The 56,269-nt window shown below is 73.8% G+C and carries 53 protein-coding genes, 1 other RNA gene and 1 pseudogene (2 of these 55 cut by a window edge); 28 read left to right on the top strand and 27 right to left on the bottom strand.

Translation table 11 applies throughout. The features are described 5' to 3' along the window. A protein-coding gene (locus AB0F03_RS01770) for a PhzF family phenazine biosynthesis protein (RefSeq protein WP_361985318.1) crosses the window boundary here: on the bottom strand, positions 1-313 show its beginning. Its footprint begins 335 nt before the window's first position; the window shows 313 of its 648 coding nt (coding positions 1-313); the start codon lies at positions 311-313; its stop codon lies beyond the left edge, outside the window. 134 nt (positions 314-447) lie between these two features. Here AB0F03_RS01770 and efeO point away from each other — a divergent pair, with 134 nt between their 5' ends. From efeO to AB0F03_RS01790, 4 genes are read left to right on the top strand one after another with little or no spacing between them, the layout of a single operon-like run. Next, the gene (efeO, locus tag AB0F03_RS01775; protein WP_361985321.1) at positions 448-1,593 is read left to right on the top strand and encodes an iron uptake system protein EfeO; all 1,146 of its coding nucleotides are present in this window, start codon (positions 448-450) and stop codon (positions 1,591-1,593) included. A 16-nt stretch (positions 1,594-1,609) separates the two neighbouring features. Beyond that, complete coding sequence (efeB, locus tag AB0F03_RS01780; protein WP_361985324.1) at positions 1,610-2,869, top strand: iron uptake transporter deferrochelatase/peroxidase subunit; 1,260 nt, start codon at positions 1,610-1,612, stop codon at positions 2,867-2,869. Between the two features lie 3 nt (positions 2,870-2,872). Further along, on the top strand, positions 2,873-3,745 hold the full coding sequence (gene efeU, locus AB0F03_RS01785) for an iron uptake transporter permease EfeU (RefSeq protein WP_361985327.1): 873 nt from the start codon (positions 2,873-2,875) through the stop codon (positions 3,743-3,745). Further along, entirely contained in the window at positions 3,705-4,697 is a 993-nt protein-coding gene (locus AB0F03_RS01790) for a hypothetical protein (RefSeq protein WP_361985329.1), read from the top strand. Before efeU ends, AB0F03_RS01790 begins: the two co-directional genes overlap by 41 nt. A gap of 45 nt (positions 4,698-4,742) precedes the next feature. Here AB0F03_RS01790 and AB0F03_RS01795 read toward each other — a convergent pair whose 3' ends face one another. The 5 genes from AB0F03_RS01795 to AB0F03_RS01815 form a co-directional block, all read right to left on the bottom strand. Then, positions 4,743-5,480: a bifunctional DNA primase/polymerase gene (locus AB0F03_RS01795; protein ID WP_361985810.1), complete on the bottom strand. Its 738-nt coding sequence runs from the start codon at positions 5,478-5,480 to the stop codon at positions 4,743-4,745. Between the two features lie 153 nt (positions 5,481-5,633). Beyond that, positions 5,634-6,248, bottom strand: coding sequence for a TetR/AcrR family transcriptional regulator (locus tag AB0F03_RS01800; protein WP_361985332.1), 615 nt, complete (start codon positions 6,246-6,248; stop codon positions 5,634-5,636). A 31-nt stretch (positions 6,249-6,279) separates the two neighbouring features. After that, positions 6,280-7,281, bottom strand: a complete 1,002-nt coding sequence (locus tag AB0F03_RS01805; protein WP_361985335.1) for a small ribosomal subunit Rsm22 family protein — start codon at positions 7,279-7,281, stop codon at positions 6,280-6,282. 92 nt (positions 7,282-7,373) lie between these two features. Continuing rightward, entirely contained in the window at positions 7,374-8,543 is a 1,170-nt protein-coding gene (locus tag AB0F03_RS01810; protein WP_361985338.1) for a serine hydrolase domain-containing protein, read from the bottom strand. Further along, a complete protein-coding gene (locus AB0F03_RS01815; RefSeq protein ID WP_361985341.1) occupies positions 8,495-9,784 on the bottom strand; it encodes a multidrug effflux MFS transporter in 1,290 nt (429 codons plus the stop codon). The genes AB0F03_RS01810 and AB0F03_RS01815 overlap by 49 nt, the downstream gene beginning before the upstream one ends. Before the next feature lie 104 nt (positions 9,785-9,888). Between AB0F03_RS01815 and AB0F03_RS01820 the strand changes: the two genes are divergently transcribed. Both AB0F03_RS01820 and AB0F03_RS01825 read left to right on the top strand, forming a co-directional pair. Beyond that, complete coding sequence (locus AB0F03_RS01820) at positions 9,889-10,962, top strand: Gfo/Idh/MocA family oxidoreductase (RefSeq protein ID WP_361985813.1); 1,074 nt, start codon at positions 9,889-9,891, stop codon at positions 10,960-10,962. Between the two features lie 56 nt (positions 10,963-11,018). Further along, on the top strand, positions 11,019-11,777 hold the full coding sequence (locus tag AB0F03_RS01825) for an SDR family oxidoreductase (protein WP_361985343.1): 759 nt from the start codon (positions 11,019-11,021) through the stop codon (positions 11,775-11,777). 275 nt (positions 11,778-12,052) lie between these two features. Here the strand turns inward: AB0F03_RS01825 and AB0F03_RS01830 are convergent, their stop codons facing one another. Together AB0F03_RS01830 and AB0F03_RS01835 are read right to left on the bottom strand one after the other, a co-directional pair. Then, positions 12,053-13,297: a serine hydrolase gene (locus AB0F03_RS01830; RefSeq protein WP_361985346.1), complete on the bottom strand. Its 1,245-nt coding sequence runs from the start codon at positions 13,295-13,297 to the stop codon at positions 12,053-12,055. A gap of 121 nt (positions 13,298-13,418) precedes the next feature. Next, complete coding sequence (locus AB0F03_RS01835; protein ID WP_361985349.1) at positions 13,419-13,745, bottom strand: nuclear transport factor 2 family protein; 327 nt, start codon at positions 13,743-13,745, stop codon at positions 13,419-13,421. Positions 13,746-13,881: 136 nt separating this feature from the next. Between AB0F03_RS01835 and AB0F03_RS01840 the strand changes: the two genes are divergently transcribed. The 4 genes from AB0F03_RS01840 (at position 13,882) to AB0F03_RS01855 (ending at position 17,078) form a co-directional block, all read left to right on the top strand. Next, positions 13,882-14,427, top strand: coding sequence for a DoxX family protein (locus AB0F03_RS01840; RefSeq protein WP_361985352.1), 546 nt, complete (start codon positions 13,882-13,884; stop codon positions 14,425-14,427). Between the two features lie 53 nt (positions 14,428-14,480). Then, positions 14,481-14,819, top strand: a complete 339-nt coding sequence (locus AB0F03_RS01845; protein WP_361985355.1) for a MazG-like family protein — start codon at positions 14,481-14,483, stop codon at positions 14,817-14,819. Between the two features lie 267 nt (positions 14,820-15,086). Further along, entirely contained in the window at positions 15,087-16,100 is a 1,014-nt protein-coding gene (locus tag AB0F03_RS01850; RefSeq protein WP_361985358.1) for a hypothetical protein, read from the top strand. Positions 16,101-16,253: 153 nt separating this feature from the next. Next, on the top strand, positions 16,254-17,078 hold the full coding sequence (locus AB0F03_RS01855; RefSeq protein WP_361985361.1) for an SDR family oxidoreductase: 825 nt from the start codon (positions 16,254-16,256) through the stop codon (positions 17,076-17,078). Between the two features lie 59 nt (positions 17,079-17,137). On the opposite strand, the gene AB0F03_RS01860 is transcribed toward AB0F03_RS01855, so the two are convergent. The 4 genes and pseudogenes from AB0F03_RS01860 to AB0F03_RS01875 all read right to left on the bottom strand — a co-directional run bounded on the left by AB0F03_RS01860 (position 17,138) and on the right by AB0F03_RS01875 (position 20,652). Beyond that, positions 17,138-18,355, bottom strand: a complete 1,218-nt coding sequence (locus AB0F03_RS01860) for a M23 family metallopeptidase (protein ID WP_361985363.1) — start codon at positions 18,353-18,355, stop codon at positions 17,138-17,140. Positions 18,356-18,478: 123 nt separating this feature from the next. Continuing rightward, positions 18,479-18,882, bottom strand: an RNA gene (gene rnpB, locus AB0F03_RS01865) — RNase P RNA component class A. A gap of 67 nt (positions 18,883-18,949) precedes the next feature. Next, positions 18,950-19,777: pseudogene (locus tag AB0F03_RS01870) on the bottom strand (DMT family transporter); the annotation flags it as partial. After that, positions 19,774-20,652, bottom strand: coding sequence for an AraC family transcriptional regulator (locus tag AB0F03_RS01875; protein WP_361985366.1), 879 nt, complete (start codon positions 20,650-20,652; stop codon positions 19,774-19,776). The gene AB0F03_RS01875 and the pseudogene AB0F03_RS01870, both read right to left, overlap by 4 nt. Before the next feature lie 188 nt (positions 20,653-20,840). On the opposite strand from AB0F03_RS01875, the gene yaaA reads away from it, so the two are divergent. Beyond that, positions 20,841-21,623, top strand: coding sequence for a peroxide stress protein YaaA (gene yaaA, locus AB0F03_RS01880; RefSeq protein ID WP_361985369.1), 783 nt, complete (start codon positions 20,841-20,843; stop codon positions 21,621-21,623). 63 nt (positions 21,624-21,686) lie between these two features. Beyond that, positions 21,687-22,385, top strand: a complete 699-nt coding sequence (eda, locus tag AB0F03_RS01885; protein ID WP_361985372.1) for a bifunctional 4-hydroxy-2-oxoglutarate aldolase/2-dehydro-3-deoxy-phosphogluconate aldolase — start codon at positions 21,687-21,689, stop codon at positions 22,383-22,385. On the opposite strand, the gene AB0F03_RS01890 is transcribed toward eda, so the two are convergent. From AB0F03_RS01890 to AB0F03_RS01900, 3 genes are read right to left on the bottom strand one after another with little or no spacing between them, the layout of a single operon-like run. Next, positions 22,357-23,829, bottom strand: coding sequence for a bifunctional RNase H/acid phosphatase (locus tag AB0F03_RS01890; RefSeq protein ID WP_361985375.1), 1,473 nt, complete (start codon positions 23,827-23,829; stop codon positions 22,357-22,359). The two genes, eda and AB0F03_RS01890, sit on opposite strands and share 29 nt — an antisense overlap. 16 nt (positions 23,830-23,845) lie before the next feature. After that, positions 23,846-24,589, bottom strand: a complete 744-nt coding sequence (locus AB0F03_RS01895; protein WP_361985816.1) for a C4-type zinc ribbon domain-containing protein — start codon at positions 24,587-24,589, stop codon at positions 23,846-23,848. Positions 24,590-24,602: 13 nt separating this feature from the next. Further along, positions 24,603-25,442: a Nif3-like dinuclear metal center hexameric protein gene (locus tag AB0F03_RS01900; protein ID WP_361985378.1), complete on the bottom strand. Its 840-nt coding sequence runs from the start codon at positions 25,440-25,442 to the stop codon at positions 24,603-24,605. A gap of 187 nt (positions 25,443-25,629) precedes the next feature. Here AB0F03_RS01900 and AB0F03_RS01905 point away from each other — a divergent pair, with 187 nt between their 5' ends. Further along, on the top strand, positions 25,630-26,958 hold the full coding sequence (locus AB0F03_RS01905) for a hypothetical protein (RefSeq protein WP_361985381.1): 1,329 nt from the start codon (positions 25,630-25,632) through the stop codon (positions 26,956-26,958). Positions 26,959-27,341: 383 nt separating this feature from the next. On the opposite strand, the gene AB0F03_RS01910 is transcribed toward AB0F03_RS01905, so the two are convergent. Continuing rightward, positions 27,342-28,214 (bottom strand): MaoC/PaaZ C-terminal domain-containing protein, encoded by an 873-nt coding sequence (locus AB0F03_RS01910; protein WP_361985384.1) that lies wholly within the window; start codon positions 28,212-28,214, stop codon positions 27,342-27,344. A gap of 184 nt (positions 28,215-28,398) precedes the next feature. Here AB0F03_RS01910 and AB0F03_RS01915 point away from each other — a divergent pair, with 184 nt between their 5' ends. Then, the gene (locus AB0F03_RS01915) at positions 28,399-29,736 is read left to right on the top strand and encodes a sensor histidine kinase (protein WP_361985386.1); all 1,338 of its coding nucleotides are present in this window, start codon (positions 28,399-28,401) and stop codon (positions 29,734-29,736) included. On the opposite strand, the gene AB0F03_RS01920 is transcribed toward AB0F03_RS01915, so the two are convergent. Continuing rightward, positions 29,702-31,303: an alpha-L-arabinofuranosidase B gene (locus tag AB0F03_RS01920; protein WP_361985388.1), complete on the bottom strand. Its 1,602-nt coding sequence runs from the start codon at positions 31,301-31,303 to the stop codon at positions 29,702-29,704. The genes AB0F03_RS01915 and AB0F03_RS01920 overlap by 35 nt on opposite strands. Before the next feature lie 559 nt (positions 31,304-31,862). Between AB0F03_RS01920 and AB0F03_RS01925 the strand changes: the two genes are divergently transcribed. The 4 genes from AB0F03_RS01925 (at position 31,863) to AB0F03_RS01940 (ending at position 36,494) form a co-directional block, all read left to right on the top strand. Then, positions 31,863-33,605 carry an MFS transporter gene (locus AB0F03_RS01925; RefSeq protein WP_361985391.1) on the top strand — a complete coding sequence of 581 codons (1,743 nt, stop codon included), beginning with the start codon at positions 31,863-31,865 and terminating at the stop codon, positions 33,603-33,605. A 396-nt stretch (positions 33,606-34,001) separates the two neighbouring features. Continuing rightward, positions 34,002-34,652, top strand: a complete 651-nt coding sequence (locus AB0F03_RS01930; protein WP_361985394.1) for a class I SAM-dependent methyltransferase — start codon at positions 34,002-34,004, stop codon at positions 34,650-34,652. 22 nt (positions 34,653-34,674) lie between these two features. Further along, positions 34,675-35,607, top strand: coding sequence for an N-acetylmuramoyl-L-alanine amidase (locus AB0F03_RS01935; RefSeq protein ID WP_361985397.1), 933 nt, complete (start codon positions 34,675-34,677; stop codon positions 35,605-35,607). A gap of 83 nt (positions 35,608-35,690) precedes the next feature. Continuing rightward, the gene (locus tag AB0F03_RS01940; RefSeq protein ID WP_361985400.1) at positions 35,691-36,494 is read left to right on the top strand and encodes a hypothetical protein; all 804 of its coding nucleotides are present in this window, start codon (positions 35,691-35,693) and stop codon (positions 36,492-36,494) included. A 98-nt stretch (positions 36,495-36,592) separates the two neighbouring features. On the opposite strand, the gene AB0F03_RS01945 is transcribed toward AB0F03_RS01940, so the two are convergent. After that, positions 36,593-37,168, bottom strand: a complete 576-nt coding sequence (locus AB0F03_RS01945; protein ID WP_361985403.1) for a hypothetical protein — start codon at positions 37,166-37,168, stop codon at positions 36,593-36,595. Positions 37,169-37,295: 127 nt separating this feature from the next. Here AB0F03_RS01945 and AB0F03_RS01950 point away from each other — a divergent pair, with 127 nt between their 5' ends. Continuing rightward, entirely contained in the window at positions 37,296-37,589 is a 294-nt protein-coding gene (locus AB0F03_RS01950; RefSeq protein WP_121789030.1) for a hypothetical protein, read from the top strand. 58 nt (positions 37,590-37,647) lie between these two features. Here the strand turns inward: AB0F03_RS01950 and AB0F03_RS01955 are convergent, their stop codons facing one another. Genes AB0F03_RS01955 through AB0F03_RS01965 form a run of 3 tightly spaced genes read right to left on the bottom strand, consistent with a single transcriptional unit; the run spans position 37,648 to position 40,891 of the window. Further along, the gene (locus tag AB0F03_RS01955) at positions 37,648-38,718 is read right to left on the bottom strand and encodes a prenyltransferase (RefSeq protein WP_361985406.1); all 1,071 of its coding nucleotides are present in this window, start codon (positions 38,716-38,718) and stop codon (positions 37,648-37,650) included. Further along, on the bottom strand, positions 38,715-39,479 hold the full coding sequence (locus AB0F03_RS01960; RefSeq protein WP_361985409.1) for a class I SAM-dependent methyltransferase: 765 nt from the start codon (positions 39,477-39,479) through the stop codon (positions 38,715-38,717). The genes AB0F03_RS01955 and AB0F03_RS01960 overlap by 4 nt, the downstream gene beginning before the upstream one ends. Continuing rightward, entirely contained in the window at positions 39,473-40,891 is a 1,419-nt protein-coding gene (locus AB0F03_RS01965) for a glycosyltransferase family 4 protein (protein WP_361985412.1), read from the bottom strand. The genes AB0F03_RS01960 and AB0F03_RS01965 overlap by 7 nt, the downstream gene beginning before the upstream one ends. A gap of 217 nt (positions 40,892-41,108) precedes the next feature. Between AB0F03_RS01965 and AB0F03_RS01970 the strand changes: the two genes are divergently transcribed. Beyond that, on the top strand, positions 41,109-41,759 hold the full coding sequence (locus AB0F03_RS01970; RefSeq protein ID WP_361985415.1) for a TetR family transcriptional regulator: 651 nt from the start codon (positions 41,109-41,111) through the stop codon (positions 41,757-41,759). A 295-nt stretch (positions 41,760-42,054) separates the two neighbouring features. On the opposite strand, the gene AB0F03_RS01975 is transcribed toward AB0F03_RS01970, so the two are convergent. The 4 genes from AB0F03_RS01975 to AB0F03_RS01990 form a co-directional block, all read right to left on the bottom strand. Then, positions 42,055-42,918, bottom strand: a complete 864-nt coding sequence (locus AB0F03_RS01975) for a tetratricopeptide repeat protein (RefSeq protein WP_361985418.1) — start codon at positions 42,916-42,918, stop codon at positions 42,055-42,057. A 177-nt stretch (positions 42,919-43,095) separates the two neighbouring features. Further along, positions 43,096-44,352: an MAB_1171c family putative transporter gene (locus tag AB0F03_RS01980; protein ID WP_361985421.1), complete on the bottom strand. Its 1,257-nt coding sequence runs from the start codon at positions 44,350-44,352 to the stop codon at positions 43,096-43,098. After that, on the bottom strand, positions 44,352-44,990 hold the full coding sequence (locus tag AB0F03_RS01985; RefSeq protein WP_361985423.1) for a hypothetical protein: 639 nt from the start codon (positions 44,988-44,990) through the stop codon (positions 44,352-44,354). Before AB0F03_RS01985 ends, AB0F03_RS01980 begins: the two co-directional genes overlap by 1 nt. After that, positions 44,983-45,576, bottom strand: a complete 594-nt coding sequence (locus AB0F03_RS01990; protein WP_361985426.1) for an XRE family transcriptional regulator — start codon at positions 45,574-45,576, stop codon at positions 44,983-44,985. Before AB0F03_RS01990 ends, AB0F03_RS01985 begins: the two co-directional genes overlap by 8 nt. 253 nt (positions 45,577-45,829) lie before the next feature. Between AB0F03_RS01990 and AB0F03_RS01995 the strand changes: the two genes are divergently transcribed. The 7 genes from AB0F03_RS01995 to AB0F03_RS02025 all read left to right on the top strand — a co-directional run bounded on the left by AB0F03_RS01995 (position 45,830) and on the right by AB0F03_RS02025 (position 53,992). Beyond that, on the top strand, positions 45,830-46,876 hold the full coding sequence (locus tag AB0F03_RS01995; protein WP_361985429.1) for a hypothetical protein: 1,047 nt from the start codon (positions 45,830-45,832) through the stop codon (positions 46,874-46,876). 680 nt (positions 46,877-47,556) lie between these two features. Next, on the top strand, positions 47,557-48,768 hold the full coding sequence (locus tag AB0F03_RS02000; protein ID WP_361985432.1) for a prenyltransferase/squalene oxidase repeat-containing protein: 1,212 nt from the start codon (positions 47,557-47,559) through the stop codon (positions 48,766-48,768). Continuing rightward, positions 48,765-49,427 (top strand): SCO2322 family protein, encoded by a 663-nt coding sequence (locus tag AB0F03_RS02005; protein WP_361985435.1) that lies wholly within the window; start codon positions 48,765-48,767, stop codon positions 49,425-49,427. The genes AB0F03_RS02000 and AB0F03_RS02005 overlap by 4 nt, the downstream gene beginning before the upstream one ends. Positions 49,428-49,563: 136 nt before the next feature. Further along, positions 49,564-50,646, top strand: coding sequence for an energy-coupling factor transporter transmembrane component T (locus tag AB0F03_RS02010; RefSeq protein WP_361985438.1), 1,083 nt, complete (start codon positions 49,564-49,566; stop codon positions 50,644-50,646). Further along, complete coding sequence (locus AB0F03_RS02015; RefSeq protein WP_361985441.1) at positions 50,643-52,391, top strand: ATP-binding cassette domain-containing protein; 1,749 nt, start codon at positions 50,643-50,645, stop codon at positions 52,389-52,391. Before AB0F03_RS02010 ends, AB0F03_RS02015 begins: the two co-directional genes overlap by 4 nt. Beyond that, positions 52,388-53,320, top strand: coding sequence for an ECF transporter S component (locus AB0F03_RS02020; protein WP_361985444.1), 933 nt, complete (start codon positions 52,388-52,390; stop codon positions 53,318-53,320). Before AB0F03_RS02015 ends, AB0F03_RS02020 begins: the two co-directional genes overlap by 4 nt. A gap of 258 nt (positions 53,321-53,578) precedes the next feature. Then, positions 53,579-53,992 carry a transglycosylase SLT domain-containing protein gene (locus AB0F03_RS02025; protein WP_361985447.1) on the top strand — a complete coding sequence of 138 codons (414 nt, stop codon included), beginning with the start codon at positions 53,579-53,581 and terminating at the stop codon, positions 53,990-53,992. 7 nt (positions 53,993-53,999) lie between these two features. Here AB0F03_RS02025 and AB0F03_RS02030 read toward each other — a convergent pair whose 3' ends face one another. Continuing rightward, entirely contained in the window at positions 54,000-55,250 is a 1,251-nt protein-coding gene (locus AB0F03_RS02030) for an alpha/beta hydrolase (protein WP_361985450.1), read from the bottom strand. A gap of 127 nt (positions 55,251-55,377) precedes the next feature. On the opposite strand from AB0F03_RS02030, the gene AB0F03_RS02035 reads away from it, so the two are divergent. Then, on the top strand, positions 55,378-56,070 hold the full coding sequence (locus AB0F03_RS02035; protein WP_361985453.1) for a YoaK family protein: 693 nt from the start codon (positions 55,378-55,380) through the stop codon (positions 56,068-56,070). Between the two features lie 154 nt (positions 56,071-56,224). On the opposite strand, the gene AB0F03_RS02040 is transcribed toward AB0F03_RS02035, so the two are convergent. Continuing rightward, positions 56,225-56,269, bottom strand: partial view of a bifunctional glycosyltransferase 87/phosphatase PAP2 family protein gene (locus AB0F03_RS02040; protein WP_361985456.1) — the 3' end only. The gene runs 2,001 nt beyond the window's last position; 45 of the gene's 2,046 nt are visible here — the last part of the coding sequence; its start codon lies beyond the right edge, outside the window; it ends in the stop codon at positions 56,225-56,227.

The raw sequence follows: 56,269 nt of genomic DNA on the forward strand, positions 1-56,269 counted from the left end.
TCCAGCTGAACTCGCCGTCCAGCCGGGCCCCGACGGCACCGGCGGGCGTGACCAGCTCCGGCACGTCGAGCAGCCAGGCCGTGCCGACACAGGCGTGCACGGCGAACGGCGGGCGCCGGGCGGGGGTGTAGAGGTCGATCACCCCGCGCTCGGGATCGTCCACGAACACGGTCGTGCCGAAGCCGAGTTTGGCGGCGAGGGCCTGCCGCTCGTCGCGCTCCGGCATCCGCGAGCCGTCGCGGACGACACCCAGCTCCTTGCCGTACCCGCCGTACGGCCCGCAGAAGACCCGGAGTACGTCGTATGCAGTCACCGGGAGATTCAATCACCGACTCCGTACCTACCGTGATCTTCCGATGAGAGCTGAATCACGACCCGCACGGTTCTGGGTGAGGTAAGCCTCATGTAAGTTAGGGCAGCCTCACCAATGAGATCCGGGAGCCCTGCATGCGAGCCGTCCGACTGACCGTCACCGCCGCCGCCACCGCGGCCGCTCTGACCGCCCTCTCGGCCTGCACCGCGAAGAGTGACGCCAAGGACGGCGCGGCCGTCCGGGTCACGGCCGCCGACTCCACCTGCCGGACCTCCACCAAGTCCGTGCCGGCCGGCCAGGTGACGCTGAAGATCGAGAACAAGGGCTCCCAGGCCACCGAGGTCGAGATCCTCTTCCCCGACGACCGCATCGTCTCCGAGAAGGAGAACATCGGACCGGGCACCCGGTACACGCTCACCGCCGAGGTGAAGGCCGGATCGTACGAGGTCGCCTGCCGGCCCGGCATGAAGGGCCACGGCGTCCGGCAGAAGCTCACCGTCACCGGTGGCGGCGGCAGCGCACGGCGCGACCCGAAGCTGGACACCGCGGTCGCCGAGTACCGCCGGTACGCCCAGGACCAGGCCGACGAGACGCTGCCGCGGACCGAGACGTTCGTGAAGGCGGTCAAGGCCGGCGACCTGGACGCCGCGAAGAAGGCCTACGCCGTCTCCCGCCTGGGCTGGGAGCGCACCGAGCCGGTCGCCGAGTCCTTCGGTGACATCGACCCGAAGGTCGACGTCCGCGAGGACGGCCTGGAGGACGGCCAGAAGTGGACCGGCTGGCACCGGCTGGAGAAGGCCCTCTGGCACGGCAAGAAGATCGGCGCCGAGGAGAAGGCCCTCGCCGACCGGCTGGTGACGGACCTGGAGGACTGGCAGAAGCGGGTCGGCAAGGCCGAGATCACCCCGACGTCGATGGCCAACGGCGCCAAGGAACTCCTCGACGAGGTCGCCACCGGCAAGGTCACCGGCGAGGAGGACCGCTACGCGCACACCGACCTCGTCGACTTCAAGGGCAACGTCGAGGGCGCCCAGAAGGCGTACGAGCTGCTGAAGCCGGTCGCCGCGCACAACGACCCGGCGCTGACCCGGGAACTGGACAAGCAGTTCACGACCCTGGACGCGCTGCTGGACACCTACCGCACGAACCCGGCCGACAAGACGGGGTACGACTTCATCTCCTACGACAAGGTCGGCAAGGACCGCCGCAAGGAGCTGTCGGACGCGGTCAACGCGCTCGCCGAGCCGCTGTCCAAGCTCGCCGCCGCGGTCGTGAAGTAAGCAGAGGGGCAGGGCGATGACCGAGACCCAGGGCAGCACTCCGTCGCGTCGCGCGCTGATCGGCTGGGGCGGGGCCGGGCTCGCGCTCGGGGCCGCCGCGGCCGGCGGCACGGTGGCGATGACCAGGGCGGGCGATGACGTGGACCCGGTGGCCGCCGAGACCGGCGGCGCGGTGGAGTTCCACGGCGCCCACCAGGCCGGCATCGCCACACCGGTCCAGGACCGGCTGCACTTCGCCGCGTTCGACGTGAAGACCGACGACCGCGACGCGTTCGTGCAGATGCTGAAGGACTGGACGGCGGCGGCCCGGCGGATGACCGCGGGCAAGGCGGTCGGCGAGGGCGCCTACGGCGGCCTCGCCGAGGCCCCGCCGGACGACACCGGCGAGGCACTCGGGCTCAAGCCGTCCCGGCTGACGCTGACCATCGGGTTCGGGCCCTCCCTCTTCGACCGGTTCGGGCTGAAGGACAGGCGGCCCGAGGCCCTGGTCGACCTGCCCGCGTTCCCCGGCGACAACCTGGACAGGTCCCGCACCGGCGGCGACCTGTGCGTCCAGGCCTGCGCGGACGACCCGCAGGTCGCCGTGCACGCGATCCGCAACCTCGCCCGCATCGGCTTCGGCAAGGTCGCCATCCGCTGGTCGCAGCTGGGCTTCGGCAAGACGTCCTCGACCACCCCGGGCGCGCAGACCCCCCGCAACCTGATGGGCTTCAAGGACGGCACCCGCAACATCGCGGGCACCGAGACCGACCGGCTGAAGAAGTTCGTGTGGGTCGGCGACGGCGACGGTGACACCCGGACGGACTGGATGACCGGCGGCTCCTACCTGGTCGCCCGGCGCATCCGCATGAACATCGAGACCTGGGACCGCAGCTCCCTCCAGGAGCAGGAGGACGTGTTCGGCCGGGACAAGCGCGAGGGCGCCCCCGTCGGCAAGGCCCACGAGCACGACGAGCCGTTCCTGAAGGCGATGAAACCGGACGCGCACGTGCGTCTCGCCCACCCCGACTCCAACAACGGGGTCACCATCCTGCGCCGGGGCTACTCGTTCACCGACGGCACCGACGGCCTCGGCCGCCTCGACGCGGGCCTGTTCTTCCTGGCCTACCAGCGGGACGTGCGCAAGGGCTTCATCCCGCTCCAGCGCAGGCTGTCGGTGCACGACGCGCTCAACGAGTACATCCAGCACGTGGGTTCGGCGGTCTTCGCGGTACCCCCCGGCGTCCGGGACTCCGGCGACTGGTGGGGCCGCACGCTGTTCTCGAAGGAGGCGTAGCCCGTGTTCTCCAACTACCTGATCGGCCTGCGCGAGGGACTGGAGGCGTCGCTCGTCGTCTGCATCCTGATCGCCTACCTGGTCAAGACCGGCCGCAGGGACGCCCTGAAGCCCATCTGGATCGGCATCGGCATCGCGATCGCCATCGCCATGGGCTTCGGCTTCGCCCTGGAGTTCGGCTCCCAGGAGCTGACGTTCCAGGCGCAGGAGGCGCTCGGCGGCTCCCTGTCGATCGTCGCCGTGGGCCTGGTGACCTGGATGGTGTTCTGGATGCGGCGCACCGCCCGGCACCTGCGGTCGGAGCTGCACGGCAGGCTGGACGCGGCCCTCGCCCTCGGCACGGGCGCGCTCGTCGCCACCGCGTTCCTCGCGGTCGGCCGGGAGGGCCTGGAGACCGCGCTGTTCGTGTGGGCTTCGGTGCACGCGGCCTCCGACGGCACCCCGCGCCCGCTGATCGGCGTCGCCCTCGGCCTCGCCACGGCCGTCCTCCTGGGCTGGCTGTTCTACCGCGGCGCCCTGAAGATCAACCTGGCGAAGTTCTTCACCTGGACCGGCGGCATGCTCGTCGTCGTCGCGGCGGGCGTGCTGGCGTACGGCTTCCATGACCTCCAGGAGGCCGACTGGGTCCCGGGCCTGACCCACCTGGCCTTCGACATCAGCGACACCGTCCCGCCGGACAGCTGGTACGGCACCCTGCTGAAGGGCGTGTTCAACTTCCAGCCGGACCCGACGGTCGTCCAGGTCTCGGTGTGGGCGCTGTATCTGGTCCCGGTGCTCGCGTTGTTCCTCTCCCCGGTAGGGTTCGCCTCCGGAAAGGGGAAGGTGAAGCAGCCGGATGACCAGGGAACGCAGCCGTCGACGGCTTCGCAGGCGTGACCGGAACGCACTCATAGCGGCCTCGCTGACCGCTATGTCGGTGACGGCGAGCGGCTGTGTGGTGGTGCACGGGGAACGCGTGGTGCTCCCGGCCGCCACACGTGCCGAGGCCGCCAGGGCGCTGACCGCGTTCACCGACGCGTACAACGAGGCCGACAAGGCCTACGACAGCTCCCTGGAGGCGCCCTACGTCACCGGCGCCGTCGCCGACATCGACTCCGCCCGGCTGAAGGCCGGGCACACCAACAGCCCCTCCGGGAACGCCCGGCACACCCCGCTGGCACTGACGGACGTCACGTACACCATCCCGAAGAAGGCCGGCTGGCCGCGCTGGTTCGTCGCCGACGCCCGGAGCAACAAGGGCGGTGCCGTCCGCTGGGTGCTGGTGTTCACCCGTCACGGCCAGGGCGAGCGGTGGCAGGTGGCGTACCTGACGCTCATGGCGCCCGGCGCCGTACCGGAGTTCCGTACGGACAAGGACGGCTGGGCCGAGGCCGTACCGGCGGGCGCCGCGGGACTGGCCGTGCGGCCGGACGCATTGAGCGCCTCGTACACGTCGTACCTCAAGAACGGCGGCGGGACCTTCGCGGACGGCCGCGACACCAGCGTGCTGCGCGCGGACCGCAGGAAGGCGGCCGAGAAGCCCGGCCTGGTCCGCCAGTTCATCGACGAGCCGCTCACCCACGGCGACTACGCGCCGCTCGCGCTGCGCACGTCGGACGGCGGGGCGCTGGTGTTCTTCACCACGCACCACTTCGAGAAGCGGACCGCCTACCCGGGCGCGAGCGTGCCGATCCCGAGCAAGGACGTGCGGGCCCTCGTCAAGGGCGACGTGAAGCAGTCCCTGACGCTGGAGTCGATGGCCGGAGAGGCCGCGCTGGACCCGCCCGCCGGCGGCCCGGTACGGATCCTCGGCCGCATCCAGGGCCTGACGGGCGGACAGGGGTCCTGAACGCGCGGGGCTCGTGCACGCCGGCGCGGGACAGGGCCGGTGGGGTCAGTGGCGCGGGGGCCAGGCCGCGGCCGGGTGGACGGGCTCCTCGGCCGCGTACCGGGCGCACGCGTCGGTGAGCGCCTCCAGCAGGGTCAGCGGGTCGGGCAGCGGCTGCTCCGGGCCCCGCACCCAGCGCACCCGGCGGTCGTCACCGGGGAGCCGGGCGGGCGGCACGAGGACGTAGGAACCGCGGCAGTGCCAGCGCAGGCCCGGGTGCTCGTCCATCGTCTCGGGGTGGCAGTCCAGCTCGCAGGGCCACCACTCGTCCTCGACCTCGGGGGTGCCGCGGGTGAGGGTGAAGAACAGCATGCGGCCGTCGTCGCTCTCGGCGACCGGGCCGACCTCCACACCCGCGCCGAGCAGCCGCTCCATGGCCTCGCGGCCGGCCTCCAGGGGCACGTCCAGGACGTCGTGCACCATGCCGGTGGCGGTGATGAAGTTGGCCTGCGGCTGGTGCCGGGCCCAGCGCTCGATCTGGCCGCGCTCGGTGGTGGACTGGGTCTGCCAGGCGAACGACACGGGGTGCCGGGCCGGGGTGGGACAGCCGACGCGGTCGCAGGAACAGCGGTAGCCGGGGGCGGGGTGCGCGGCGGGGGCCAGCGGCAGGCCCGCCCCGGCGGCGGCGAGCAGCAGGGCCTCACGGCCGTCGTCGCCGGCCGCGGCTCCCTTCGGGCGGCGCCCCGGCAGCCACCGGGAGAGTTTGCCCTGGAGACCGGTCCGGCCGCCGAACGTCGCGCTCATCTGTCCCCTCGCCTCGTCGTGTGCGGACAGCATGCCTCATCGCCCTATCTTCCCTCCGCCCCGGGACCCCCGGGGACAGTTCCGGCCCAACCGGGCGAGACAACCCTCACAGCCCGCCCGGGACACCGGACCCGGCGGGACGGGTGCCGCGGCTCAGCGGGGTGCGATGCCGTGCAGCGCGTACTCGACCAGGGTGTCCGTGTACGCGTACGAGAGCGGCCCGGTCCGCTGGAGCCAGCGCTGCGCCAGCGGCGAGACGAACAGCTCGAGGGCGATCCGCGGGTCGACGTCGGCCCGTACCGCCCCGGCGTCCCGTGCCGAGCGCAGCCGGTCGGCGTACAGCTGGAGCTGGGGTTCGAGGAGCTTCGCCACGAACTCGCGGCCCAGCTCCTCGTTGACCAGGCCCTCCGCGGCCAGCGCCCGCGACGGCGCCTCGAAGCGGGGGTCGAGCAGCTCGTCCACCGTGGCCCGGAGCACCGCCCTGAGGTCGGCGGCCAGGTCACCGGTGTCGGGGATCGCGTAGGTCTGCTGCCCCGCCTCCCGGGCCGCCTGCCCGGTGAGGTCCAGGAACGCCTCCAGCAGGACGTCCGCCTTGGACGGCCACCACCGGTAGATCGTCTGCTTGCCGACGCCGGCGCGGGCGGCGATCGCCTCGACGGTGGTCCTCGGGTAGCCGACCTCCCCGACCAGGGCGAGGGCGGCGGCGTGGATCGCCCGGCGGGACTTCTCGCTGCGGCGGGCGGCGTCAGGGGCGGACTTGTCGACCATGGGACCGAAAGTAACAAGGGGCGGCGGCGGACTACGACACGGAGCCGCCCGGCGGCCACGCATCGCCCCAGTCGGTGTCCCGGGCCGCCCGGTACAGCTCGCCGTGGCGCTTGGTCACCGTCGTCCGGGTCAGCCGCTCGTCGGCCTCGCACAGGTCGAGCAGCACCTGCCCCTTGCGGATCTGCGGGCGCCGGACCACGCGGGCGGGGGCCGGTGCGGCGGGCAGCCGGGTGGCGGCGACGTAGGCGAACTTCTCATCCTCGTACGCCAGCGAGCCGCCCTTGACCTGGCGGTGCAGGGAGGAACGGCCGACCCGGGCGGTGAAGTGGCACCAGTCGGTGCCGGGGGCGATCGGGCAGGCGGCGCTGTGCGGGCAGGGCGCGGCGACACGGAAACCGGCCCCGATGAGCCGGTCGCGCGCCTCGATGACCCGCTCGTAGCCGGCGGGGGTGCCGGCCTCGACGATCACGACGGCCTGCGCGGCGCGCGCGGCGGCGTCGACGAGGGCGGCCCGGTCGGCCGCGGCGAGTTCGTTGAGGACGTACGACACCGTGACCAGGTCGGTGTCGTCCAGGGTGAGGCCGGCGCCGATCCGGGCGCGCTGCCAGCGGGCGCCCTCCAGGGCCGGGTTCGCGGCGGCCAGCTCCCGGCCGAGGGCGAGCGCGGGCTCCGCCCAGTCCAGCACGGTCACCGGGCGGGTGCCGTCCCAGGTGGCGGTGACCGCCCACGTCGCGGCGCCGGTGCCGCCGCCGACGTCCACGTGCCCGGCGGGCGCCCAGCCGGGCACGGCGTCGGCGAAGGCCGCGAGCGCCGAGCGGACCGCCTCGAAGGTGGCCGGCATCCGGTAGGCGGCGTACGCGGCGACGTCGGCACGGTCGCGGAGGATCGGCGCGTGGGTGGGGGTGTCGCCGCGGTAATTGGCGATCAGCCGCTCCACGGCTCCGGCGACCCGCGAGGGCGGCAACCCGGCCAGCAGCCCGGCGAGGGCGCCGCGCAGAGTCTCGGCCGGGGACGGGGATACGGGGTGGTTCACCTGCCGATTGTACGAGGGCGGGGGGTGACGGTGGGGCGGGAGGGGCGGGGTGCGAGGTGGCGGGAGGGCGGTGGCGGGCCCCGGCGCCGGGTTCAGATCACCGCGCGGGCCAGTCGGGTCGCCAGGGCCGCCCTCGGGCCGCTGTCCGCCGGCCGGCGTCGCGGGTGGACGGTGTTCGCCAGCAGCACCAGGAACGTGTCCGTCGCCGGGTCCAGGACCAGCGACGTGCCGGTGAAACCGGTGTGGCCCGCCGCCCCGTGGCCCGCCAGTTCGCCCATGAACCACGGCTGGTCCAGGACGAAACCCAGCCCGGGCGGGGTGAACAGCAGCTCCACGAAGTCGGGGCCGAGGATGCGCGCGGGGCCGTAGGAGCCGTCGGCGAGCAGGGCGCGGCAGAAGACGGCCAGGTCGGGCGCGGTCGAGAAGAGGCCCGCGTGGCCGGCGACCCCGCCGAGCGCCCAGGCGTTCTCGTCGTGGACCACACCGCGCAGCATGCCCCGGTCGGCCTTGGCCCAGGGCCGGCGCTGGTCCTCGGTGGCCGCGGCGCCGGGGCAGGGCCCGAAGGCGGTGGCGGTCATGCCGAGCGGGCGGGTGATGCCCTCCTGGACGAGGACGTCGAGGGGGCGGCCGGTGATGCGCTCCAGGACGAACTGGAGCAGGAGCATGTTCAGGTCGGAGTACCGGTAGGCGCCCGGTTCCGCCGTCGGGGCGGTGTTCCGCAGGAGGGCGAGGCGGGCGCGCTCGTCGGGGCAGTCGTACAGCGGGAGTTCGGGGCGCAGCCCGGAGGTGTGGGTGAGCAGCTGGCGCACGGTGACGCCGTAGGCGGCGGCTCCGGTGAACTCGGGCAGGTAGGCGCCGACCCGGGCGTCCATGCCCAGGGTGCCGCGTTCGATCTGCTGCACGGCGGCGACGGCGGTGAACAGCTTGGTGAGGGAGGCCAGGTCGAAGGGGGTGTCGACGGTGGCCGGGACCCGGGAGTCGGACGGCAGCGCGACAGCGTTGTCGGACTTCGGGTCGTAGGCGCGGTAGCGCACCGCCCAGCCCGCGGCCTCGGCCACGGCGACCACGGGGCCGCGCCCGGCCACCACGACGGCGCCGGCCGCCCAGGGGCGGACACCGGTGGTGAGGGCGTGCACGTCGTCGGTCAGACGCTCGAGCTCCGTGGGGTCGAGCCCGGCTCGCTCGGGTGTGCCGGTACGCAGTCTCGGTGCGCTCAGTTGTCCGCTCCCTCCGGCGCCGTACGGGTGTTCCAGGGACGGCACATTCCCACGAAGCAGGCCGCGGCGACCAGTGCGCCCGCCAGTTGGACGATCGCCATGGGGACGGCGGTGTGTTCCCCGGCGATGCCGACGAGCGGGGAGGCGACCGCGCCGACGAGGAAGGAGGTGGTGCCGAGCAGCGCGGAGGCGGAGCCGGCGGCGTGCCGGGTGCGCAGCAGGGCGAGGGACTGGGCGTTGGGCAGGGTGATGCCCATGGCCGACATCAGGACGAACAGGGCGGCGGAGACGGGCGCCAGGCCGACGTCGCCGAAGGTGCCCGTGGCCATGAGGAGCAGGGCGGTGGCGGCGAGCACGATGATCGCGAGGCCGGTGGCGAGGACCTTGTCCAGGCTGACCCGGCCCACGAGCACCTTGCCGTTGATCTGGCCCGCGATCATCAGGCCGACCGAGTTGACGCCGAACAGCAGGCTGAAGGTCTGCGGGGAGGCGCCGTAGATCTCCTGGATGACGAACGGCGAGGCGGATATGTAGGCGAACAGCGCGGCGAAGGCGAAGCCGCCGGCCAGCGTGTAGCCGGTGAAGGGCAGGTCGGCGAGGAGGCCGCGCATGGCGCGCAGGGCCTGTCCGGTACCGCCGCCGTGGCGGTCGGCGGGCGGCAGCGTCTCGGGCAGCCGCCACCGGACGACGGCGGCGAGCAGGGCGCCCACGACGGTGAGGACGGCGAACACGCCCCGCCAGTCCGTCACCCGGAGGATCTGCCCGCCGATCAGCGGCGCCACGATCGGGGCGACTCCGGAGATCAGCATCAGGGTGGAGAAGAAGCGGGCCATGGCCACCCCGTCGTACAGGTCGCGTACGACGGCCCGCGCGATGACGATGCCGGCCGCGCCCGCGAGGCCCTGGGCCAGCCGGAAGGCGACCAGGGTCTCGACGTTCGGGGCGAAGGCGCACAGGGCGGTGGCGAGGACGTAGACGGCGAGGCCGGCCAGGAGCGGGCGGCGGCGGCCCCAGCGGTCGCTCATCGGGCCGACGACCAGCTGGCCGAGCGCCATGCCGGCCAGGCAGGCGGTGAGGGTGAGCTGGACGGTGGCGGCGGGGGCGTGCAGGGAGCGGGTGACCTCCGGCAGGGACGGGAGGTACATGTCCATGGCCAGCGGGGGCGTGGCGGTGAGGCCGCCGAGGACGAGGGTCACGAGCAGGCCGGTCCGGCGGTCGGCGGGTGGGCCCGGCGCGGTGGACGGGTGCTCCGTCCCGGGTGTCTGTGCCGCCGCGTGCTCGGGCATGTGTCCCTCCCTCTCGTACTGGACCGGCTCTCGTACTGGACCGGCACCTATGCTCTCAGCTCGTACACACTGCCGAGGTACACGTGAGCGAGGGTGGGGCGGGCATGGCGGAGCGGGGCGTGCGGTGGGGGATCCTGGCGACCGGCGGGATCGCGGCGGCGTTCGCGGCGGACCTGGTGGCCGCGTCGGGTGACGGCTCCGTGGCGGGGCCGGCGCCGGAGCTCGTGGCGGTGGCGTCGCGCCGGCCCGAGTCGGCGCGGGCGTTCGCCGACCGGTTCGGGGTGGCGCGGGCGTACGGCGACTGGGAGTCGCTGGCGGCGGACGAGGACGTCGACGTCGTGTACGTCGCCACTCCGCACACCGCGCACCGGGCGGCGGCCGGGCTGTGCCTGGCGGCGGGGCGGAACGTGCTGTGCGAGAAGCCGTTCACGCTGAACCTGCGCGAGGCGGAGGAACTCGTCGCGCTGGCGCGGGAGCACGACCGCTTCCTGATGGAGGCGATGTGGATGTACTGCAACCCGCTGGTGCGGCGGCTGAAGGCGCTGGTGGAGGACGGGGCGATCGGCGAGGTGCGCACGGTGCAGGCGGACTTCGGGCTGGCCGGGCCCTTCGCCGCGGACCACCGGCTGCGGGACCCGGCGCTGGGCGGCGGGGCGCTGCTGGACCTGGGCGTGTACCCGGTGTCCTTCGCGCAGTTGCTGCTGGGTGAGCCGGACGGGGTCGCCGCGAGCGCGGTGCTGTCCCCGGAGGGCGTCGACCTCCAGACGGGGGCCGTGCTGTCCTGGGACGGCGGCGCGCTGGCCTCGCTGCACTGCTCCGTCGACGGCGCTACGGCGGCCACCGCCTCGGTCACCGGCTCACGCGGCCGGATCGACGTCCCGTCCGGCTTCTTCCACCCGGACCGGTTCGTGCTGCACCGGGACGGCCGTGACGCCGAGGAGTTCACCGCGGACCCGGCCGACGGGCCGCGCGACAGCATGCGGCACGAGGCGCGGGAGGTCATGCGGGCGCTGCGGGCGGGCGAGAAGGAGTCGCCGCTGGTGCCGCTGGAGGGCACGCTCGCGGTGATGCGCACGCTGGACGCGGTGCGGGAGCGGACCGGGGTGCGGTATCCGGGGGAGGCCGGGGCGCGGTATCCGGGGGAAGAGCGGGCCGGCGTCGCCGGACAGCCGTGTTAACCGTATGGCGGACACCTGATTCCGTATGACGGATCTGCCGCCTAGGCTGCGGAGCCATGACCGACAGGCAATCGAAGATCGCGGTGGTGACCGGGGCGGGCTCCGGCATCGGACGGGCCGTCGCCGTGGAGCTGTTGCGCCACGGCTGGTCGGTGGCGCTCGCCGGCCGGCGTGCCGGGACGCTGGCGGGGACGGCGGCGCTGGTGCCGGAGGGCACCGCGCTCGCCGCGCGCACCGACGTGTCCCGCCCCGAGGACGTGGACGCGCTGTTCGCGGCGGTCGTGGAGCGGTTCGGGCGGGTGGACCTGCTGTTCAACAACGCGGGGACCTTCGGGCCCGGCGGGGTACCGGTCGAGGACCTGCCGTACGACGCCTGGCGACATGTGGTGGACACCAACCTCAACGGCGCGTTCCTGTGCGCGCAGGCGGCCTACCGGCGGATGAAGGAGCAGGACCCGCGGGGCGGCCGGATCATCAACAACGGTTCCGTCTCGGCCCACACGCCCCGCCCGCACTCGGTCGCCTACACCGCGACGAAGCACGCGCTGACCGGGCTGACCAAGTCGCTGTCGCTGGACGGGCGGCCGTACCGCATCGCGGTCGGGCAGATCGACATCGGCAACGCGGCGACCGACATGACGGCCCGGATGGAGACCGGCGCGCTCCAGGCGAACGGCGAGGTGACCCCGGAACCGGTGATGGACGTGGCCGATGTGGCGCGCACGGTGCGGCACATGGCGGAGCTGCCGCTGGAGGCGAACGTGCAGTTCGCGACCGTACTGGCGACCGGGATGCCGTACATCGGGCGCGGCTGAGCCGGGCAGCGCCCGCCCGCCCGCTTGTCGTGCGGGAACCGGAATTTGAACATCCGCGCTATTGCGGCCGTTCACGCCCGTGTGCTCAACTTTCCTCCACCAGAGCTTCACAGTTGACGCACCGACGTTCCGCAGCCACTCCCCGGGGGGAAGGCGGCGGCCGTTCCACCGGACCGGAGTTGGGGGTGAGCCACGCGGCCGACCGCGGGGCACACGCCGGCGGGTGGAACGACCGCCGCGCACCGCTCGGCTCACGTGACCGCCGCCCCCTACGGTCAGTTCCGGTGACGGCCTCCCGGCGCACCGCCGCCGCCCTTGCGGCGCTCACCGCCCTTGCGGGCCGCACTCCCCGCGCCGCCCTCGGCGGCCCCGCCGTTCACCGGCGTCCGCGTCCGGCGCCGGCGCAGGGCCCAGGCGCCGGCGCCCAGCAGGGCCGCCGCCCCGGCCGAGCCCTCCGCCAGCCCCCACCCCGAGCCGTCCCCGGACCCCGCACCGGGCGCGCCGGCCGCCGCCCGTACCGGCTTCCGCGCGGGCGGCGGACTCGCCTTCACCCCGCCCTCGCTGAGCGGTGCGACCAGCAGACCCACCGCCTGCGCGGAACGCCCGTGCCCGAAGCCCCAGTCGAGCAGCGCGGCGGTCTCCTCGTAGACGGCGTTCCCGCCGGCCCCGGGATGCATCACGGTGACCAGCAGGGTGCGCCCACCCCGGGTGGCGGCACCGGTGAAGGTGTTGCCGGCGTGGCTGGTGTAGCCGTTCTTGACCCCGATCAGCCCGTCGTACGTCTTCAGGCCCCACGCCCCGGTCAGCAGGCGGTCGGTGTTCTGGATCTGGAAGGTCTTCCTGCCGCCCGCCGGGAAGTCGGCGGTCCGCGTGCCGCAGTACCGGCGGAACGCGGCGTCCTTCAGACCGTGGCGGGCGAAGAGCGTCAGGTCGTACGCCGAGGAGAGCTGCCCCTTGTGGTCGAAGCCGTCGGGGCTGACCACATGGGTGTCCAGGGCCTGGAGGTCCGCGGCCCTGGCCTGCATCTGGGCGACCGTCCGGGCGATGCCGCCGTTCAGGTGGGAGAGGACGTGCACGGCGTCGTTGCCGGAGCGCAGGAACACGCCCTGCCACAACTGCTCGACGGTGTAGGTGATGCCGGGCTTGACGCCGACGAGGCTGGAGCCGGCCGGGACGTCCGCGAGGTCGGCGTCGGTGACCCGGTACCGCTCGGCGGGGTCCAGCCGCTCCAGCACGGTGTCCGCGAACAGCATCTTCAGGGTGGACGCGGGCGGCAGGCGCCGGTGCGCGCCGAAGGAGGCGAGGACCTCGCCGCTGTCGAGGTCGGCGACCAGCCACGAGCGGGCGGTGAGCTTCCCGGGCAGTCCGGCGGCGCCGCTCACCTGGACGCCGGCGCGGGCCAGCCGCTCACCGCCGACCACCCCGGTCGCGGCGGCGGCCCTGGTGGCCGTGGAGAGGGGGAGGGCGGCGGCCGTCAGCCCGAGGACGGCACGCCGGCTGAGCCGGGAACTTTCACGCACCCGGGGACCGTACACCGCGCCGGGCGGAGGTCCGGCGCGCGGGAGGGCCACGGGGCCGGGGAACGCGCCACCGGAGCAATGTCCGGTGCGTCACCGCCGTTTCCCGGCACCCGGTCGCCCGTCAGGCCTGCCCGGTCTCGAAGCGCGAGATCCGCCCGTCGTCCTCGACCGTGAAGACCCACTTGGTGCGCATCTCGCCCCAGGTGTCGTTGCGGTAGCGGGCGAGGACGGTACGGCCGCCGTCCGACTCGTTGTCGACCTCCAGGTGCCCGTGGGAGGAGAAGATCTCCCGGTCGGCCCAGTCGGCGAGGTCACGGTCGGAGCCGTCGTCGCACATGGTCGCACCGGGCGCCAGGAGCGACATGAAGCCCTCCAGGTCGTGGGAGTTGACGGCGTGCACGAAGGCCCTGACGGCCGGATCGCTGAGCCGGGTCGGCTGAATCGTCATGGCGTCAGGCTCACACCGCTCCCCCGGGGCCGCCACCCGAACGGCAGCCAGCGGGGGCCGGGCGGTGCCGGGGGTGCCAGGCTGGAACGCGGGAGGGAGCCTGTCCGCCTGTCCGCCTGTCCGCCTGGGAGTCATCGTGAGCTGTTACGACCGACGTGATCTTGGCCTGTTGCTGCTCCGGCTGGGCAGCGGCGGGGTGCTGGCCGCTCACGGCACGCAGAAGCTGTTCGGCTGGTTCGGCGGCTACGGCCTGGAGGGCACCGGCCAGTTCATGGAGTCCGTCGGCTACGCGCCCGGCAAGGCCAGCGCCGCGGCGTCGGGCCTGGCGGAGACGGGCAGCGGCGTCCTGCTGGCACTGGGCCTCGCGACCCCGGCGGCGGGCGCGGCGGCGGCCGGGGCGATGGCGGGAGCGGCGGCCGTCCACGTACCCCACGGATTCTTCGCCCAGGAGGGCGGCTACGAGCACCCGGCGGTCCTGGGCCTGGTCGGGGCCGGCCTCGCCGTCACCGGACCGGGCCGCCTCTCCCTCGACCACGCCCTGGGACACGTCCTCGACCGCGGCTGGATGGTGCCGGCCGCGCTCGGCGTGACGGCCGCGGTGACGGCCGTGGTCGTCGGCGCCCGGACCAGGCGGGTACGGGCGCGGGCGGCGGGCGAACAGGAGACCCTGTTCGAGGAGTGACCGCCGCCCGGGAACGGCCGACACCGCCTTGTGGGCATGGCAGGCTGCGGGACATGAGCGATCAGACCTCCGCCGCCGGCCTCTGGCCCGCCGTCGACTCCCTGTGGACCCGCCTGGAGGCCGCCGGCACCCAGGGCGGCCGGGACGGCGTGCTGCTGCGCATCCTCAAACTGTCCGAGGAGGTCGGCGAGGTCGCCGAGGCGGTCATCGGCGCGACCGGCCAGAACCCGCGCAAGGGTGTCACCCACACCTGGGACGACGTACAGGCGGAACTGTGCGACGTGGCGATCACGGCCCTGGTGGCACTGCGCACCCTGACCCCGGACGCCCGGCAGGTCTTCGAGCACCACCTCGAGAAGGTCGGGTCCCGTCCGCTCGACCACCCGGCCTGACACCCGGTCCCCTCAGCCGCGGGGCCGCCGTTCGACGCAGCCGTTCGACGCAGCCGTTCGACGCTTCGGCGGACGCTCCGGCCGGTATTCCGGCCGGTGTTACGACATCGCATGACGGGGGCAACCTTGTGAGCGACTGGTGAGTCTCCTGATCGACCACACCGTGGTCGGATTCACGAGGAGACCATCATCAGTGCCATACGCAAGACCCTGACCGCCACCGCCGTCGTCGGTGCCGTCCTCGCGGGCTCCGCCGCCTGCGGAACGGTGGAGCAGCTCTCCGCCGGCAAGAAGCTCGACCGGGCCTTCGAGAAGCTCGGCAAGAAGAACACGCTCTCCTTCGAGCTCGACGTGGACACCAACGTCGCGTCCTTGAAGGCGCTGGACGCCAAGTCCCGGCCCGCGCCCGGCGAGGAGATCCCGGACGACGCGGCCAAGCTGATCAGCGGCGCGAAGATCACGGTCACCGTGCAGTCGAAGAAGCCGATCGACGAGTCCGACGAGAAGGACCTCGTCGGCATGGCCATGAAGGTCAGCAGCCCGGACGGCGACCTCGCCGAGTACCGGGTGATCGGCGACAACACCTACATCCGTGCCGACATGGACACCATCGGCAAGCTGTCGGGCAGTCCCGTCCCGTCCGCCGCGGACCTGCCCCCGGAGGCCGGGGCGATGAAGAACGTTCTCGAGGGCAAGTGGGTGAAGTTCGACACCAAGGCGATGCGGAAGGCCACCGCCGACGGCCAGGGGTCCGAGGACAGTCCCGCGCCCGGTCCGTCCCTCGACGCCAAGACGCAGAAGAAGCTCGTGAACGCCGTCCGCGACGTCGTCGCCCGGCACGTGCACCTCAAGTCGGCGGGCGGTGGGAACGGCACCGAGCACGTCCTCGCCACGGCCCCCTTCCGCACGCTCGTCACCGAGCTGTTCGGCAAGATCCGCCCGCTGGTGAAGGACCTGCCGCCGGGCATGGAGCTGCCCACGGCCAAGGACCTGAAGGACGCCCCCGACGCCAAGGTGACGGCGGACTTCACGCTCAAGAACGGTGAGCTGACCGAGGTGGACGTGGACCTCGCCAAGCTGGCCGAGAACGCCAAGGTCAAGAAGCTCGGCCTGACGGTGCGGCTGGGCAAGGGCACCAGGCCCACCGTTCCGGCGGGCGCCACGAAGCTGGACCTGAACGAGCTCATGCAGGGCTTCTTCGCCGGCGGCCCGGGAACGGGCGATGCGGACTTCGCCGAGAGCGACCTCACCGACCAGGGCGTCCCGCAGGACGCGTCCTGACCACACCGGACGCGTACGGAGCGGGCTCCCCGCCCGCACGGTGGGCGACCGTGCGGGCTCCCGTTCCGCGGCCCCTGGCTGGAAGTCGCCGGTGGTGGAGCCGCCGCTCCTAGAGTCGGACGCTCCAGGTGATCTCTGTGAAGGGGGGCCGCGTTGGCGGACAAGCGGGTTGTCGTCGTGACCGGCGGAGGCACGGGCATCGGGGAGGCCACGGCCCGGCTGTTGCGCGAGGGGGGCCACCACGTGGTCGTCTCCGGACGCCGGCCCGAACCCCTGCGGCGCCTCGCCCGGGAGATCGGCGCGCTGGCGTATCCGTCCGACGCCGGGGAGCCCGACGCGGCCGAGGGGCTGGTCCGGGCGGCCCTGGACGAGCACGGGCGGATCGACGGAGTGGTGCTGAACGCCGGGATCGGGCGCGGCGGAGCCGTGGGGGACCTGTCGCTCCAGGACTGGGACGACGTGATGCGCACCAACGTCACCGGTCCGCTTCTGCTGCTGCGCGCGGCCCTTCCGCACCTGCTGGAGTCCAGGGGAGCGGTGGTCGCCGTCGCCTCGGTCTCCGCGCTGCGCAACGGCGCGAGCAACGCCCCGTACGCCACCTCCAAGGCGGCTCTGCTCCAGCTCTGCCGTTCCGTGGCCGTCGACTACGGGCGGCACGGGGTGCGTGCCAACACCGTGTGCCCCGGCTGGGTACGGACCGAGATGGCCGACCGGCGCATGGCGCGCTTCGCCGAGGAGGCCGGTCTGCGCGGTGGAGTGGAGGCCGCGTACGAGGAGGTGACCAGGTCGCTGCCCGCGGGACGGCCGGGCGAGCCGCGCGAGATCGCGCAGGCCATCGACTGGCTGCTCTCCCCGGCGGCGTCCTACGTCAACGGCGCGGTGCTCACCGCCGACGGCGGCACGACAGCTCTCGATCCGGGCACCCTGGCGTTCGACTTCCACCTCACGCCACGCGACGACGCCGGCGCCGGCCGCTGAGCACCTGCGGCACGGGGGGGAACGGCGCCGGGCGGGGGCCGTCGACCCCGCGCGGAGGCCTAGGTGCGGACGGTCCGGCCCCGGCACAGGGGCCCCGTGACGTCCGTGAACTCCAGATCGAGCCCCAGGCCGTCACGTTCGGCGTGGATGTGCAGGTGGGGCTCCGTGCTGTTACCGGAGTTGCCCACCTCGCCGAGCACCTGCCCGGCGCGCACCGGGTCGCCCGTCGTCACCGTCACGGTGCCGCGGCGCAGATGGGCGAGCTTGACGATCTCGGCGCCCGTGTCGATGAACACGTGGTTGCCGTAGGGGGGCTGGTATCGGATGGTGCCGGGTTCCTGGTCGTCGATGTGACCGGCGGCGGAGACGACCGTGCCGTCGCACGGTGCGTGCAGGATCTGCCCGTACACGAGAAAACTCCCGTTCCCCGCGCGCGTGCCCGCGCCGCGTGCTCGCGCACCGCCCGGACCGACCTGGATCACGTCCAGGGCGCCGCGCTGCTCGGGGAAGGGCGTGTGATGGTTCAGGCCGGGTCCGCCGCCTTGGACGATGTACCAGTTCCCACCCTGGAGAGGGAAGGTGAGAGGCCGCGACACGGCACTCCCCCAGCGATGGCGCCGCGCCCGGACCAGGAACCAGCCGAAGACGGCGACCAGGGCCGCTCCCACGACCGGTTCGGCCTCGCCGCCGCCGGACATGGGCAGCCACGGCAGCCGGCACGCGGAGGCGAGGCCCACCAGCGCGCCGGCCTCCACGACCCGGCGTATCCACCACGGCAACCGGGCCGGGGCACCCCAGCCCGCCAGCATCAGGTACCCGGCCGCGACGATGAGCAGGCGCCCGCACCAGGCGATGCGGGAGGGAGCCTGCCAGCACGCGTCGATGCGCACGGCGAGGAGCAGCACCCACACGGCCCGCACGAGGGCGGCGCGCACCCCGGGGGGAATGCGCAGGCGCGGCACGCGGTACGCGCCCGGGGAGATCAGGAGCCCGTCGAGCACATGACCGTCGCCGGTGGTGGCGAAGGCGAGGGCGCGCCCCCTGGTGCCTTCGATCACCAGCCCGTCGGGGTTGTCCCGTACACCGGTGATGTCACCGACCCGTTCGCGGGTGCTCTCCAGGATCCGGTCGAGCCGTTCACCCCCCACGGCGGCGACCACACGCGGCGCGAGCGACTCCCGGTGTGCGCGCTCGGCGGTGAGGAACCTGTACAGGATGTCGGCCGCCGAGTGCCCCGTGCGGCCGGAGTCCGCCGGCTTCCCCGTTTCCTCACGCATCGGCCGCACCGATCATCAACAGTCCGCAGCACACGAAACCCATGCACGTCATGATGCCCGCCGTGCGGAAAGGGCCTCCGATGTGGGTCGGAGGCCCTTCGTGAAGCGAAGTCGCGGGTGGGGCAGACGAGTCGGGCTGTACGCCGGGTTCTGTTCCCCGGTCGCCTCGCGGCGGCCGGGGCGACGGCCATCCATCTAGGGCCGGCGTTGCCGCCGGCCTCGTGCGGTCTACCCGCGGACTCGGGCGGGCAGCCCTCGAACGTCCGCGCAGAGCGCGTTCTACGGCGCTCCTCTTGACCTTGCTCCGGGTGGGGTTTACCTAGCTGCCCAGGTCACCCTGGGCACTGGTGGTCTCTTACACCACCGTTTCACCCTTACCGAGGACCGAGATCCCCGGCGGTCTGCTTTCTGTGGCACTGTCCCGCGGGTCACCCCGGGTGGCCGTTAGCCACCACCCTGCCCTGTGGAGCCCGGACGTTCCTCGGGGAGTCCCCTGAGGGATTCCACGCGGCCGTCCGCCCGGCTCGTCTGCCGTGCCGACCATGGTACCGGGCGTGTGCCGCGCCGCGGACCGGCGGCCGTCGCCAGGACCGAGCCGGCGAGGATGAGCGCGAAGGCGGCCAGTACGGGCAGGGTCAGCGGCTCGTCCAGGAAGAACGCGCCCGCCGCCACCGCCACCGCCGGGTTCACGTAGGTGATCACGGTCGCCCGGGTCGGGCCGGCCTCCCGGATCAGTTCCAGGAACGCCACGAACGCCACCGCCGTGCAGATCACGCCCAGACCGGCCAGCGCGGCCAGGACCGTGGCGGACGGGACGGCCGCCGGGCGCGTGAGCACGGCCACGGGGGCGTAGACGAGCGCGGCCAGGGTCAGGCAGGCGGCGGTGAGGTGGAGGGACGGGACCTCCTTGAGACGGCGGGCGGCGATGAGGGGCGCCGTCGCGTAGCCCAGGACGGTCAGCAGGACCTCCACCAGCGAGCGCGCGTCCCCGCCCGTGAGGTGCGGCAGGGTCAGGACCGTCACGCCGGCGAGGCCCAGCGTCAGGCCGGTCACCCGGCGGACGCCCAGGTGTTCGGTGTCCCCCAGCAGCCGCGCCCCGATCACCCCCACGATGGGTACGCCCGCGATCAGCAGCCCGGCCGTCGAGCTGGACAGGTGCCGTTCGGCGTCGGTGAGGGTGAACCAGGGGACGATGATCTCCAGCACCGCGAAGGCCAGCAGGGGCCGCCAGTGGGCCCGTACGGACGCGGGCAGGCCGCCCTGACGCACGGCGAACGGGAGCAGCAGGGCCGCACCGAGCGCGCAGCGCGTGAACACCACCACCGGCGGGGACACCTCGTCCACCGCCACCTTGATCATCAGATAGGGGATGCCCCAGACCACTCCCATCAGGGAGAACAGGAACCAGCCGCGTGCAGTCATGGGGTCGAGTCTCGGCCGGTGCGCCCCACGGTGTCTTGAACGCTGTTGCGGTAGAGCGCCGGGGTCACCCCGAGCACCCGGCGGAACCAGCGGGTCAGGTGTGCCTGGTCGGCGAAGCCGACGAGGGTGGCGACCTCGGCCGGGCGCAGGCCGGTGTCCAGCAGGGTGCGGGCGCGGGCGACCCGGTGCTGGGCGAGCCAGGCGTACGGGGGTATGCCCATGGTCGTGCGGAAGGCCCGCAGGAGCTGGTAGCGGGACAGGCCGAGGTCGGTCGCGAGGAGGGCGAGGGACGGCGGGTCGGCGAGTTCGCCGGCGAGGCGGTCACGGACCGTACGGGCTATGGCGGCGGCGCCGGGGACGCGGTCGGGCACCGGGCGTGCCGTGGAGTGGCGCCGGGCCAGGGCGGACAGCAGCCAGGGCAGGCGGGACTCGGTCTCCAGCGGGTCGGGGCAGGCGCTGAGTTGTGTGTGGGCGGTGCGCAGGGCTCTGACCAGCGTGGGGTCGTCGATGAGGGGCTCGCGGAAGTGCGACAGGCCGCCGCGGAGGCCGTCGGCCAGCAGGGACGGCTCGGCGTACAGGGCGAGGTAGGCGTAGCCGTCGGTGGAGTTGCCGGGACCGCCGGTGTGCATCTCGCCGGGTTCGAGGACGATGATCGTGCCCGGTCCGGTGCGGACGTGGCCGCCCCGGTAGGCGATGACCTCGGAGCCGCCGACGCAGACGCCGATCGTGTACTCGTCATGAGCGTGCGGGGCGTACACGTGCCGCCGGAAGTTCGCGGTCAGCAGGTCGAGCGGGGGCCCGCACCGCCCCAGCCGGGCCCGCGTCCACCGCGCCCGCTCCCCCGGTCCCTGCTCCACCCGCTCCTGCTCCCCCATCGGACTCCCCCTCGCCGTGCCGTCTGCCACGGTCCAACGTCCGCGGGGTCCGCTTCCATGCCGCGTGCCGGCTCCGCACCGCACCGGGCCGGGCCGTGACGTGGGTGCGGACGGCCGCCGACGCCGGGGCGAGGCCGTACCGGTGGTACGCCGTACCCTGGCGCGGAGGTCTACGTGAGGAGTACGTGTTGCTGGTCCTGCTGCCCCCCTCGGAAGGCAAGGCGAGCGCGGGTGAGGGCGCCCCGCTGGAGCTGGAGTCGCTGTCCCTGCGGGGGCTGACCGGCGCGCGGGAGGCCGTGCTCGCCGAACTGGTCGAGCTGTGCGCCGCCGACGAGGAGAAGGCCCGCGAGATCCTCGGGCTGAGCGAGGGACTGCGCGGCGAGGTCGCGAAGAACGCCGGGCTGCGCACGGCCGGCGCCCGCCCCGCCGGGGAGATCTACACCGGCGTGCTCTACGACGCCCTCGGCCTGGCCACGCTGGACGCGGCGGCGCGGCGGCGCGCGACGGGCTCGCTGCTGGTCTTCTCTGGGCTGTGGGGTGCCGTGCGGGTCACCGACCGCATCCCCTCCTACCGCTGCGCGATGGGCGTGAAGCTGCCGGGACTGGGCGCGCTGGCCGCGCACTGGCGCGCGCCGATGGCCGAGGTGCTGCCCGCCGCGGCTGCCGAGGGCCTGGTGCTCGACCTGCGGTCCGCCGCCTACGCGGCGGCCTGGAAACCGAAGGGCGAGGTCGCCGGACGGACGGCGACGGTACGGGTGCTGCACGCGCCGACCCGGAAGGTCGTCAGCCACTTCAACAAGGCGACGAAGGGCCGGATCGTCCGCGCCCTGCTGACCGCCGGGGCGGTGCCGGACAACCCCGCCGAGCTGGTGGAGGCGCTGCGGGGCCTGGGCTACGTCGTGGAGGCGGAGGCGCCCGGGAAGGCGGGCCGGGCGTGGTCGCTGGACGTGCTGGTGGACGACATCCACTGAAGCGTTGTTGCACCATGCGCAACGCTCGTTGCGGGTGTTGCGGTCGCTGGGCACGATGAGGGCATGACCTCGCCGCTGCCCTCCTCCCCGGCCGCCTCCGTGCTCGACCTGGCGCCCGTCGTACCCGTCGTGGTGCTCTCCGACGCCGCCGACGCGGTGCCGCTGGCGCGGGCACTGGTGGCGGGCGGGCTGCCCGCGATCGAGGTGACCCTGCGGACATCGGCGGCGCCGGCCGCGATCCGGGCGATCGCCGACGAGGTACCGGACGCCGTGGTCGGGGCGGGCACCGTGCTCACACCGGAGCAGGCCGGGATGTGTACGGCGGCCGGGGCGCGGTTCCTGGTCAGCCCCGGGTGGACGGAGGCGTTGCTGGGCGCGATGCGCGGGTCGGGGGTGCCGTTCCTGCCCGGGGTGTCGACCGCCTCGGAGGTCGTCGCGCTGCTGGAGCGCGGGGTGCGGGAGATGAAGTTCTTCCCGGCGCAGGCCGCGGGCGGCACGGCGTATCTGCGGTCGCTGGCCGGGCCGTTGCCGCAGGCGCGCTTCTGCCCGACCGGCGGCATCGGCCCGCACAACGCCCCCGAGTATCTGGCGCTGTCCAACGTCGGCTGTGTGGGCGGCAGCTGGATGGTCCCGGCGGATGCGGTGGCCGCCGGGGACTGGGGGCGGATCGAGGAACTGGCGCGGGCGGCGGCCGGGTTGGGGTCCGACGGCGGGCTGAGGACCGCCGGTGGTCTCAGGGCCGGAGGTGGGACGTGTCGTTGAAGAGCCGGACGCTCGCGTTGCCGTCCGCGTAGTACGCCACCGCCGACAGGGAGGCGGCCGAAAGTTCCATCCGGAACAGGGACTTGGCCGGGGCGCCCAGGGCGAGACGGATCAGCGTCTTGATCGGGGTGACGTGCGTGACCAGCAGCACGGTCCGGCCCGCGTGGGCGGCGACCAGCTCGTCCCGGGCGGCGGCGATCCTGATGGCCGTACCGGCGAAGCTCTCGCCGCCGCCGGTGGGATGGGCCTCCGGGTCGGCGAGCCAGGCGTTCAGGTCGTCCGGATAGCGGTCCCGTACCTCGCCGAAGGTCAGGCCCTCCCAGGCGCCGAAGTCCGTCTCCCGCAGGCCGTCCTCGAGCGTCACGTCGAGGCCCAGGCGGGCGGCGACGATGGCGGCGGTCTCCCGGGTGCGGGCCAGGGGCGAGGCGACGACGGCCTGGACCGTGCCGCGCCTGGCCAGCGCCTCCGCGACCCGCCGGGCCTGCTCACGGCCGGCGCCGGAGAGGGAGGGGTCCGTGCCGCCGCTGCCGGAGAAGCGTTTCTGGGGGGTGAGCGGGGTCTCACCGTGGCGGAGCAGCACGAAGGTGGCGGGCGCCCCGAGGTCGGGCGCGGCACTCCAGCCGGGGGCGGACGTGCGCCGCTCGGTGTCACCGGAGGCGGCGGGGGGCTGCCCGGCGGAAGGTGCCGGCACGGCGGAAGGTGCCTCGTCGGCAGCGGGAGCCGGGTCGGCAGGACGTGTCGCGGTGGCAGCGGGAGCCGCCTCGGCAGAACGGGTCTGAGCAGCAGCGGAAGCCGCGTCGGCAGGAGGCGCCGCACCGGTGGCGGGAGCCGCGTCGGCGACGGGCGCGGCATCCGCCGGCGGCGCCGCATCCGAGTCGCCTACAGGGGACGGAGTGGCCGGGGTGCCCTGTGCGGCCGGAGCCGGCGAAGCAGCCGGAGCCGCCGAGGCAGCCCGAGCGGCCGAGGTCGCCCGAGTGCCGCCGTCGGTTCCCGTCTCCAGGTCCGCCGTAGACCGCGACGGCGACCACTGTTCGCCCTTCGCCCCCGCGTCCATCGCCTCGTTGGCCAAACGGTCCGCGTGCTTGTTCCGCTCGCGGGGGATCCATTCGTACGTGACCTGCTCCGGCGGGAAGACGGACCGGGCCTCCGCCGCCAGGGGCTTCATCGCGGGGTGCTTGATCTTCCAGCGGCCCGACATCTGCTCGACCACCAGCTTGGAGTCCATGCGGACATGGACCGGCGCGGACGGGTCGAGGGCGTGGGCGGCGCGGAGACCGGCCAGGAGACCGCGGTACTCGGCGACGTTGTTCGTGGCGACGCCGATGTACTCCGCCGCCTCGGCCAGGGTCTGCCCCGTCGCCGCGTCGCACACCACGGCGCCGTAGCCCGCGGGCCCCGGGTTGCCCCGTGACCCGCCGTCGGCCTCGACGATGAACTCCCGCACCCGTCCGGCCCCTCGTCTACAGACCCGACTCGGCCGTGCGCACCAGGATGCGGCCGCAGTTCTCGCAGCGCACCACCGTGTCCGGCGCCGCCGAGCGGATCTCGCTCAGCTCGGTGATCGCCAGTTCCTGCCGGCAGCCCTGGCAGCTGCGGGCGTACAGCTTGGCCGCGCCGATCCCGCCCTGCTGCGCGCGCAGCTTGTCGTAGAGCTTGAGCAGGTCAGCGGGGACGGAGGCCGCGACGACCTCGCGCTCCCGGGTGACCGAGGCGGCCTCGCCGTCGATGGCCTCGAAGGCCGCGTTCCGGCGGGCGGTGGCGTCGTCGATCTTGGACTGGACGGACGCGACCCGCTCGGTCAGCTCGCCGACCCGTTCCTGCGCGGACTCGCGGCGCTCCATGACCTCGAGGACCACGTCCTCCAGGTCACCCTGCCGCTTGGCGAGGGAGGCGATCTCGTGCTGGAGGTTGGAGAGGTCCTTGGGCGAGGCGACCGCGCCGGAGTCCAGGCGCTGCTGGTCGCGGGTGGCGCGTCTGCGCACCTGGTCCACGTCCTGCTCGGCCTTGGTCTGCTCGCGGGCGCAGTCGCTCTCCTCGGTCTGCGCGGCCACGAGCAGGTCGCGCAGCTGGGTGAGGTCCTTGGTCAGCGCATCGATCTCGGCGTGCTCGGGCAGCGACTTCCGCTTGTGCGCGAGCTGCTGGAGACGGACGTCGAGGTCCTGGACGTCGAGGAGTCGGATCTGGTCGGCGGGCGCGGCGTTCAGTTGGGGGCTCCTGTTAGCTAGCGGGGGTGGTGGACGCCGCGTGGGCGGTCCAGGGGTCGGTGACCGTCCTGGAGACGTGGACGCGCAGGTCCCAGCCGTGGCGGTCGGAGATCTCGTCGAGCTGGGCGGCGGCCAGCTCGCACCAGGGCCACTCGGTGGCCCAGTGCGCCGCGTCGAGCAGCGCGAGGGGACTGTGGGCCACCGCCTCGGACGCCGGGTGGTGGCGCAGGTCGGCGGTGAGGAAGGCGTCGACACCGGCGGCGCGGACCTCGTCGAAGAGGCTGTCGCCGGAGCCGCCGCTGACGGCGACCGTGCGGACGACGGCCTCCGGGTCGCCGGCCACCCGGATGCCCTGCGCGGTGGCGGGCAGCCGTTCGGCGGCGCGGGCGGCGAGTTCGCGGACGGTGAGCGGGTGGTCGAGCGCGCAGACGCGGCCGAGGCCCCGGCGGCCGTGCGGGTCGGTGGGGTCGGGCACGAGGGGTCGTACGACCCGGAGGTCCAGCGCGCCGGCGAGGGCGTCGGAGACGCCCGGGTCGGCGGTGTCGGCGTTGGTGTGGGCGACGTGCAGCGCGATGTCGTTCTTGATGAGCGTGTGCACGGCCCGGCCCTTGAAGTGCGTGGCCGCGACCGTCGTCGTACCGCGCAGATAGAGCGGATGGTGGGTGACCAGGAGGCCGGCGCCGAGCTTCACCGCCTCGTCGACGATCTCCTGGACCGGGTCGACGGCGAACAGGACCCGGCTGATCTCCTGGCCGGGGTCGCCCACGACGGTGCCGACCGCGTCCCAGGACTCGGCCCACTCGGCGGGCCACAGGTTCTCCAGCGCGGCGATGACTTCAGACAGACGGGGCACGAGGGACAGGCTACCTGGCCGTTCTGCGGGCCCGTACCGCATCCGCCCGCTCCGGTCCCGGTCAGCACAGACGCCCCGGTTTCCTCAGAGGAATCGCTTCTGCCCCACCCGTATGTGTGAAGCGCGCGCCGCCGGTCCCCCGCCCGTGCGTACGAAAACTAGCTTCGTCGCTGGAGGTGACCGAACCATGACGGCCTGTGCGATCGAATCCCCGTCCACGGACGGGGCCGACGGTGCGCCGGGGGCGGCCGGCTGCGCGATCACGGCGGACGGCGCCTACGCCGCCCGGCTCGCGCCGGCCGGTGACTCCTGGTTCCCGGAGCGCTGGACGCTGGACGGCCCGGAGCCGTACGCGGTACCGCTGCCCGGCAACCAGCCGGAGGAGCCCGGCAGCGAGGTGCAGCCCCTGGGCGACGGCCGGGTGCTGATCCACCGGCTGGTGGAGCGGCGGCACGCCTTCTCGCTGCTGTATCCGACCGGGCCCGGCACCGGTGAGCTGTCGCTGGGCACGGTGGAGCACCCCGGGCCCGGTACCGGTCCGGCGGGGCTCACCCTGCTGCCGCCGGCGCCGGGGGGCACCCGGGCGTACGCACTCGCCGTCGGGCCGCGTGCCAGCACGGTGTGGCTGGTGGCGGGCGGGGCGTCCGGCCCGGAGCGGCTCGCCGAGGTACCGGGGCGCTGCTCGGGCGGGGTGTGGCTGGACCGCACCGGGCGGCTGCTGGCGCTGGACCGGGAGCTGGACGGGCTCACCAAGACGGTCGTGCTGGACCTGGAGCGCGCCGGCGCCGTCTCGCCGCTGCTCCAGATCGCGGACGGCAGCGACGACCGGCTGCTGCTCGCCGACCCCGACAGCGGGCTGCTGCTGATCTCCTCGGACGCTCCCTCCCCGGGGCGGCGGCGACTGGGCTGGGGCGTGCTCGGCAGCACCCTGCCGGTGCGCTTCCCGGAGTGTCTTCGGGTGCCGGAGTGCCGGGTGACGCCGTTCGCGATCCAGCCGGGGCAGGTGCTGATGCCGGAGAACTGCGGGGTGGGCCTGCGCATCGACGGGACGTTCGGCACCTGGGTGGGCATCTGGCGGCCGGCGGAACGGCGGCTACGTCATCTTCCGGCGCCGCACGGATGGCTGGCGGGGGCCGGGCTGTGGACACCCGAGGGCGTGCTGCGGCTGCCGTACGCCACGTGCGACACCCCGTGCGGGGTGGCGGAGCTGACGGCGCCCAGGAGCGAGGCGGCGGGCGCGGACGCCGTCGGCGGGACGGAGGCCGTGGCGGGGGCGAGCGCTGCCGGGGGGACGGACGCCGAGGCGGGCGCGGGCACCCCGGAGCGAGCGAGCGGGACGGACGGGCCCTACGGGAGCGGCGGGACAGACGGAACCGGCGGAACGGGGGTTGCGCTCAGGGCTGCCGAGGCAGTCGGGGCGTCCCGGTCGGGGGTGGAACTGAGCCCTCCGGAGCCGGTGGTGACCCGCCCCGTGCCGCTCCAACAGGCGCCGCTGGGCCGTCTTGTAACGAACTAGTGCCGGTCGGCGTGTGCGCCTGGATTCGGCCCGTGGTGCGCCGGTTAGACTCGCCCGGCTGTACGAAAGATCATGTTGACGGGGTGAATTCTTCCGATGAGCGACACCAGGACGCGGCAGCTGTCTGCCGACTCTCAGGAGAGCGCCGGCCACGGTCGGCACCGAGGCCCGGTCGCGGCCCAGGAGAGCGAGACGACTCCGACTCCGCACGGCCGGCACCGCAAGCCGGTACAGGAGACGGTCGAGGCGGCTTTCTGACCGCAGGGAAACAGCAGGGAACACAGAGGGAACAGAGGGAACAGAGGGGCACTCGTCCGGCGAGTGCCCCTCTGCCTGTGCCGGGCCCCATCGCCTCCGGCGCCCTCGATGCCTCGCCTCCGGCCTCAGAGGCGCTGGACGACGGTTCCGGTGAGCACCTCCGTGCCCCGCTCGACGGCGTCCACGGTGACCCGCACCCGGTCCTCCCGGCGCCACATGCGGACGCGCAGGGTCTCCCCGGGGTACACCACGCCGGTGAAACGGGTGCCGTAGCCGCGTACCCGGGTCACGTCGCCGGCGAGCAGCGTGTCCACGACCGCCTTGAGGGTGATGCCGTAGGTGCACAGACCGTGCAGGACCGGCCGGCCGAAGCCGGCGAGCCGGGCGAACTCCGGGTCGGCGTGCAGGGGGTTGAGGTCACCGGTGAGGCGGTAGAGGAGGGCCTGGTCGGGGCGGACGGGGCGTTCGACGGTCCGGTCGGGGGCGCCGGCGGGCGGGTCCGGACGGGAGGCGGGCCCGCGGTCGCCGCCCCAGCCGCCCTCGCCGCGTACGAAGATCCGGGCGTCGTCGGTCCACAACGGGCCGTCCTGGTCGGCGACTTCGGTGCGCATGACGAGGACGGCGGCCTCCCCCTTGTCGTACACGGCGGCGATGCGGCTCGTGGCGGTGGCGGTGCCCGCGGCGGGGACCGGCCGGTGCACCGTGAGGTTCTGGCCGCCGTGCAGGACCCTGGCCAGGTCGACGTCGATGCCCGGCATGGACAGTGCGCCGATGACGCCGGGGGCGCCGGATCCGGCGACGGTGGCGAAGCTCGGCAGGACGTGCAACCGGGTCTCCAGGGTGTAGCGCAACTCGTCCGGGTCGGTGGCGGGGTCGTCCTTGTCGGGGTCGGCGCCGGCCCCGATGCCGAGGTGGTAGAGCTGGACGTCCCTCGGGGTCCAGGAGATCTCACCGGAACGGGGTGCGGCGGCGAGGGCCAGGGCTGCGTCGATGGGCATGCGGCTCCAGTGGGTGAGGGCTGTCACGGCGCTGCGCCGGTTCCGGGCGCCGCCCGTGACCATCGTCCTGCCCGGAACCGTACGTACGCATCTGCCGGTGGGCGGATCCGGCTCCTTACGGTTGGTCCCTACGCTGTGCGTCCTACCGCCGCACGGCGGCGACCACTCGACCGGGGGACGACAGATGACATGGTGGCGGGCACCGGGACGCGGGACAGCGGACCGGCGGACAGAACAGCGCCGGTGGGGGGCGGAACACCGTCGGTGGCGGGCGGAACGCGCGGCTTGCCGGTCCGCGCGACGGGCCGCCCGGAAGAACGGCGGGGCGCCGCGCGTCGACCAGCCGGGCCCGCCGCCCACCGGCTTCACCCTGCTGCCCTGGCTGCTGATAGGCATGGGGGCCATCTCCAACGTGCTCCAGGGCAGGACCGCGAACCCGTGGGTCGGCGGTCTGGGCCTGCTGGCCTTCAACTCCCTGTATGTGTACGTCACTTTCCGCTCCTTCGACCGGCGCAGGCGCGAGGCGGTGTCCACCCGGGTGGCGCTCGGTCTCATGGGCCTGCTCACCACCGGCCTGGCCCTCGGGTACGGCGGTGACTGGCTGGTGTTCTTCCCGCTGCTGGGGCTCGCGGCGGGTGCCTGTCTGCGCGGTCCGCTGCTGGGGCGCGCGGGGACGCTGCTCGCGCTGTACGCGGGTGCCGTCGCCTACGTGCGTGGCGGCTGGGACGACGCGTCGAGCATCGGGTACGGCACCTTCATCTCCAGCATGGTGACCGCCGCGATCCTCGGTCTGTCCGAGGCCGTACGGGAGTTGCGGGCCGCCCGTGAGGAACTGGCCCGGCAGGCCGTGGAGAAGGAGCGGCTGCGGTTCTCCCGCGATCTGCACGACCTGCTCGGACACACCCTGTCGGTGATCGTGGTGAAGTCCGAGGCGGCCCGGCGGCTGGCCCCGCGGGATCTCGACGCGGCGCTGGCGCAGGTCACGGACATCGAGTCGGTGGGCCGGCAGGCGCTCACCGAGATCCGCGAGGCGGTGACCGGCTACCGCGAGGGCAGCCTGGCCACCGAGCTGACCCGGGCCCGCTCGGCACTGTCCGCGGCGAGCGTGGAGCCGGTGGTCCATCAGTCCGGGACGCCGCTCGACCCGCAGAGCGAGGCGCTGCTGGGCTGGGTGGTGCGCGAGGCGGTCACCAACGTCGTCCGGCACAGCCACGCGACCCGCTGCGAGATCACCGTGGAGGGCACCACCGAGCGGATCCGCCTGACGGTCACGGACAACGGCACCGGCACCGGCACCGGTACGAGCCCGGATGCCGGCTCCGGGGCCGGCCGGCCCCGGGGATGCGTCGGCGGTACGGGACTGAAGGGGCTGGCCGAACGCCTCGCGGCGGCGGCCGGCTCCCTCACGGCCGGTCCGGCACCGCGCGGCGGTTTCACGGTCACCGCGGAACTCCCCGTCGCCGTCGACGGGTTGGTCCCGGCGGCGGTTACGGCGCCCAGGGAGAGCCGGTCACCCAGCTGACGTCGGCGGCCCAGGAGGTGCTGCTGTCGAAGTCGTTGGAACCGCCGTTGCTCGCTATGTACAGCGTGTGGTTGTAGTGGCGCAGGTAGCGCGTCGGATAGTTGTACGAGGCGAACGAGGTGCCGGTGCCGCTCTTGCCGGTCTGCGGGCAGAAGGTGGCGTCGGCCCGGAACTGGGCGGTGCCGTCCATCGGCTGCCGGTACAGCCGGTAGTCGAAGTGGCGCAGGAAGTCACCGGGGTAGTTGCGCGACTCGAAGGAGACGCAGGAGGCGTTGGCGAGCCCGCGGCGCACGATCCAGGTGGCGTCGCCCTTGTCGACGGCCGGGCTGCTCGACGTCACCGTGGAGGTGACGGCCGCGTCGTTCTGATGGCGGACGTACTCGGTGGTGCAGCAGGCGGTCGTGGCGCGCAGCGAGATCTCGGAGCCGGGGTTCAGCGTGCCGGTGCTGCCGGTCGGGCCGCCGTAACCGACGGAGACGATGTTGGTCTGGACGGCGGCGTCGGCGGCGTCGGTCGGGATGCCGGACGTCATGACGCCCTCGAAGAAGGACCCGATGGAGCCGTTGCTGTTGTCGCCTCCGGTGCCGAGGACGATCGCGCCCTCCTGGTGCATCGGCGAGTAGCCGCTCTTGGTGGGCTCACCGCCGGAATAGGTGGTCGTCAGCCCGCCGGACCGGGCGTTCGCGTATTTCAGGGCGAAATGGTTCTGCCCGTTGTTCTTGAGCAGGGCGGTCACGAACGGCAGCGCTCCGGTACCGGTATTCGCCGTGTTCCTGCTGTATCCGGCGTCGGACTGGAACAGGCCGTTCTCCAGGTCGGCCTGGACCCAGGGGCCCTGGCCGTAGCAGGGCGCGAACCAGCATTCGGTGCCGAAGTTGATGGCGTCCATGTGGCCGTTGCCGGTGTCCAGGTTGTTGGTCTCTGCGTTGCCGTAGTCGAAGCAGCAGCGGTTGTTGACGTGGGTGCCGGAGGTCACCATGTACATCCCCTCGGCCTGCCCGTTCACGGCGACGCCCGAGGTGGAGTTGTCCCGGTAGCCCATGCCGGCGGAGATCTCCAGGCCGTAGACCTGGTGGCCGCCGGCGGTCACCGGCAGGGCGTCCGCGGGCGCCCCGACATCGGCCGCGCCGGCGCCGCCCGCGCCCTCGACGGTGAGGTCGTTGTGGCGCGGGGACTGGTCGTAGATCTCGGTGATGATGCAGGTCGTGCCGGAACAGAAGGAGTCCTGGGCGGCGGCATCGGCGTAACCGCCGGCGGACAGCAGGCCGATCTTCGCGGTCGCCCCGTCCGAGGCCCTCCGCACCTGGTAGAGCGGTCCGTTGTACGACCCGTACAGCGCCCGGGCCAGGCTGTGCGCGGCGACGCAGGGGGTGCCCGCGGCGCCGTAGATGTCACAGGGCAGCGAACCGGCGGCGGCGGCCGGGGCTGCGCCGGTTCCGAAGAGCAGGGCGGCCAGGCCGGCGCAGACGGCGAGGACGGACAGAAGGGCGCTTCTGACGCGCCGGGGAGTGCGGGGGGTCCGGGGACCCTGAGGGGTTCGGGGGGTCCGGGGGGTTCGGCGAAGCACGGGGCACCTCGTATTCGTCGGGGGCAGTGCGGGCTTCCTGCGGACTCTCTGCTGTGTCCGATATCCCGAACGTTGTTCGATCGAAATACCGGACCTGCTCGGCAGACGGAATACCGGGAATTGCCGAGAAGGCAGGGGCGATTGTTTGCGTACGGTCAAGAATCGTCAACCCCCGCCGCACGGGAGAAGGGAGATTCTTTAACCGAAGTCCAGCCCGGGGGCGCCCGGTTCGGCGCTCCGCGTCTCGGGCCGGGAGCCCCGCGACACTCACCGCCGGACCCGATCCGCCGATGGCGCGAGAGCACGAGGTGCCGACGATGCCGGGGGACGGGACGGTGATGCCGGGGTAACGGGACGGTGATGTCGAGGGAACGGGACGGCGGTCGCCGACACCCGTCCGAGCCCGCCGTCCACAACGGCAGGGGCGGCTGTGAATCCTGACCCCCCATCAGAAACCCATGGATCGGTCAAGAATTCATTAGAGGCCCGAAGCAACGGAATAGTTGCCTGTGCATACGAGGTTTACACAGCACTTATGACACGCGGAAGGCCTCACCCCATGCCAGAGACGACGACCGACCAGCCCACCCGGGGAGCGAGCGGGGCCGTGGTCCCGGTGCTCGCCTTCGCGGGCATCGTGGTCGCGGTGATGCAGACCCTGCTCGTGCCGGTCATCAAGGACCTGCCGCAGCTGCTGGACACCGCCCCCACGAACGCCACCTGGGTGCTCACCTCGACCCTCCTGTCCGGCGCCGTCGCCACCCCGATCATGGGCCGGCTCGGCGACCTGTACGGCAAGCGGCGCATGCTGGTGTTCAGCCTCTCCGTGATGGTGGCCGGCGCCCTGGTCAGCGCGCTCACCAGCGACCTGATCATCATGATCGTCGGCCGTGCCCTCCAGGGCTTCGCCATGGGCGCGATACCCCTCGGCATCGGCCTGATGCGCGACATGCTGCCGCGCGAGAAGCTCGGCTCGGCCATGGCGCTGATGAGTTCCTCCATCGGCGTCGGCGGCGGCCTCGCCCTGCCCGCCGCGGCCCTGGTCGCACAGCACTCCGACTGGCACGCCCTGTTCTACGGCGCCGCCGGCCTCGGCGCGCTCGCCATCGCCCTCGCCCTCCTCGTCGTCCCCGAGTCCCCCATGCGCGCCCGGGGCACCTTCGACGTGCTCGGCGCGGCCGGCCTGTCCGTCGGTCTGGTCCTCCTGCTGCTCCCGATCACCAAGGGCAGCGACTGGGGCTGGTCCTCCGGCACGACGCTCGGCCTGTTCGCCGCGGCCGTCGCCGTCCTCCTGCTGTGGGGTGTGTACGAGCTGCGCATCCAGGCGCCCCTCGTCGACCTGCGCACCACCGCCCGCCGCGAGGTACTGCTCACCAACCTCGCCTCGATCATGGTCGGCGTCAGCTTCTACGTCGTCTCACTGGTCCTGCCCCAGCTGCTCCAGCTGCCCAGCGCGACCGGCTACGGCCTCGGGCAGTCCATGGTCGTCGCGGGCCTGTGCGTGGCCCCGCTGGGCCTGACGATGATGTTCACGGCACCGGTCTACGCCCGTCTGTCCGCCCGCTACGGCCCCAAGGTCACCCTCATCCTCGGCATGCTGATCATCGCCATCGGCTACGGCGGCGGCCTCGGCCTGATGGACGCGGCCTGGCAGACGATCATCACCTCCGTGGTCCTCGGCGCGGGCATCGGCCTCGCCTACTCCTCGCTGCCCGCGCTCATCGTCGGCGCGGTACCCGCCTCGGAGACCGGCGCGGCCAACGGCCTCAACACCCTCATGCGCTCCATCGGTACGTCGGTCTCCAGCGCCGTCATCGGCATGGTGCTGGCCAACACCGCGCACAACGTGGGCGGCCTCGCCGTCCCGACCATGCACGGCTTCCGCGTCTCCTTCCTGATCGCCACGGCCGCCGTCGCGGTGGGCCTGCTGCTCGCCCTCTTCCTGCCGGCGGCTCCGCGGCCGGCCCAGCACACCCAGCTGCGCGCGAGCAGCGAGGAGGACGCGAACCTGGAGCGCGCCGAGCAGGTGCTGCGCGGCTTCCGGGGGCGGGTGCTGGACGCCGGTGGCACGCCCGTCGCCCGGGCCAAGGTCACCCTGATCGACCGCCGGGGCCGGCAGGCGGGCGCCACGGTGTCCGGGGAGGACGGTTCCTACGCCCTCGCGGTGCCGGCGCAGGGTGCGTACGTGCTGGCCGCGAAGGCGTCCGGGCACGGGCCGCTGGCGTCGTCGGCGACCCACTCCGGTGAGGAACGGGCTGTCGACCTGGACCTTGCGTTGCCGGGGGCTACGGTCAGCGCGTAGCGCTCCGCTGGGGGGCGTGGGTGCTCCACGGGGGTGCCGCGAGGGGTTGTACGGCGGCTGCGGCTGGGACGTGGCCGGGCGCGCCGTTCCCCGCGGCGCCCCTGCCGGGGGCGGGCGGGTGCCTACTGGGCTGCCACGAGGGGTCGGGTCGCGACTGCGGCTCGAACGTGGCCGGGCGCGCCGTTCCCCGCGCCCCTTCGGGGGCGTATGCGCTCGGCGGTGGAGGGGGTGCGCTTCACGGGCTGCCACGGCGGATCGGTCCGCGGCTGCCGGTTGGACGTGGCCGGGCGCGCCGTTCCCCGCGCCCCTTCGGGGGGCGTTGTCCTACCCCCTGTCCGGTCGGTCGGGGGGATGCGGGAGCATGGGGTGGATCGTTGCGTTAGTGAGAGGTTGAGCATGGGCGCCGTACCCCGTCCTGAGGTCCTGGCCGCGTTCGAGGGGGCCAAGGGGTTCATGCCCGTGGACGAGGGGCTGGCGCTGTACGCGGCGGCGGTGGAGGCGGGGCGGCTGGGGCTGCCGCTGCTGGAGGTCGGCACGTACTGCGGGCGGTCCACCGTGCTGCTGGCCGACGCGGCCCGCGCGGCCGGGGTCGGTGCGCTGACCGTCGACCACCACCGGGGCAGCGAGGAGCAGCAGCCCGGCTGGGACTATCACGACCCGGAGACGGTCGACCCCGAGATCGGCCTGATGGACACGCTCCCCGCCTTCCGGCGCACCCTGTTCCGGGCGGGTCTGGAGGAGCATGTGATCGCCCTCGTCGGCCGCTCCCCGCAGATCGCGCGGATCTGGAACTCCCCGCTCGGGCTGGTGTTCGTCGACGGCGGCCACACCGACGAGCACGCCACGGCCGACTACGAGGGCTGGGCGCCGCACGTGGCCGAGGGCGGCCTGCTCGTCATCCACGACGTCTTCCCGGACCCCGAGGACGAGTTCACCGGCCAGGCGCCGTACCGGGTGTATGTGCGGGCGCTGGGGTCGGGGGCGTTCACGGAGGTGTCGGTGACCGGCTCGCTGCGGGTCCTGCGGCGAACGGGCGCGGGGATCTGAGCCCCCGGTTAGAGTCGCAGACGTGTCGTACGCAGGCCCGGACCTCGATCCCCCGCAGCCCCGCCGGTCCCGGCGCGGCCCGCTGACCGTGGCGCTCGCCGCGCTGGTGCCCGGTGCGCTGCTCGGCTGGATGGTGTACGAGGCGGTGGGCGGCGGTCCGGGCGGCCGGGACGGTAGGGCCTCCCCCGCGCCGGCCCCGCGCGGCTCCGAGATGTCCTCCTCCCCGTCCGCCCGGACCGCCCCGCCCGGCACCGGCGGCACGGCGGACGGCGCCCGCCCGCTCGAGGGGAAGGTCGTCGTCATCGACCCGGGACACAACCCGGGCAACTTCCGGCACACGGCCGAGATCGGCCGCTCGGTGGACATCGGCACCCACCGCAAGGAGTGCGACACCACCGGCACGTCCACCAACGACGGTTACGCGGAGGCCCGGTTCACCCTGGACCTGGCGCACCGGCTGCGGGAGCTGCTCGAACGGCAGGGCGCCACCGTGAAGTTGACGCACGACGGGGACGGTCCGGCCTGGGGGCCGTGCGTGGACGAGCGGGCCCGGATCGGGAACACCGCGCACGCGGACGCGGCCGTCTCCCTGCACGCCGACGGCTCCGCACCCGGCAACCGCGGCTTCCACGTCATCCTGCCCGGGTCCGTGCACGCCGGTGCGGCCGACACCCGCGCCATCGTCGGCCCGTCCCACGACCTGGGGACGCGCATCGCGGGCGGCTTCCTGCGGGCGACGGGCGAGCCGCCGTCCAACTACCTCGGTGAAGGCACCGGTCTGGTCACGCGGACGGACCTGGGCGGTCTCAATCTGTCAACGGTTCCCAAGGTGTTCCTCGAGTGCGGCAACATGCGCGATAGCAAGGACGCGGCACTGCTGACAAGCGGCGCCTGGCGGCAGAAGGCTGCGCGGGGGATCTCCGAGGGAATCGTGGGGTTCCTGCGTCGGTCCTGACCGGCGGGCGGATCCGGCCGTACGGCCGGATCTTGTGAACGATAGTGTCTACCGACGACGAGACGACCTACGAAGGACCTGAAGTGAATATCCGCTCCCTCACTAGAGGCGACGGCGTGGTGATCGGAGCAGCGGTGGTGCTGTTCATCGCGTCGTTTCTCGACACGTTCGACACCGGCAGCGACAGCACCAACGCCTGGGACAACCTGGGCCTGGTGATGAGCATGTACGTCGGCGGCATCATCGGCGCGGTCCTGATCGTCGTCGCCCGCGCGCTGCCGCAGCCGCGCAAGGTCCTCGGTTTCGACCTCGGCCAAGTGGGCGTCCTCCTCTCGGTGTTCGCCGCCTGGACGGCGTTCTGGTCGATCCTCGACCCGCTGGGCGCCTTCGACGACTTCGACCGGTTCGACGTCGGCGCGGGCGCCGGCCTGATCCTGGGGCTCATCGCCGCTCTGTTGCTGGCCGCGGCCGCCGTCGCCACTCCCCTGGTGCCGGCCCTCCAGGCCGCCCTGGTCCCGGCTCCCAAGCCGGCCGCCCCGCAGCCCTACGGTGCCCAGCCGCCCGGCGGTTACGGCTACCCGGGTGCCCAGCCGCAGCAGCCTTACGGTGCCCAGCCGCAGCCGGGTCAGCCGTTCGGGCAGCAGCCGCCGGCCCCGCAGGGAGCTCCGGCACCGCAGCCTCCGGCCGGGGACTTCTCCCCGTTCTGGTTCGCCGTGCCGGTGGCCCGTCCGCTGTTCGCGGAGGACGGTTCGCCGAACCAGATCGCCGAACTGGCGCCGGGTACCTGGTACCTGGCCGTCGAGCAGCGCGGTGCCGCACTGGTCGCGCAGACCCAGGACGGCCGTCGTGGTGTGCTCCAGGACAGCTCGGGCATCCAGCGCGGCTGAGCCGTACCCCCGTACCGCACGGCCCCTCGCCCTCGTGGCGGGGGGCCGTCGTCGTACGGCCTTACCTGGATGAGGAGTTGGCGGAGCGTCACATACCGTCAGCCCTTGGACAGCTGGGAGGCGGAGGGCACCTGGTTCTCGACCGGTGCGCCGGCGCTCTTGCCCGCGTCCTTGACCTTGTTGATGATGTCGTCGAACGAGCCGGCCGCGCCCTCGTCGCCCTTGCGGAGCTTGGACGGCAGGCTCTTCAGGGATTCGATGCCACCGGCCAGCGGCGCGAGGGCCTTGGACAGCAACGGGTCGGCGGCGGCGTTCTTCTTGGCCGCCTTGAGCCGGTTGTAGGCGAAGAGGCCGGCGACACCGGCCTTCACCAGGGCCAGCTTGCGGCCGTGGGCGCCCTTCTTGAACTTGCCGGCCTTCCAGGGCTTCACGATCCACTGGTAGGTGGCGCCGGCGGCGAGGCCCGCGTCCAGCACGAACCGCGTCTTGGCGAACTTGCGCTTCTCCGCCGACGTGCTGGGGCTGGGGGTGGGGCTCTCGGCGGCGGGGACGGCCTGGGACGCCGCGCTGTTCTTCGTCGTGCTCTTCCCGTCGCTTCCGCAGGCGGTGGAACCGGCGAGCAGGGCGCAGCACAGGGTGAGCGCCACGGCGAGGCGCCGCATCGGTACGGGCACGAGATCCTCCGGACGTGTCTCCCCGAGCGGTTGACTTCTTCCGGCAGCCTCGCCCGGGAAACCCGGACGCGCCACTCGGGGGACGCCGTCCGGGTTTCACCGCCCGCCGCCCGGCAATCCGCAAGGCATGTCCCCTAGATATCGCAACGGTGCGAATCAGGCCGGGACGGTCATCGCGATCGTCGCCGACGTCATGGCCTTCATCCTCGGCCTGTGGATCCTGATGTACCTGTTGGACGCGAACCGGGCGAACAGCCTGGTGCAGTTCGTCCATGACGCGGCCTCCTGGCTGGCAGGCTGGTCGCACGACCTGTTCACCTTCGACGAGGCGTGGGCCCGGGTGGTCGCCGGGTACGGCCTGGCCGCGGTCGTCTACCTCTTCGTGGGCCACGCCATCGCCAACCGCATGAGCCGGCACTGACCCCGTCCCCGCGCGGTCCGCGCACCGTCCCCGGCGGGGCGGTGCGCGGCCGGTGCGGTCAGGCGCAGCAGTCGGGGGCCAGGCCGGCCGGCAGGTACTGTCCGCCGAAGACCGCGCAGGTGGCTTCGTGGCCGCCCAGTGCGGCGACGGCCAGCAGCAGGGAGCCCGCCGTCCAGGTGGTCAGTTCGCGCGGCCAGACGGCGTCGTCGTCGAAGACGTAGCCCGTCCAGTACAGGCCGCTGTCCGGATCCCGCAGGTGCTGGATCGACTGGAGGATCTCCAGGGCGCGGTCGGACTCCCCCACCGCCCAGAGGGCCAGGGCGAGTTCGCTGGACTCGCCGCCGGTCACCCAGGGGTTGGGGATCACGCAGCGCACGCCGAGGCCGGGGACGACGAACCGGTCCCAGGATTCCTCGATGCGCGCCTTGGCCGCATCGCCCGTCAGCGCGCCGCCGAGGACCGGGTAGTACCAGTCCATCGAGTAGCGGTTCTTGTCCAGGAAGCGCTCGGGGTGCCGGCCTATCGCGTGGCGCAGCGCACCGACGGCCAACTCCCAGTCCGGCTGGGGCTCTTCACGTTCCTCGGCGATGGCGAGCGCGCACCGCAGGGCGTGGTGGACGGAGGAACTGCCGGTGAGCAGGGCCTCCGTCGCCGGCGTGCCGTCGTCCTCGCGGCGCCAGCCGATCTCCCCGCCGGGCTGCTGGAGCCGCAGCACCCACTCCATGGCCGCGTAGACGGTCGGCCACATCCGGTCCAGGAACATGTCGTCGCCCGTGGACAGGTAGTGGTGCCAGACGCCGACGGCTATGTAGGCGACGAAGTTGGACTCGCGGGCCCGGTCGGTGACGTCGTCGTGGGCGCCGTCGGCGTAGGCGGCGTACCAGGAGCCGTCCTCGTTCTGGTGCCGGGCGAGCCAGTCGTAGGCCCGCTCGGCGGCCTCGTGCTCACCGGCCGCGTCCAGGGCCATGGCGGCCTCGGTGTGGTCCCACGGGTCCAGGTGGTGCCCGCGGAACCACGGGAGCGCACCGTCCTCCCGCTGCACGGCGAGGATGCCGCGGACGGTCGCGGCGGCCTGCTCGGCGGTGAGGACCCCGGGCAGGACGAGGTGTTCTGTCCGGGGGGTGGTCACTTGGCGGCCGCCTCGGAGGTCTCGGTGCCGGCGCCGGCCAGGCGTGGCAGGTGCGGCTTGGTGGCGTAGACGACGAAGCTCTTGCCGATGAGCGGGTTCAGGGCCTGCTCGGCGAGGCGGGTGGCGAGCGGCTTCTTCATGATGTCCCAGACCAGCAGCTTGTGGTACGCCCGCACCGGCAGCGCCTTGTCGTTGTCCACGCCGAACGCGCACTTCAGCCACCAGTACGGCGAGTGCAGCGCGTGCGCGTGATGGCTGCCGTACGGCTTCAGGCCGGCCTCGCGGACCTTGGCGACCAGTTCGTCGGCCCGGTAGATGCGGATGTGGCCGCCCTCGACCTCGTGGTAGGCGTCGGACAGTGTCCAGCAGACCTTCTCCGGGCCGTAGCGGGGCACGGTGACCGCGAGCCGGCCGCCGGGGCGGAGCACGCGGACCATCTCGGCGAGCACGCCCTTGTCGTCGGGGATGTGCTCCATCACCTCGGAGATGATGACGACGTCGAAGGAGTCGTCGGGGAAGGGCAGGGCGAGGGCGTCGCCCTCCATGGCGGTGGCGGTGGCGCCCTCGGGGGCCTCCCCGGCCTCCCGCATCGCCGCGAACCACTTGGCGACCTCGCGGATCTCCTCGGTGCTCCGGTCCAGCGCCACGACCCGGGCGCCGCGCCGGTAGCACTCGAAGGCGTGCCGGCCGGCCCCGCAGCCGAGGTCCAGGACACGGTCGCCGGGGGCGATCGGGAACCGGGAGAAGTCGACGGTCAGCACGTGGCCCTGCTTTCGGTGTAGACGCCGGGGGTGGCCGCCGGGCGGCGGGGGTCCTGCGGCCGGGGGCGGGGGCCGCCGGAGCGGGCGATGGCCTCGCGGTAGCGGGCCACGGTGCCCTCGGCGGCCCGGGCCCAGGTGAAGCGGTCGAGCACCCGCTGGCGGCCGGCCGCGCCGAGCCGGGCCCGCAGGAGCGGGTCGCCGAGCAGCCGGCCGAGACCGGCGGCGAGGGCGTCCGCGTCGCCGGTCGGTACGGCCAGGCAGGTCTCGCCGTCCCGGCCGGCGACCTCGGGGATCGCGCCGCCGGTGGTGGCGACCAGCGGGGTGCCGGTGGCCATGGCCTCGGCGGCGGGCAGCGAGAAACCCTCGTACAGGGAGGGCACGCAGGCGACCTGGGCCGAGCGGATCAGGTCGACCAGTTCGGCGTCGGAGATGCCCTTGACGAACTCGACGGCGCCCTGGAGGCCGTACCGCTCGACCGCCTGGGCGACCGGGCCCTCCTGCGGGCGTTTGCCGACGACGACGAGGTGGGCGGCCGGGTGCTCGGTGCGCAGCTTGGCGAGCGCCTCCACGAGGAACACCAGGCCCTTGAGGGGCACGTCGGCGCTGGAGGTGGTGACGATGCGTCCGGGTACCTCGGGCACGGCGGGGTCCGGCGCGAACAGGTCGGTGTCGGCGCCGATGTGGACCACGTGGACGCGGTCGTCGCGGACGCCGAGGTGGTCCACGATCTCCTGCCGGGAGCTGCCGGAGACGGTGAGGACCGAGGGCAGGCGGCGGGCGACCCGCTTCTGCATGCGGGTGAACGCGTACCAGCGGCGTACCGAGTAGCGGCGCTGCCAGGTGCCGGCCGCGTCCAGCTCCAACTGCCGGTCGACGGTGATGGGGTGGTGGATCGTGGTCACCAGGGGGGCGCCGATGTCGCCCAGCAGGCCGTAGCCGAGGGTCTGGTTGTCGTGGACGACGTCGAACTCGCCGCGGCGGGCGCGCAGATGGCGGCGGGCGCGCAGCGAGAAGGTCAGCGGCTCGGGGAAGCCGCCGGTCCACATGGTCGCCACCTCCAGGGCGTCGACCCAGTCCCGGTACTCGCCGCGTCCGGGGGTGCGGAAGGGGTCGGGCTGGCGGTAGAGGTCGAGGCTGGGCAGCTCGGTGAGGGCGAGGTTCGGGTAGCCCTCGTCCAGGACGGGGTACGGCTGCGATCCGATGACCTCGACCCGGTGGCCGAGGCGGGCCAGCTCGCGCGAGAGGTGCCGTACGTAGACGCCCTGTCCCCCGCAGAACGGGTTCCCCTTGTAGGTGAGGAGCGCGATGTGGAGCGGCCGCTCCTCCCCGCTCCCGGCCGCGCTCGGGCGGGAGGGACCCCCACCGGCAGCGGGTTCCTGGCCGGCACCCGCTTCCCGGGCCTCAGCGGTCACTCCGTGCCCCCTTCTGCCTGCACTGCCCGCGACACTACGACGGGAGATAATCTAGAACAAGTTTCAGACTTGATCGTTCAGGAGGCTCTGAATCTACCGGCAGGTAGGAGCGCGGTGAGCAGTGGATCAGGTGATTCGCGCCACGGCGCGCGGCGCTGCCATGCTGACTGATCACGAGTCCCACGGACGACCTCACCGACTGTCACGGACGGTACCCATGCCCGCCGAAGCCCGTACCCCGCGTCCGTCCCCCGGGCCTCCGGCCCCACTCGGGCGGGGCGCCGCACCCGCGCCCCTGACCGAACGGCAGGAGGCCCGCCGGCGCGGCATCCTGCGCGCCAGCGCCGAGCTGGCCGGGCGGGGCGGGTTCGACGGCGTGCAGATGCGTGAGGTCGCCGAGGTCTCCCAGGTGGCCCTCGGCACCCTGTACCGCTACTTCCCGTCCAAGGTGCATCTCCTCGTGGCCACCATGCAGGACCAGTTGGAGCACCTGCACGGCACCCTGCGCAAGAGACCCCCCACGGGCGACACCGCCGCCGAGCGGGTCACCGAGACCCTGATGCGGGCCTTCCGCGCCCTCCAGCGCGAACCCCGCCTGGCCGACGCGATGGTCCGCGCCCTCATCTTCGCCGACCGCGGCGTCTCGGCCGAGGTCGAGCAGGTCTCCCGGCAGACGACCGCGATCATCCTGGAGGCGACGGGGCTGACGGACCCCACTCCCGGGCAGCTGTCCGCGGTCCGGGTCATCGAGCACACCTGGCACTCGGCGCTCACGACCTGGCTGTCCGGCCGCGCCTCCGACGCCCAGGTGGAGGCCGACCTGGGGACGGTGTGCCGCCTGATCGACCTGCCGGAACCGGGCACCTGACCGAGCACCCGAACTGTCGGTAAATGGTGCGAAATGACGGGTTCTGGCACCGATGACGGGTCTATGCTGGGTAACAGCCTACGAGGCGAGTGAGGGAGTCCAACCGGAGTAGCCGACTACGGCGAGACGCACAGGCATCCGCCGGGGCCGACAGCGACGGTCGGGCTGAGAGGCCGCACGGCAGCAGTCAGGCCGGACGGCGACCCCCAGCACCTGATCCGGACCATACCGGCGAAGGGAACCCGTCTCGTAGGTCCTTTCGTGCGCCCCGCGCGGTGACTGTGCCGGACGCCGCTCAGCCGGCCGGTTCCAGCCCCTTCCAGCTCCGGGCGGGCGCCTGCCGGCCGGCCCACTCCGCCAGCAGACGGCGCGCCTCCTCGGGCGGCGCGGCCAGGGACACCCGCTGCGTGCCGGCGTGGGTGTTCCGCTCCCGCTCCAGCGTGCCCGCGCTACAGCAGGAGCACAGCAGGTCGAAGCTGCTCGCGGGCTCGGCGCCGTAGTCCTGCCGGCCGAACAGTTCGACCAGCGCCTCCACGTCGGCGGCCTCGGCCGCGTGCACCGTCACCGTGAGCGTCGGCAGACCGGAGGGCTCGAAGAGGAGCAGTTCGTCGAAGACCGGGTACTCGCGGCCGTCCACGACCCGGCGGCCCGTCGGCTCGCCGTCGTGCACGACGACCTCCCCGTACCGGCGGCCGGCGGTCACCGGTACGTTCATCACCCGGCCCCGGGTCGGGCACAGCCGGTCGATCCACACGACCTCCTGCTCGCCGCCCGTGTCCAGACGTACGCAGGCCGGGCCCAGACGGGCCTCGATCGCACCCTCGCCCGCCGGGAGCGAGATGCCGAACCCCTCCCAGGCCTGGCGCGCGGTGACCCAGTCGCGCTGGACGGTGGCCGCGATGCCCAGGTTCCAGAACGCCGGGTCGCCCTCACCGCGCGGGGCACGGGCGGCGGCCTCACGGCCCAGCTCGTACGCCTTCGCCCAGTTGCGCAGGAACTTGTGGCCGAGGGCGGCGTCGTACCACCACACTCCGCTCGGCTCCTCGTCGGGGAAGTGGGCGAGCACCCGCTCCAGCAGACCGGCGGCGGTCAGCCACTCCTCGGCGTCCCACGCCTGGTACGCCCGATCGATCAGCTGCTCGGCCTCGGACTTGCGCACGCTGTCTTCCTCACCCCGGTCGGTACCCGTCGAAACGCAGGAGCCTACCCCGCACCCACGGCCCCCTGCCCCCGGGGTGACACCGCCCCCGGACGACCCGACCGCGCCCGGACCGGGAACGTCCGGCCACCCCCGCGGGGCTCACCGGGAGGCGGTGGGGCCGGTGCGCCGGGTGGGTCAGGCGTGGGTGGGGAGGCCCTCTGCGGTGGCCGTCCGGTGGCGGAATCCGTCGACCGCGGCGGCGTGGAAGCGCAGCGCGTGGGCGACGGACTCCAGTTCGCCGGGACCGCAGGCGGGGGCGGTGGGGCCTGCGGTGCCGGGGCCGCAGGCGGGGGCGGTGGGGCCTGCGGTGCCGGGGCCGGTCGGCGCGGGGCGGTTCCGGTCCCGTGGCGCGTGCAGCAGCTCGGCGGCGACGAGGATGTCCACCGCCGCCGCGATGCCCCGCGCCACGCACTCCGGGTGGCCCGCCGCCGTCGCCGCCCGCAGGGTCCTCTCGCGCCGGGCTCCGCTGAGGTGCGGGGCCAGCTTCAGCAGGCCGTCGTTGATGGCGGCCCGGCGCAGTTCCAGGCGCAGGGCGGCACCGCTGACCCGGCCGGTCGCCGGGGCCGCCGGCGCGCTGACGGTCAGCATGACCTGCCACAGCGGCTTCAGACGCCGGTACGTGCGCACGAGCCGGCGGCGCTCCGCCACCAGCGGCCCGGCCTGCCCGGCGATGAAGGCCACGGCCACCAGGGCGGCCTCGGCGATGGCGAAGGGCGGGGCGACGTACGTCGACAGCCAGTCCCAGTCGCGGCCGCTCCACCGGGCGCCGATCGCGGCCAGTTTCGCCAGGTCGAAGAGGAGTCCGAGGGCGTAGGCCTCCTGGAGGAAGATCACCGCACGGCGCAGCCAGGTCTCCTCCACCTCCTGGAACCAGGCCCACAGCATGCCGGCCGCGACCAGCGCCGACACCAGGTGGGCGACGAGGTAGAGCAGCACGAACTCACGCATCCAGGGCGTGTCGGCGTAGTAGGTGTCGAGGTCCCGTACCCGCTCCACATGGTGGTCGCCGAGCAGGAACGTCGTCCACAGGCCGACGATGATCACGGCGTACGCCACCCAGACCAGCCGGGTGCGCCGGCGGCGGACGGCGGACGGCGGCTCGCGCCAGGTGATGATGAGCCACAGGCAGGCGCCGCAGTAGACGGTCAGCAGGGAGTAGACCCACAGGCCGGCGAAGTTGGGGATGCCGGTGAGTTCGTTGATGCCGTGCAGGCCGGCCGGCGGCAGCGAGGCGAAGACGACCGCGCCGATGCCGAGCAGCAGGGCGGTGGCCCGCAGGATCGGGTCCTGCCAGGCGCGCCGCAGCAGCGGCACTTTGATCACGAAGGCCACGCCGAGCAGGACGGCCGGGACGGCGTAGGCGGCGAGACAGCCGGCGAGGTCCCAGCGCATCAGGGGCCGCCGATGTTGCCCAGTGAGGAGGACAGCCGGCCGGTCAGGGTGTCCTGGGTCGTCGGGCCGGCCGCGCCCGGCCCGACGACCTTGGAGAACTTGGCCGCGAGGCGCAGCCCGCACTCCTCGGCCTCCCATTCGGCCTCGGCCGCCGGCGCGGCGGGCGAGCGGGTGGCCGTGGCGACCACCTGGTCCCAGGGGATGTCGTCCTCGGCCCGGGAGAGCAGCCGTCGTGCGGCGGCGGGCAGCGCGGCCGGGTAGTGCACGTCCAGCGTGCCGTAGCGGACGTGGCCGATCTCGTGCCCGGCGATGACGAACTGGTGGAGTTCGGGGGCGCGTTCCTCGACCACGACGAGGTACTCCTCGTCCCGGGCGAGGGTGACTCCGGAGACGTCCAGGGTGGCCGGGAAGGCGACGAACCTCAGCCGCACCGGGCGGTCGAGGCGCGGGCTGAGCGTGGCGCACAGCGCGTGCAGGAACGCCTTCGGTTCCGTGGGCGGGGTGAGGGTGCGGACGGTGTCGCGCACGAGCTGGTCCAAAAAGCGCTTGGGGGACTTCGCGTACGGCGGGGAGCCCGCCGGCCGCGGGCGGGCCGGGGGCGCCGGGGACTTCCGGGAGCGGGCGGGTCGCTCAGGCACGCCCGGTGTCCTTCGCCCGCTCCGAGGAGATGATCATCTCGGCCAGGTCGGCCAGGGTGGCGAGCTGCCGGGCGTTCATCTGCGGCGCGCGGGCGGCCAGCCGGACCAGTCCGCTCTCGCGGAGCCGCAGCAGCGGGTCGGCCTCGGCCTCCAGGCTCTGGAGCACCGGTTGCAGCGCCTCGTGCAGTGCCTCCGGTCCGTCCGCCGTGAAGAAGCCCGCGGGCAGGCCGAAGAACCGGCGTAACCGGTCGGCGTGTTCGAGGCTCGGCATGCCGCTCTTGCGCCACTCGCTCAGCCACTGCCGGCTGGTCCCGGCGATCCGGGCCAGCTCGTCAAGCGAGTACCGCTTGCCGTCGGGTCTGCGCCGGGTCTCCCGGATGAAGTCCAGCCGCTGACGCACCCGTTGGGCCAGGCACGGCTCGGACACCCGGCCGCCGCTGAGGAGTTCGACGACGGTGCCCGCGGGGATGCCGGTGCGGTACGAGAGGCCGGCCACGTCGAGGACCTCCGGCAGGCGGCCCGGCCGGCCGGTCAACTCACCCAGCCGGTCGAGGAATTCGGCCAGCGAGGCGTAGGCGTCACTCACCGAGGTCCCCTCCTGGGCGCGTCGTCCGTTCGGCGGCTGAGCTGACGCGAGGCTACCGGGTCGCTCCTGCGCCTACCAGACGTGACAACACTCCCTGCGGAAGTACGCAGCTATCGTTGACAGTTGACGGTGCGGTGGGTGAGGATCACTGCACAGAGAGCAAGATCTGACCCGCCCCGGGTGCCGCCGATGGGGGAGCGGCACCCGGGGTGTTTCTCGTCCGCCTTCGCCGTCGAGGAAGGACCAGGCACCCATGGCGCAGCCCGTCCTCCTCCTGGGAGCCGGACACGGGGACGCGTGCGGCGAGTTCGCGCTGGCGCGGATCGCCGCGGTCCACCCGGTGATCCTGGTCGACCCGGACCCGCCCGCCTGGGCGCGCCCGTATCTGGCCGGCCACCTCGCGGCCGACCCGGCCCGCGAGGCGCAGACGGCCGACGCGGTGCTGCGGTACACGGCCCGGCGCCCGGTCGGTGGCCTGCTCACCTGGTCCCCGGAGCATCTGGTGACGGCCGCGCGCGTCGCCGCCCGGCTGGGGCTGCCCGGCCTGCCGTACGAGACGGCCGCGGCCTGCACCGATCCCGCCGCGTTGCGGGCGCTGCTGCTGCGGCACCGGGTGGCGCCGGCCGACCCCGAGGACACGGAGGGGCCGCTCGTGTCCGCCGAGACCGTCGTCCTCGACGACGAGATCCGCATCGTCGCGCTCACCCGTACGACGACGGGCCCGGCGCCCGCCCGCCGCGCGCTGCGGCACTGCGTCCACGCCCACGACGGGCTCCTGCACAACCGGTTCCTGCGCCAGTGCGTCGAGCGGACCGTCCGCGCGCTCGGGCTCACGCACACGGTCGCGCACCTCACGCTGCGGCTGACCGACCGCGGCCCCCGCGTCACGGGCGTCGCCCCGCACCTGCCCGGCGACCTGATCCCGCTGCTGGTGGAACAGGCCACCGGCGTCGACCTCGCCCGGGCCGCCGCCACGCTGGCCACCGGCCGGCTCCCCGAACTGGGACCGACCCGGCAGCACGCCGCCGCCGTCCAGTTCGCCTACCCGGCCACCACCGGCCGCCTGACCCACCTCCGCCTGGACCCCGGCGCCGCGCACGAACCGTCCGCCGAACGCATGGTCCTCACCCGGCGGGCCGGTGACCTGGTGACGGCCGCCGCCCACGCGGACGTCACCGACCGGCTCGCGCACTGGGTCGCCACGGGCGAGGACCCCGCACAGTGCGAGGAGGCACTGCGCCGCATGGCCCACCACCTGAGCGCGACGGTGACCCCGACGGCGAACACGTACGCGGCGTAGCCCGCCGGGCGGCGCACACCGGGCCGGGTCCGACGCCGGCACCGACGACCCGGCAGGGCCACGGACACCCCGCCGGGCTGTGAACGGCAGCCCCGGCGGACGGCAGGACCGGTGGGCGGCAGGCCCATTGGATGGCAGGCCCAGTGGACGGCAAGCCCGGCGGACGGCAAGCCCGGCGGACGGCAGGGCTGGCGGACGGCAGGGCTGGCGGACGCACCTGACGGCCCGTGTACGAACGGCAGCCCGGCCCGCGCCACGCTCCCGCGGACGCCACCCCGCCCTCCGCAACAGCCCGCGCCACCGTCACGGCCATGGCCCCGGTCTCGGCGCGGACGTCGCGGCCGTGACCCAGGCCACCGGGGTCGTGTGCCCACGGCCACCCCTCGGCCCGCGTGGGGCGGCCGGTACAGTGGCGGGGTCGTCATCACACCCGTACGGGGCGAAGCCGGTGCAATTCCGGCGTAGTCCCTTCCCACGCCCTCGACTTGGCCCGGGCAGGGGACACCCCTGTCCGTGAACCGTCGTCCGACGGTGCGCCGGACCGCCCCGGACGGGACGTTGACCGGCTCCCGTGCGTCGGCGGCCCGCCGCGCACGGCACCGTCGAGTTCTACGGAGCCGAGCCGCCCGGGGGTTGTCCCGCGTGCTGCCGGCTCCCCGCAGGAGAGGCAGTCGCCGACCATGAACGTCCGCCGCAGTGCCGCGGCCCTCGCCGCCGTAGGCGTGCTGGCCGCCGCCGCGCCCGCCACGGCCGCCGCCCCGTCCGCGCCGTCCCCCGAGGTGACGGTCCCGTCGGGGCTGTACGGCAAGGGGGACCCGACGTGGGACGGCGTGTGGCGGCAGTCCCTCACGCTGATCGCCCAGCGCACCCTCGGCTACCGCCCCGCCGCCACGGCCGTGGACTGGCTCACCGGACAGCAGTGCGCGAACGGCGGGTTCGCCGCGTTCCGCGCCACCCCCGGCAGGGCCTGCGACAGCAAGACCAAACTCGACACCAACAACACCGCCGCCGCCGTCCAGGCCCTCGCGGCGGTCGGCGGTCGCGGCGCCGCGGCCGGCAAGGCCGTCGACTGGCTGAAGTCCGTGCAGAACAAGGACGGCGGCTGGGGCTACTACCCGGGCGACCCCAGCGACACCAACTCCACCTCCGTCGTCATCGGCGCGCTGACCGCCGCCGGCACGGACCCGGCGGACGTCCGCACGTCCGGCCGCTCCCCCTACGACCCGCTGCCCGCCTGGTCCGTCCCCTGCGGCCAGGACGGCGGGGGCGCCCTCGCCTTCCAGCCGGACAAGAAGGGCAAGCTGCTCGCCAACGCGGACGCGACGGCGGCCGGCCTGCTGGGCGCCCTCGGCAAGGGCTTCGTGGTCCGGGCCGGCAAGGCCCCGGCGAAGGACGCCTGCGCCAAGGCCGGGCACCTCACCCGGGCGCAGGTGGCCGACAACGCCGGCGCGTACCTCGCGGCGGCCGTCGCGAAGACCGGCCATCTGCGGTCCACGCTGCCCGGCGCCAAGGACCAGCCCGACTTCGGCAACACCGCGGACGCCGTCGTCGCGCTCGCCGCGGACGGCCGGACCGACGCCGCCCGCACGGCGTACGCCTGGCTGGAGAAGAACGCCGGCCAGTGGGCGAGGCAGAGCGGCCCGGCCGCGTACGCGCAGCTCATCCTCGCCGCGCACGCCGTCGGGGAGCAGCCGGGCGACTTCGACGGCACCAGCCTGGTCCGCTCCCTCAACGCCCTGGGCCCGGCCCCGCACATGGACTCCGCCGCGGACCCGTCGGCGTCCGACGAGAAGGACTCGAAGACCGGCGTCTGGTGGATCGTCGGCGTCGGTCTCGTCGCGGGCATCGGCATCGGGTTCCTGCTGAGCGGCCGGAAGAAGCGGCAGCCGTGACCTTCGTCCGCCGTACCGTGGCCGTCCGCCGTACCGTGCCGGTGCTCGTCGCCGCGGCGCTCCTGTTCGGCTCCGCCGGGCAGGCCGGTGCCACCGGTTACCGCTACTGGTCGTTCTGGGAGCGCACCGGGGTCCACTGGGCGTACGCCACGCAGGGCCCGGCGTCCGTCCGGCCCGACGACGGCAGCGTGCAGGGCTTCCGGTTCGCGGTGAGCGCGGACTCCGCGGACGCGAGCCGGCCGCGCGGTACGGCGGACTTCGCCGCGGTGTGCGCGGGGACGCCCGCGAAGTCCGGTACGAAGCGGGTGGGTCTGGTACTGGACTTCGGCACGGCGTCGGACGCGCCGTCCGGTGAGACTCCGCCGGCGCCGCGTACGGCGTGCGCGCGGGTGTCGCCGGACGCGACGGCGGCGGAGGCGCTGGCCGCCGTGGCGAAACCTCTGCGCTACGACGCCAACGCGCTGTTGTGCGCGATCGCCGGGTATCCGCAGAAGGGGTGCGGGGAGCAGACCTCCGCCGGGGGCGGGACCGCGTCCGACGGGGGGAACGCGTCCGACGGCGGGCCCTCGCTGGGGCTGCCGGTCGGCGTGGCGGTGGTCGCCGCGCTGACGGGGGCGGCGGTGTGGCGGACCAAGCGGCGGCGCGATGACTCCGGGTGAGACCGGAGGGGGTTGCGGGGCGTCTTGTGGGTGCGGGTGCGTCGGGGCCGGTCGCGCAGTTCCCCGCGCCCCTGAGGAGGTGCGGTCGGCGTCGGCCGACAGTGGGGGCGGCGTGGTGGGGCGCGTTCCTGGGGAGGTGCGGTCGGCGTCGGGATCCCGTGGGGGTGTTCTGCATCCCGGGGCCTGGTGGGGGTGGGCTCTTGGGCTGGGGGTCGCTGCCGGCCGTACCACCAATCCGCTGCTCCTCGGCCTCCTGATAGCCGCCTCCGGCTATGTCGTGGCGACGCACCGGTCGTCCGCGCCCTGGTCCCGCTCGTACGCCGCCTTCGCGCGGCTCGGGCTCGCCGTCGTCCTCGTCCGGCTCCTCTTCGCGGTGGCGCTCGGCTCCCCCATCCCCGGCACGCACACGCTTCTCACCCTTCCCGAGGTCCCGCTGCCGCACTGGGCGCAGGGCATCCGGCTGGGGGGCCGGGTCACCGCGGAGGCGGTGGTCTTCGCCGCGTACGACGGACTGAAGCTCGCCACCCTCCTGGTCTGCGTCGGCGCGGCGAACGCGCTGGCGTCCCCGGCCCGTCTCCTCAAGTCCCTGCCCGGCGCGCTGTACGAGACGGGTGTGGCGGTGGTCGTCGCGCTCACCTTCGCGCCGCACCTCGTGGCCGACGTCCAGCGGCTGCGGGCCGCCCGCCGCCTGCGCGGCCGTCCGGACCGGGGTGTGCGGGGCCTGTTCCAGGTCGGACTGCCGGTCCTGGAGGGCGCGTTGGAGCGTTCGGTGGCGCTGGCCGCCGCGATGGAGGCGCGCGGTTACGGCCGTACCGCCGAGGTTCCCGCCCGGGTCCGCCGTACGACGGCCGCGCTCACCCTCGGTGGACTGCTGGGCGTGTGCGCGGGAACGTACGGGCTGCTGACGGCCGAAGGCGGCACGTACGGCGTCCCGGTGCTGTGCGCCGGGGTCGCCGCCGCGCTCGCGGGCCTGCGGCTGGGCGGCCGGCGCTCCCCGCGGACCCGCTACCGACCGGACCCGTGGGGTGCGCGCGCCTGGCTGGTCGCGGGCTCCGGTGCCGCGGTGGCCGCGCTGCTCACGCTCGCCTCCGTCCGCGATCCGGAGGCGCTGCACCCGGGGGTCGTACCCCTGGTCGCCCCCGGGCTTCCGGTCTGGCCCGCCGCGGCCGTCCTGTTCGCCCTGCTGCCCGCCTTCGTCGTCCCCAGGGAGCCGTCGTGATCCGCTTCGAGGATGTCAGCGTGACGTACGACGGTGCGGCCCGCCCCACCGTCACCGGCGTCGACTTCGAGGTGCCCGAGGGTGAACTGGTGCTGCTCGCCGGTCCGTCCGGGGTCGGCAAGTCGACGGTGCTGGGCGCGGTGAGCGGGCTGGTGCCGCACTTCACCGGCGGCACCCTGCGCGGGCGGGTCACGGTGGCCGGCCGGGACACCCGTACGCACCGGCCGCGTCATCTGGCCGACGTGGTCGGCACGGTGGGCCAGGATCCGCTCGCGCACTTCGTGACGGACACCGTGGAGGACGAACTCGCCTACGGAATGGAGTCGTTGGGGCTCGCCCCGGCCGTGATGCGGCGCCGGGTGGAGGAGACCCTCGACCTGCTGGGCCTGGCCGGGCTGCGGGGCCGGCCCATCGCCACGCTGTCCGGCGGACAGCGCCAGCGGGTCGCGATCGGCTCGGTCCTCACCCCGCATCCGCGGGTGCTGGTCCTGGACGAGCCGACGTCGGCGCTGGATCCGGCCGCCGCGGAGGAGGTGCTGGCCGTGGTGCAGCGGCTGGTGCACGACCTGGGGACGACGGTGCTGATGGCCGAGCACCGGCTGGAGCGGGTGATCCAGTACGCCGACCGGGTCGTCCTGCTGCCGGCACCCGGCGCGGCTCCGGTCGTCGGTCCTCCGGCCGAGGTGATGGCCGTGTCCCCGGTGTTCCCGCCGGTGGTGGACCTGGGCCGGCTGGCCGGCTGGTCCCCCCTGCCCCTGACCGTCCGGGACGCCCGCCGCCGCGCGGCCGACCTGCGCACCCGCCTGTCCGCCGCGACCAGGACGGCGACCGGGACCACCACCACCACCGCCACCACCGGCACCGGCACCGGCACCGGTACCACCGCGACCACTACCGGCATTCCCGCCCAGTCGCGGCACCCCGCACCCGCCGCCCCCGCCCGCCGTCCCTTCTTCCGCCGCCGCCCCTCCCCCGGCCCGGTGCCGCCGGCCGCGCGTGTCGCCGAGGTCCGCGCGCTCTCGGTGCGCCGGGACGGGGTCCACGCGCTGCGGCGGGTGGACCTGACCGTGACCCCGGGTGAGACGGTCGCCCTCATGGGCCGCAACGGCGCCGGGAAGTCGACCCTGCTCGGCTCGCTCGTCGGGCTCGTGGCGCCCGGCACGGGCACGGTCACCGTCGGCGGCGCCGTCCCCCACCGCACCTCGCCACGGGACCTCGTCCGCAAGGTCGGTCTCGTCCCGCAGGAGCCACGCGACCTGCTGTACGCGGACACGGTGGCCGCCGAGTGCGCGGCGGCCGACCGGGACGCGGGCGCGGCGTCCGGCACCTGCCGGGCGCTGGTGTCGGGGCTGCTGCCGGGCATCGCGGACGACACGCACCCCCGGGACCTGTCCGAGGGCCAGTGCCTGGCGCTCGCCCTGGCCGTCGTGCTGACCGCCCGCCCTCCCCTGCTCCTGCTGGACGAGCCGACGCGCGGCCTGGACTACGCGGCGAAGGGCCGTCTGGTGGCCGTCCTGCGCGCTCTGGCGGCCGAGGGGCACGCGATCGTCCTGGCCACGCACGACGTGGAGCTGGCCGCCGAGCTGGCCCACCGGGTGGTGCTGCTCGCCGAGGGCGAGGTGATCGCCGACGGTCCGACGGCCGAGATCGTGGTGTCGTCGCCGTCGTTCGCCCCGCAGGTGACGAAGATCCTGGCCCCGCAGCGGTGGCTGACGGTGTCCGAGGTGCGGGAGGCCCTGGCATGAGCCGTGTCCCACGGGTCCGTGCCGTCCGCCTCGGCCCCCGCTCCGTCGCCGCGCTCGCGCTGACCGGCGCGGTGGGTGTGGTGGCCTTCGGCTGGCCCTTCCTCGCCCCGCCCGGCTCCGGGCTGAGCGCGCACGCCCAGGACGCGCCGTGGCTGTTCGCCGGCCTGCTGCTGCTCCTGGTGGCGGTCGTGGCGGCGACGATCTCCGAGTCGGATCTCGGGCCGAAGGCCGTGGCCATGCTGGGGGTGCTGGCCGCGACGGGGGCGGCGCTGCGCCCGATCGGCGCGGGGACGGCGGGGCTGGAGCCGATGTTCTTCCTGATGGTGCTGAGCGGGCGGGTGCTCGGCCCGGGCTTCGGGTTCGCGCTGGGCTCGGTGACGATGTTCGCGTCCGCGCTGCTCACGGGCGGGGTGGGGCCGTGGCTGCCGTTCCAGATGCTGGCGATGGGCTGGTTCACGATGGGTGCCGGCCTGCTCCCGGGCGCGGTCCGTCTGCGCGGGCGCGGCGAACTGGCGGTGCTGGCCGCCTACGGCTTCCTGGCCGCCTTCGCGTACGGCACGGCCATGAACCTGGCCGGCTGGCCGTTCATGGGTGCGGCGGCCTCGGGCATCTCCTTCGACGCGGACGCGCCGGTCGCCGCCAACCTGGCCCGCTTCGTCGCGTACTGCCTGGCCACCTCGCTCGGCTGGGACCTGGGCCGGGCGGTGTGCACGGTGGTGCTGACGCTCGCCCTCGGTCCGGCGGTGCTGCGTGCCCTGCGCCGGGCCACGCGGCGGGCCGCGTTCGAGACGGCGGTCACATTCGACGGTCCCGCTGCGAGACGGCGGTCACAGCCGGCGGTCCCGGTGCGTGAGGCGCCGTGTCCGCACGGTGAGCGGGACGGTGAAGCACCCCACATGACGCACGTCACCTACGACCCGGGGCCGTAGTCCCATTTGTCCGATACATCCTTCCATGCACCCCTTCTGACCTGCACTTTGAGACCCACGCCACAGAGCCGGCCACACGGGCAGATCCGGCCACAACTAGTAAAAGGGGTCATTGCGGACTCGGTTTCCGCCTGTTTCTCTTGAGGACGTCACCAGGCGCCACGAGCCCACCCGGGCCGCGGCGCCGCCGCATGCGGCCACAGTGCGTGGTCCTTCCCATGCGGGTGATCCACCGTCCCCCACCGAAGAGGTTCTTTCGTGTCCGTCTCCTTCATCCGTCGCATCGCTTCCCCGAAGACCGCCCTCACCACCGTCGCCCTGGCCGCCGCCACCGCCGGCATGGCGCTCTCCGCGGCGCCCGCCCAGGCCGCCTCCTCCTCCGGCTCCTCCGCCCAGGCGATCGCGCACAAGATGATCCCGGACGCCGCGCAGTTCAACGCCTTCAGCAGGATCGTCGAGCACGAGAGCGGCTGGAACGCCAGCGCCACCAACAGCTCCTCCGGCGCCTACGGCCTGGTCCAGGCCCTGCCGGCCTCGAAGATGTCCTCCGCCGGCGCCGACTGGAAGACCAACCCCGCCACCCAGATCAAGTGGGGTCTGGACTACATGAACTCCCGCTACGGCAGCCCCGCCCAGGCGTGGAACTTCTGGCAGGCCAACGGCTGGTACTGAGCCACCCCTACGCCGTCGCACCGCTGAACCACCGGGCGATCCCGGCCAGGGCCGCCCGGTCCGACCCGAAGTGGTCGACGGGCCCCACCTCCAGCACCCGCACCCTCGCCCCCCGGCCGGCGAGGGTGCGCGCGCATGTCCGGGCGTTGCCGATGGGCACGTCCGTGTCGCGATTGCCCGCGTACAGCCGCACCGGCACGTCGGGCTTCCAGTCGCAGGCGTGCCCGTTGGCGCGCAGCGCTTGGAGCAGGCCGCCGGCCGGCCGGCGCAGCTGCCGGTAGAAACGGTCGGTCAGCAGCTGCCGCACGGTGGGCGCGAGCTGTCGGACGATGTCCTCGTCCTTGTGCCGTCCGTCGAAGAGCCCCTCCACCCGCCCGGCGTAGGGCTGCCGGAACACCTCGGCGGGATCCTTGTAGATCGGGTGCAGCCGGTTCTGGGCGACAAGGAAGTAGGAGAGGTAGAACACTCCGCTGACGTTGTTGACCCGCCCGTCGGTGAGCGCGGGCTCCTCGGTGCCCTTCAGGTCGTACGGCCCCGCCACCGGCGCCACCGCCTTCAGCCGGAACCCGGCCGCGTCGCCGCCCTGCACGGCCCGGGCCAGGGCCATCGCCACCTGGCCGCCCTGGGAGAAGCCGGTGACGTACAGGTCCCGGTCCAGTGAGCGCCCCAGCAGACGGCTCGCCGTCCGCGCCGCGCGCAGCATGTCCACGGAGGCGGTCACCGCGGACCGGGTGTCCATGTAGGGGTGCCGTCCGGGTCCTTCCCCCAGGCCCAGGTAGTCGGGCGCGGCGACCGCGCGCCCGGTGGCGGCGAACAGGTACGACCGGGTCCGCGCGTCCTCCGCGACGGAGGGGGCGTAGGCGCGGTTCGCCATGGTGCCGTGGGTGTCGGAGACCAGGCCGAGCCGGCGCCCACCGCCCGACGGCAGGGTCAGCAGGCCGGTCGCGGTGGTGGGCCGGTCCTGCGGGTCCACCGTGCGGTACGTCACCCGGTACGCGAGGACGCCGTAGCGCAGCGGTACGGCCCCGATGTGCTGCCGGCCCAGGGCACGGGCGACTTCGGCGCGGCTGTGCGCGGCCACCGGGACGACCGACACGACCTCCCCCCGGTCACCGCTCCCCCGCCCCTCGGCCGCGGGCAGCCCCGGGACCACCCCGGCGACCCCGACGAGGGCCAGGGCGCCCAGGGTGAGTGCCGGGCCCTTCCGCATCGGCCGACCGGGCTGCTTTCCCACCACTTCGCGCGTGTCCTGTGTCATGTCCGGAACGCTACGGACGCAGGCTGCGCCGGGACATCCGAGAGCCCCCCGTCCTCGGGGTGGACTTCTTTCGCGCGCCGTGGGGAGTTCCTTCCACCCCCGCGGCCACCGTCCCCCCGGAGGAACGATGACGACGCCGACACCGACGCCACCGGTACCGGACCCGGAGGCGCGCGGGCTGCGGCTGGTGGCCGTACTGCTGGTGCTGACCGTGGTGAGCGGGCTGATCGACGCCGTCAGCTATCTCGGCCTGGGCCGCGTCTTCACGGCCAACATGACCGGCAACGTGGTCGTCCTCGGTTTCGCCGCGGCCGGCGCCCCCGGTTTCTCCGTGCCCTACACGGCCACGTCCCTGGTCTGCTTCCTGCTCGGCGCGACGGCGGGCGGCCGGGTGGCGGCCCGCCACGTCCGGGGCTCACGCCGCGCGTGGACCCGGCGGATCCTGGCGGCGGAGGCGGTGCTCGTCGGCGGCTCGGCCGCGGTGGCCTTCGCCCGGCCGGACGCCACGGCGGCCCACTACGCCCTGATCGCCCTCACGGCCTTCGCGATGGGCCTGCGCAACGCGACCGTCCGCAAGCTCGGCGTCCCCGACCTCACCACCACGGTCCTGACGATGACCCTGACCGCCCTGGCCTCCGAGTCCCGCCTCGGCGACGCCACGGGCCACCGCTCCCCACGCCGCACGGCCTCGGCCCTCGCCATGGCCGCGGGCGCCGCCCTGGGCGCGTGGCTGGTCCTCCACCACGGCCTGGCCCTCCCCCTCCTGCTCGCGGCGGTGGCCACCGGCGGGGCGGCGGTGGTGGCGTCGGGGCGGGAGTGAACGTCAATCGGTGCCGGCGGACGTCCAGGAGAGGAACGTGGTGAGCGGTGGGTCACCCGGCTGCGGGGTATCGATGTGGGCCCTGTCCGGTCTCCGCTCGGGCAGCTCGTGGTTCCTGCACCGGCCCCATCCGTGACGGTGCCGGCCGGCGGACTCAGTTCCGGCGTCCAGGTGCGCGGGCGGCACTCGTGTGTGACGC

Origin of the sequence: Streptomyces sp. NPDC028722 (genome assembly GCF_040637655.1) — a bacterium.
Lineage (GTDB): Bacteria > Actinomycetota > Actinomycetes > Streptomycetales > Streptomycetaceae > Streptomyces.

Bases quoted from the DNA above. Each gene is read 5' to 3' on its own strand.
- efeO (WP_361985321.1), top strand. From the start codon at position 448: ATGCGAGCCGTCCGACTGACCGTCACCGCCGCCGCCACCGCGGCCGCT.
- efeB (WP_361985324.1), top strand. From the start codon at position 1,610: ATGACCGAGACCCAGGGCAGCACTCCGTCGCGTCGCGCGCTGATCGGC.
- AB0F03_RS01790 (WP_361985329.1), top strand. From the start codon at position 3,705: ATGACCAGGGAACGCAGCCGTCGACGGCTTCGCAGGCGTGACCGGAAC.
- AB0F03_RS01795 (WP_361985810.1), bottom strand. From the start codon at position 5,480: ATGAGCGCGACGTTCGGCGGCCGGACCGGTCTCCAGGGCAAACTCTCC.
- AB0F03_RS01800 (WP_361985332.1), bottom strand. From the start codon at position 6,248: ATGGTCGACAAGTCCGCCCCTGACGCCGCCCGCCGCAGCGAGAAGTCC.
- AB0F03_RS01815 (WP_361985341.1), bottom strand. From the start codon at position 9,784: ATGCCCGAGCACGCGGCGGCACAGACACCCGGGACGGAGCACCCGTCC.
- AB0F03_RS01820 (WP_361985813.1), top strand. From the start codon at position 9,889: ATGGCGGAGCGGGGCGTGCGGTGGGGGATCCTGGCGACCGGCGGGATC.
- AB0F03_RS01825 (WP_361985343.1), top strand. From the start codon at position 11,019: ATGACCGACAGGCAATCGAAGATCGCGGTGGTGACCGGGGCGGGCTCC.
- AB0F03_RS01835 (WP_361985349.1), bottom strand. From the start codon at position 13,745: ATGACGATTCAGCCGACCCGGCTCAGCGATCCGGCCGTCAGGGCCTTC.
- AB0F03_RS01845 (WP_361985355.1), top strand. From the start codon at position 14,481: ATGAGCGATCAGACCTCCGCCGCCGGCCTCTGGCCCGCCGTCGACTCC.
- AB0F03_RS01860 (WP_361985363.1), bottom strand. From the start codon at position 18,355: ATGCGTGAGGAAACGGGGAAGCCGGCGGACTCCGGCCGCACGGGGCAC.
- AB0F03_RS01875 (WP_361985366.1), bottom strand. From the start codon at position 20,652: ATGGGGGAGCAGGAGCGGGTGGAGCAGGGACCGGGGGAGCGGGCGCGG.
- eda (WP_361985372.1), top strand. From the start codon at position 21,687: ATGACCTCGCCGCTGCCCTCCTCCCCGGCCGCCTCCGTGCTCGACCTG.
- AB0F03_RS01905 (WP_361985381.1), top strand. From the start codon at position 25,630: ATGACGGCCTGTGCGATCGAATCCCCGTCCACGGACGGGGCCGACGGT.
- AB0F03_RS01910 (WP_361985384.1), bottom strand. From the start codon at position 28,214: ATGCCCATCGACGCAGCCCTGGCCCTCGCCGCCGCACCCCGTTCCGGT.
- AB0F03_RS01915 (WP_361985386.1), top strand. From the start codon at position 28,399: ATGACATGGTGGCGGGCACCGGGACGCGGGACAGCGGACCGGCGGACA.
- AB0F03_RS01925 (WP_361985391.1), top strand. From the start codon at position 31,863: ATGCCAGAGACGACGACCGACCAGCCCACCCGGGGAGCGAGCGGGGCC.
- AB0F03_RS01930 (WP_361985394.1), top strand. From the start codon at position 34,002: ATGGGCGCCGTACCCCGTCCTGAGGTCCTGGCCGCGTTCGAGGGGGCC.
- AB0F03_RS01950 (WP_121789030.1), top strand. From the start codon at position 37,296: ATGTCCCCTAGATATCGCAACGGTGCGAATCAGGCCGGGACGGTCATC.
- AB0F03_RS01970 (WP_361985415.1), top strand. From the start codon at position 41,109: ATGCCCGCCGAAGCCCGTACCCCGCGTCCGTCCCCCGGGCCTCCGGCC.
- AB0F03_RS01980 (WP_361985421.1), bottom strand. From the start codon at position 44,352: ATGCGCTGGGACCTCGCCGGCTGTCTCGCCGCCTACGCCGTCCCGGCC.
- AB0F03_RS01995 (WP_361985429.1), top strand. From the start codon at position 45,830: ATGGCGCAGCCCGTCCTCCTCCTGGGAGCCGGACACGGGGACGCGTGC.
- AB0F03_RS02000 (WP_361985432.1), top strand. From the start codon at position 47,557: ATGAACGTCCGCCGCAGTGCCGCGGCCCTCGCCGCCGTAGGCGTGCTG.
- AB0F03_RS02020 (WP_361985444.1), top strand. From the start codon at position 52,388: ATGAGCCGTGTCCCACGGGTCCGTGCCGTCCGCCTCGGCCCCCGCTCC.
- AB0F03_RS02030 (WP_361985450.1), bottom strand. From the start codon at position 55,250: ATGACACAGGACACGCGCGAAGTGGTGGGAAAGCAGCCCGGTCGGCCG.
- AB0F03_RS02035 (WP_361985453.1), top strand. From the start codon at position 55,378: ATGACGACGCCGACACCGACGCCACCGGTACCGGACCCGGAGGCGCGC.